This window comes from Snodgrassella sp. ESL0323, assembly GCF_013346865.1.
GTDB classification, from domain to species: domain Bacteria; phylum Pseudomonadota; class Gammaproteobacteria; order Burkholderiales; family Neisseriaceae; genus Snodgrassella; species Snodgrassella alvi.
In genome coordinates, this window is sequence record NZ_JAAEDT010000019.1 from 173,015 (window position 1) to 230,685 (window position 57,671).

A 57,671-nucleotide genomic window follows, 5' to 3' on the forward strand; every position below is an offset into this window, starting at 1 on the left:
TACTGCTGAAAATTTTGCTGATTCGATCAAATCACTCACCAGTTCAAATACGAGCATTCATTATCTGATTCCGGATGAGACAGAAGCAAGCTATCAGGCAGCCGGTTTTAAAGAGCTGCGTATTTTTAATTTGGTGGCAGAAACAGACCGAGCTTGGCATGCAGGTGTCAGTAATTGGCAAGGACGTAGTAATCTGAATGATACTTCCATAGGTATAGAAGTTGTTAATCTGGCTACTGATAATAACGGTATATTTACTTTTCCATCCTATGGAGTAAATCAGATTAAAGCGCTCAAACAACTAGCTCTGAATATTCTCCAGCGTTATCCGGACATTACGCCAACTCATGTTATCGGCCATTCAGATATCGCACCACAACGCAAAAGTGATCCGGGCGCGGCCTTTCCATGGAAAGAACTTTACAAAGCAGGAATTGGCGCCTGGTTTGATACAAAAACCAAATTAAATTATCTAATCCAATTCATAAAGCAAGGAATACCTGATAATGCAACCATTTTAAAACAATTAAATCGTTATGGTTACGATATCACCGATGCTGACGCTGATGCTGAACAATTCAGCAAACTGATACGTGCTTTTCAATTGCATTTCCGTCCGACTGACTATAGCGGAAGAGTGGATTGCGAAACGGTTGCTATTTTATATGCTTTAATTGATAAATATTTTCCGGAGGCATAAAATTTTTACTTAAAAAAAAGCAGATGTTAAGCAGTTTGAAAAAGCCACGAACATAGATATTAAGTCCGTAGCTTTTTCAAATGAATGATAAATAAACTGATAATTTATCCGTAGTGGATAGCCAACTGCTTATAAGCGGGTAACTGAAAGTACACCTTTAACATCGCTCAGGTGGCTAAGCACCCGGGGTAAATCATTTACCTGTTGTACTTCAACAGTAAATCGCAACTGAGCTTCCATATCACGTGATAACGTCTGTACCGCAGTAACATTAAGCCGGTTGCGTGCCAGTGTTTCAGAAATATCACGCAATAATCCACTGCGGTCTCTGGCACGAATTTCGATATCAATAGCAAAAACCTGCCCGGCTGAATCACTTGCCCAGGATGCAGGTAATACTTTATCCGGAGAAATCTGAGCCAGATATTGAAACGAAGAACAATTGCTACGATGGATTGAGATACCACGTTCCCGTGTTACAAAACCAATAATTTTGTCTCCGAATGCCGGTTTGCAGCATTTAGCCAGTGTTGTAAATAAACCAGCCTCACCATCCACGAGAACACCACCAAAATTTTTCTTAATTTTACTGCGTTTGACTAAATGATTTTCTGTTACCGGTGCTTCCGGTTTTTCCAGTAAAGTATCGACTGCTTTCTGAATCATGCGGCCCGAAACTTCACCATGCCCCATAGACAGATAAAAATCATCTGCACTGGAAAATCCCAGAGCTTCAGCCAGCTTATGAATATTTGGCTGCACCTGCATTTTTACTAACTGTTTTTCCAGCGCAGCACGTCCTGATTCCCGTATGGATTCACCGTTCTGCTGCCGGATAAACGCACGAATCTTACTAATGGCTTTATTACTTTTCACCCAGCCATCATGCAACCAGTTAACCGATGGTTTACCTTCGCGTGCAGTAATAATTTCAACCCGCTGACCATTCTCCAATGGTGTGGATAACGGGACAATCTGCCCGTCTACTTTGGCTCCGCGACAGCGGTTACCAATATCTGTATGTAATGCATAGGCAAAATCAATCGGAGTGGCACCAGCCGGTAAAGAGAATACCTTGCCATGCGGAGACAGAACATAAATAGTGTCGTTAAACAGTTCTGTCTGGAAAGCACGTGACAGATCTTCACGGCTACTATCGTTTTCGGCGATATTTTCGCGCCAGTCGAGCAACTGACGTAACCATGCTATTTTATGTTCATAGGCTTCATTACCCTTGCCACCCTCTTTATAGCGCCAGTGAGCGGCTACACCAAACTCTGCATAACGATGCATATCAAAAGTTCGAATCTGGATTTCCACGCCTTTGTCTTCAGGTCCGACGACAACAGTATGCAAACTTTGATAATCATTGGGTTTAGGATGGGCAATATAATCATCAAATTCACCCGGTATAGGCTGCCATAAGCTGTGCACGATCCCCAGAGTGGCATAACAGTCTGCTACTGTATCCACCAGAATGCGTACTGCCCGTATATCATACAAACCATCAAAGCTCAGTTTCTTTTTTACCATTTTACGGTAAATAGAATAGATATGCTTTGGTCGTCCGGCCACTTCAAAATGCATATTCAGGCGACTCAGTTGCTGTCTGAGGGTATCAACAAAATGTTCAATATAGTCCAGACGCTCAGTACGCTTTTCATCCAGCAGACGGGCAATTTTCTTATATTCATCCGGATTCTGATAACGAAAACTTAAATCCTCAAGCTGCCATTTCAGCTGCCATACTCCCAAGCGATTGGCCAGAGGGGCAAAAACTGTCATGGTTTCTTTAGCTACGTCCTTTTTTAAATTTTCGTCTGTGACTTTACTCAGGTAGCTCATGGTCTGGGCGCGCATGGCAAGTTTAATCAGTACGACCCGGATATCCGATACCATCGCCAGTAACATCTGTCGCATTGCTTCAGCCTGCTGCTGCCGTTCCTCCTGTGTAGCCAGAGGGCTGATGCTGACAAAATAAGTAAGCTTCTGTACCTGATACAAACCTGCAACCAGCTGCATTACACTGTCACCACATTCTTCTTTGACAATATTTTTCCAGTCAGTGACATAATTGGGCAGACAGCTCAGCATTGTGGCGGCAACAGCATCGGCCATCAAATCCATATCTGCTACCGATTTAGCAGCAGCCATTAAATTGATATACAGATCTTCACCGGCAAAGGTTACCGCGTCTTTTGGATAGCTGTTATTTACCAAAGTCTGGGCATGCCGGAGCATTACTCCCATCGCCGCTGGTAAGGTGGCAATATAATCATCTAACCAGACACACGGTAAGCATGGATTGGTGACAAGAGCTTGATCAGGCGTGCTAACCATGTTATCAACCTGTTGATTTGTGTAAATTATGGCGACCATTTTACCAAAACAGACCATTTTATGCTTCATATTAGGCTGTAGAAAAACAGGAATAGTGCTATTATGCGCAACTTTCGCATACACTATATGCAAATAACTTCGCTCGTCCCGCGTTTATAGCTTTCGCATATAGTCTTTATTTTTAAAGGATTTATAATGCAGACTCATCCCGAAGTCATAGGTGTTGACGCGCTGGCCGAAAAAATTCGCAAAATTCCGAACTGGCCACAGGAAGGAATTTTATTTCACGACATTACTCCGGTATTACAAAGCCCGCAGTACTTCCGTTTGCTGGTAGATTTAATGGTTTACCGGTATATGGATCAGAAAATTGATGTTGTGGCCGGTCTGGATGCACGCGGTTTTATTATCGGTGCTGCTCTTGCCTATCAGCTGAATGTCGGTTTTGTTCCCATCCGTAAAAAAGGCAAGCTTCCTTTTACTACTATTGCGGAAAGTTACGAACTGGAATACGGACATGCAACCATCGAAATGCACACTGATGCAGTAAAACCGGGTACTCGTGTGCTGCTGGTAGATGATCTGGTTGCCACCGGAGGTACGATGAATGCCGGTGTAAAACTGATTCGTAAACTGGGTGCTGAAGTAGTAGAGGCAGCTGCAATTATCGAATTTACAGACCTGCCCGGCGGCAAAAAAATTCGAGATGAAGGAGTACCATTGTTTACGCTATACCAGAATTCCGGTTCTGTTGAGCAATAAAATCCTTCTGGTTGAACTTTTACCTGATAAATAAAAAAGCAGAGCAAAACGCTCTGCTTTTTTATACAAAAATATACTTATTTAGTTAATATCCAGTACCGGCATGGTTTTTACCAGCTCATCCACAGCTTTAACCTGAGCAAGAAATGGTTCGAGCAAATCCAAAGGTAAAGCGCTAGGACCATCGCAACGTGCCTTATCTGGATCAGGATGTGATTCAAGAAATAAACCGGCCAGCCGGGTAGCCATACCGGCTAGTGCCAGATCCAGTACCTGACTGCGACGCCCGCCTGAAGCGGCAGCATCAGCCTGACGTTGCTGCAATGCATGGGTTACATCAAAAATAACCGGTAAATCAGCACAAACTTTTTTCATCACACCAAAACCCAGCATATCAACTACCAGATTATCATAACCAAAGCTGCTGCCACGCTCACACAGAATAAGCTGCTGATTGCCAGCTTCATAAAACTTTTCAACAATATTCTTCATCTGGTGCGGGCTTAGGAACTGAGGTTTTTTAATATTAATTACTTTACCGGTTTGTGCCAGTGCCACCACTAAATCAGTCTGACGGGCTAAAAATGCCGGCAACTGCAATACATCGGCAACCTCTGCTACCGGTACAGCCTGATACGGTTCATGCACATCGGTAATTACCGGCACACCGAATTCCTGTTTAATTGCAACAAAAATTTTCATTCCCTCTTCCAGCCCTACTCCGCGATAGGAATGAATAGAAGAGCGGTTGGCTTTATCGAATGAGGCCTTAAAAACCAGCGGAATGCCCAATTTACGGGTAACCTCTGCATAATGTGCACATGTGCGCATTGTTAAATCCAGATTTTCCAGTACATTCAGACCACCAAACAGTACGAACGGTAAATGGTTGGCTACTTGAATATTGCCTACACGAATAATTCCGGCCACAATCAATCCTCAGTAAATTCTAATAAATGGATAACACCATTCATATTAACCTAAATGATTTATTTTACAAAAAATAGCAGTAATCAGTCCAAACCACTAAACAGCTTTGACAGTTTATCATTTCACTAAACCTGTTATCATGGCTTAAAATTTGTTTTTACATTAAATAGAATACTTGTGTCATTTATGATATAGGTTGAAATTCCAGTTTCACGCTACAATAGCAGTCATTAACTGGCTGGAAAATATGATACACGTTTTAACTTTCTGAAACAGGACTGATCTTGGCATATTTCACGCAGAAGCGCTTGCAATGGCTGCTTTTAAGTATGTTGCTGTCTTCCCTTACCTCCATGGTGTGGGCTGTAGGCCTGCCAGCAGACAGCGATGACACAGATGACAATATTCCGCCTCCCAAAACCGGTTTCTTGCACAGATTGTTGCACGGACGCGAGCATAACGATTCACAACAACAGCCTCAGACACCCAAGAATCCGCGTGTTCCTGTTATTATTGATATTAATAATTCTGCCCTGAAAAAATTAATTAACAATTATTTACCCCTGATCACTCAGCAATTGATTGAAGATCTGGATGATGAACAGCTTAGTTTTTTGGCGGAAGAGGCGCCCCAACAAACGCAAACCATGCTGGAAACACAAGGCTATTTCAATGCTGAAGTTAATCTGGAAAAAAAATCTGATAACTACATTATCCATATTAAACCCGGTCCTCTGACTCATATTGAAAATGTTGATGTTTCTCTGACCGGTGATGTGACCAGTGATGATAATCTGACCAATTATTACAAAACTGCCATTGATAACTGGGTACTGCCTGTTGGAGACCCTTTTACCCAAAGTAACTGGTCAGCCAGTAAATCTTCTGTACTCAGCGCTATTGTGCGCAAAAAATACCCCCTGGCAACCATTAGCGCCAGCCGTGCGACTATTGATCCACAAAAAAATCAGGCAGACCTGTCACTTACAATTGACAGTAAACAACCTATATACTTTGGTGATATACAGGTTAGCGGAAATGAACGATATCCCGTTTCAATCGTTACCGGCATGGCTGATTTTACTTCCGGTTCCCCTTATGATCTGGACAAACTTCTGGACTATCAGCAGGCACTGGAACAAGACAGTCATTATGGTAATGCCGTAGTCAGTGCTGACTTTGACCATATGGAAAATAACCAGGTACCGGTTCTGGTTAAAGTCAGCGAAATGCGCCGTCAGAAGCTGACATTTGGTTTGAGATATGATACCAAAAACGGGCCCGGCTTTCGCGGAGGATATGACCACTATAATGTTTTTAATAAAGGTTTTGTTGGTTCAACCTTGCTGGATACAGACCGCTATGAAACTACTTTCGGTTTAGGTCTGAGCCAGCCGCGTGATAATCATGGTCATTACTGGACCAGCAATCTTAACTATACTTACTCTACTGTCCAGCATCTGGAGAGTCGTGCTTTATCCAGCGGAATGTGGAAAGTGCGCGACCGTAACGGCATTGATTCGCGTATCGGGATTGAATATGTTACGGAAAGCAGCAAAATTGAAGATGGACCTGATCTCGGACACAGTTATGCCACCATGCTGACAGCTTCATGGAAACGTCAGAATATTGAAACCCAGCTGCGGCCAGCCAATGGCTATTATCTGGAAGGCAAAGTTGGCACCACTCTGGGCAAACTGATATCATCAGCATCCATGCAAAGAGTTACAGCCAGTGGCGGCTACTATTTCACTCCTGAAAACAAAAAATACGGAACATGGTTTTTACGCAGCCAGATTGGCTATGTACATACTGGCGATGCAGTGAATGTACCTTCTGTGCTGATGTTTCGTGCCGGTGGTGCCAACAGCGTACGTGGTTATGAAATAGACAGTATCGGTATTAAAAGCTCACATAATTCAGTGTTACCTAACCGTACGCTGGCTGTAGCCAGTGTTGAATACCAGATTCCGGTGTATAAAGATTTTTCTCTGGCACTTTTTCATGATGCCGGTTCGGTATCAAAAAATTTCAGCGATATGCAATGGCGTCATGGTAGTGGTTTCGGGGTACGCTGGTTTAATCCCATCGCCCCGTTTGCCTTTGATTTAGCCTATGGTCATCACGATAAAAAATGGCGCTGGTCTATCAGTTTGGGAACTAAATTCTAATGACTGAAACCACTATCAACCCTGACGAAATATCAGCTCCCGCAGCACCTTCCGTACCGCCGCGAAAACCACACTGGAAGACATGGCTGAAAGCCGGACTGTATTCCCTGCTGGCTTTGTTTGTGATTATTGTGGTTATATTGTGCTGGCTGATTGGTACTGAGTCCGGTTTGCGCTTTGGGGTACATACGGTCCCGAAATGGTTTGGTGTGCATATCCAGACAGAGAACCTGAACGGCACTATCTGGCGCGGGTTTTCTGGTACTGATATTCACGTCAGTCATCGTGATTTTGATCTATCCATAGATAAGGTAAGACTTGACTGGAATAATCGCGAATTATGGCAACGACGATTTCATGTACGGCTGTTAGATGTAGGTAAAATTAATTATATAAATCACAGCGTACCTAAACCTAAACCTGTTCCTACTCTGCCCAACAGTATCAGCTTGCCAGTACAAATTATTATTGATAACATTCAGCTCGGTGGTTTTACCCTGGGTAAAAAAGAAACGCCTATTTTGCTTGCCAGTCAGGCCAGCTACACTTTTGACTACCACAAACATCAGCTTGTATTCAGTGGACTGAATACGCCATGGCAAAATATTCAAGGTAATATAGCCATTACCACACAGACACCATTCGCCCTGAGCGGACAACTTAACGGAACTGGCACCCTTGATAAAACTGCAGTTGAAAGTGCTGCGCTTATCCAGGGCAGCCTGCAACAACCAGATATATTTGCCCGTCTGGACGGAGGAGATATTCATTTCCGTACCCATGCCGTCATCAGACCTTATGCATTGCAACTCAATTATAAAATCGTCAGTCTGAACCTCCAAAGCCGCCATATTAATCCGGCTGCTTTTAATACAAGCCTGCCATTTGCCGACCTCAATCTTAATTTAGATCTGGCACCTGTGAACAACAACAAAAATCAGCTTGCCGGACATATTAAACTTGGAAATGAACAGCCACTGGCCTACAACGACCCTAAACATGCCGGTTTACCTGTACGCAGTATTGAAGGTGATATTAACATCGATAATAGCGGTAAACTTATCTTACCTGCATTAACTACACGCCTGCTTCAGCAGGGGCAGATCATTACCCGCGGGAATATCGATAGCGCATCCAGACAACTTGATATCAACAGCCAATTATTACGAATTTATGCCAGCGACGCTCTGACTACACCACTAACGGGTTCACTTAATGGCCATATTCATGTAACCGGCAACTTCAACGGTCTGACTACACAATGGCTCCTGTCAAGTGAGAAAGGTAATAGTGACGGGTCGATTCAGATTATTACTGATGAACAGAAACATCAGCAAACCCTGATACTCGATAAACTGAACATCACCCCCACTGGCGGCGGCAGCTTTAATGCCAAAGGCAGTCTGGCACTGTATCAGAATAAAGCAATCCGGCTGGCCATTAACAGCAACAATTTTAATCCCGCCAAAGTTAATTCAGATTTTCCGGCAGGCAGTATCAACGGACATATCAACGTTAACGGACAATTGGCACAACAACCTGCCATTCAGGCAGACATGCTCTGGCATAACAGCATTCTTTCCGGTGCACCTCTTTCAGGTAAAGCCGTCATCCGCTTTCGCAATCAGCATCTGGAACAGGCCAATATTAACCTCAATGCCGGCCCGAACCGGATAGCTACCAATGGCAGTTTTGGTAAAAAAGGTGATAAGCTTAATCTTGATATCAATGCACCCAATCTGGGATTATTCGGATTAGGCATGAAAGGTTTGCTCAGCACCAAAGGCTTTATCGCCGGAGAACCAAAAAAAATTACAGCCAATCTTACTGGTGCCGCACGCAATCTGCAAATTTCTGAACTACTTAACATTAATCAACTGGATTTTAAACTTCTTGGATCGCCTGATATTAATCAGCCATTACTGGTTAACCTGAATGCAGACCATATCAGCATTGCCGGCAGCGACGGCGGAAAACCCACGGTAATTAACAGCACCGATATCAAAATCAATGGCCGTGGCAGCCAGCACCAGCTCCAGGGCAGCAGTAATCTGACTCTGGACGGGAAAGCCTACCATCTTAATCTCAATGCGCATGGTGGTCTGGACCAGCATTATCAGTGGCGCGGACGAGTTAATGCTCTGGATATAATCGGCGCACTTAATCTGAAACTGCTCAATCCCATTCAGCTTGAGGCCGGAACCGAGCATGTCAGCATGCAAAATGCACGCTGGGCTGCTTTGAACGGTAACTTAACTCTGAATAATCTGAACTGGGATAAAAATAAAGGTCTGGTTACCCGTGGTTCAGCCAGTAATCTAGCTTTGCACGAATTACACAGCATCATTGAATTACCCCTTGAACAAAATCTGATTATAGGTGGTGACTGGAATTTCAGTTACAGTCGCAACATGCAGGGCTACCTGAAACTCTACCAGCAGGGAGGTGACATTACTCTGCCACAGCATCAGCAGAAACTTGAATTACAAAATGTACGTTTGGATGCACAATTTCAGAATGGTCATATCAATAATCATCTGAGTGGCATTACCCGTTATGGAACCACAGATGCTACTCTGGTAATCACTCCTGACAATAATGGCAAAGTACGTACAGCCCCTATCAGCGGGCGTATAAAACTTGATAGCCCTGATCTGAGCACTATTCGCAATCTTCTGCCCATTGGTATGCAGCTTAAGGGTAATATGCATGCAGAAGCCGGCATAAGCGGACATCTGAATGAACCTCTGCTTAATGGTACACTTACCGGTAATAACCTTTACTACAGAGATCAGGCAAATGGTACTATTCTTGAAAACGGCAACCTCAAAAGCCACTTTCAGGGGCGTCGCTGGTTAATTGACAGTCTTAGTTTTGCGCGCCGTGACGGAACTATTAAACTCAGCGGCGTAGTAGATATGACCAGACTCACTCCCGAAATTAACGTTACTGCCCACTTTGAACATTACAATATTTTTGATCAAATAAACCGTCGTCTCACCATAAGCGGTAATACTCAGCTACTGTATACTATTGCACACGGAATTGTTCTGAACGGTAAACTAAAAGTCGATAAGGGTCTCTTTGGTATGCAAAAATCAGGAATGCCACAGTTAGATGACGATGTTGTCGTACTAGGTCGAGAAAAGACAGCAGAACAGCAACGCCCTACACCAATCCGGCTCAATCTTGATTTAGACATGAATGATGCTTTTCGCTTCAGTGCTGAAGGAATTGACGTTCTGCTTGGCGGTCAGCTTACTGCTACTGCCAATCCGGGCAGTACTATTCAAATAATCGGCACAGTAAATGTTGTTCGCGGACAGTACAAAGCTTACGGACAAGATCTGGTAATTCAGCATGGCAGTACCATTTCTTTTGTAGGCCCTATGAATAATCCCAATTTAAAAATACGTGCCAAGCGCCGTTATTCACAGGTTGGTGCAGGTGTTGAAGCCCTCGGACGGCTGGACAGCCCGCGTATTAACCTGATAGCCAATGAAGCCATGAGTGAAAAAGACAAACTATCTTGGCTGATACTCAATCGCCCCAGCAGTGGTAGTGCCGGTGACGAAGCCGCCATTGCAGCTGCGGCCAGTGCATGGCTTGCCGGGGGTCTGAATGACAAACTTGGCCTTCTCGATGAAATCGGCCTTACCAGCCAGCAAACCCGAAATAGCCAGACAGGCGAAATGAATCCGGCTGAACAGGCCATCACAATCGGCAAACATTTGTCTAACAATCTTTATATCAGCTATCTGTATGGTATTCAAAGTGCAACCCAGACCGTCAGCATTACCTATCAGATTAGCCGTGCACTGCAAAGCATTGTGCGCGTAGGTACCGGATCAGCTGGAGGTGAAATCCGTTATACCCGCCGTTTTGATTAAGTCATCACTGATAAAAATGTTCAGAGTACACAACCGGCACATGGTTTAAAATACTCTGAATATTTATATATTGCTTGAATTGTAAAAATAAATAAATTATATTATTTAATTAATTTTATATGTAAATATTTATTATAATAAGTTTATTATGGAAAAAATAGAAAATATATTCTGGTCAGTGGCTGCCATAGTTCTTAGCGTTACGATTATAGGTTTAACTTTATCAAATGCTAAATTTATTTTCGGACTTGCCAGACACGGGGAAGAAACATCGGCTACGGTAATAGATACCAAATCCCATGACGAAGGACGTGGGCGAGTCGCCTATATACTGAAAGTCGAATATACCGATAAATATAATAAAACCTATATCAAAAATGATATTAGAACCTATAAAAACTTAAATCCTGGCGATAAAATTACAATTATCTATAATAAATTTTCTCCTCAGGTAGCCGATATCAAAGGCAACCATAAACGTAAAAAAATTTTTTCTACAGAACTATATGCCTCCTTTATGGTTATCATTACTGCAATTTATTGTTATCAGGAGCTCAAATCCAATCCGAATTTTTGGAAATTTAAAAGAAAATATTAGCTTAAGCTTTAAGTAAAAATTTAGTACAAATAAATAATTTTTTTAGTTAATGTTATTAGCGTATTTTTCTAAAATTCCAATCTATTCCAATTAAACCTTTATAACTCTTATCAGACATAATTCCAGATTTATAATAATTATTTCAGCAGATACATAAAACTATTGCTGATATCTGTATCTACTGAAAATACCAAATAAGTAACAATCTGCAATTATTTAAACCGATTTTCTGTCTTAAAACGACCGCCACCGGCAACAGTAAACCTTACAGCCCGCACAAACAGACCCTGTCAGCAAAGAAAACTTCCTAATTATTCCAGCATACCTGCAATACCTATTATCGAAAGTAACTTTATTGATCCATTCCCGTCAGTCATAGAAAATCTCCACTATCAGACTTTTGTCGAGGCATACTGTATGTATAAAATTGCTATGACTATACGCAGTAATCCCAAAGCAAACTCAGCATCCATACTATGAATCTTATCTATCTTTAGTAGAATAATTTCTGCCATTTACTCATAAAAAAAGCATAAAAACAATATATTGAATTTACTAAAAAAATATTATTTTTATTCAATAATTATTTCCTTTAAAGAAACAGAATGGACACATTACAAAGCATGTGGACTTTCTGTTACGTAGTAGAGTCAGAGCAGTTTTACGAATGAATCCTGCAGAACTGGCCATTACAATCGGCAAACGCTTGTCTAACAATCTTTATATCAGCTATCTGTATAGTATTCAAAGTGCAACCCAGACCATCGGCCTTACCTATCGATTAGCCGCGCACTGCAAGCATTGTGCGCGTAGGTACCAGCTCAGTCGGTGGTAAAATCCGCCATACCCGCCCGTTTTCATTAAATCATCACTGATAAAAATGTTCAGAGTACACAACCGGTTCATGGTTTGAAATACTCTGAACATTTTATATACTGCTTGAATTGTAAAAATAAATTATATTAGTAAAATAAATTTTCTATGCAAATATTTGTTATAATAATTTTATTATGAAAAAAATATTAAATATATTCTGGTCAGTGGCTGTCATAGTTTTTAGCGTTACGATTATAGGTTTAACTTTATCCAATGCGAAATTTATTTTCCTAATCTCCAGATATGGTGAAGAAACATCAGCTACGGTAATAGATACCAAACGTTCTTCTTGGCGTTCCTCAAGAAAACACGAAGTCAATATATTGACAGTGAGATATACCGACAAATACAATAAAACATATATTACAAATATCACAAGCGATAAACACGTCTCTTCTGGTGATAAAATTACAATTATCTATAGTAGACTTTCTCCTAAAATAGCTGATACCAAAGGTAACAGCGAATATAAATTAAATTTTTGTTTGGAATTATATTACTCCTTTATAATTATCTTTGTTGCAATTTATTATTATCAGGAATTTAAATCAACTCCGGATTATTGGAAATCTAAAAAAAGATATTAGCATCAGTTTTAAATAAAAAAATTCAGTAAAAAATAAATAATTGTTTTTACGATTATTCTGTTATATATTTTCATTATATTAATTTAAAATATTTAAATCGCTTTTTTCTGAGTTTTCGCGCTCGCAAAATCTACTGCCATAGTGATAGCTGCTTTGGCTTGCGGACTGTTTTTCCAGCAGCTGCTGCCAACCAGACTGGCTGCCTGCTCAGTGATATCCTGTGGGTTTGCAAGAGCAAGCTTATCCAATGAGTCAATACCCATCTGCTCCAGACGCATAATTACCTTTTCTCCTACCCCTTTTACAGTAAGCAAAGCCGCTTTTTCAGTTTCAGTAAATGCCATTTATTTCCCTTTTCTGAATATAATAATTTCAATATGATTTAAAATACTATAAATATCAGTTATACAGCAAACTGAAAATAATCAGATTCAATCTTAAAATTGCCAGTTCTTATACTCATCCTGATAAAAGTATTCAGGCAATAAAATCAGTATTTAGTTTATTCCTATCTGATTCAGACCTGAAAAAAGCGAGTACTCAACTCGCTTTTTTTACATAATACTCAGAACCACTGTCCGAAACGGCGAATATACCAGTGTTTCACTATCTGAGTCACAACACAGTAACAACCCAGTGTCAGTATCAGCCAGGGGAAATATTGCCATGGCAGCGGTACCAGCCCGATCCAGCTGCTAATCGGCGAAAACGGAATATAAATACCAATAGCCATAATTAACCCTGTCATCAGCAATACCGGTAAAGCAGCGGTACTTTGTACAAACGGTATTCTGCGGGTACGCAGCATATGTACTACCAGAGTCTGTGACAATAAACCTTCTACAAACCAGCCGGAATGAAACAAATTCTGCACTTCCGGCGCATTAGCATGGAACACAAACCACATCAGCGCAAAAGTACTGATATCAAATATAGAGGAAATAGGACCGATAAACAGCATAAAACGGCTGATATTGGATACATCCCATTTACGCGGTTTACGCAAAAATTCCTCATCCATTTTATCCCATGGCAGTGATAGCTGAGAAAAATCATACAGAAGATTCTGAATCAGTAACTGAATAGCCAGCATAGGCAGAAATGGCAGGAACGCACTGGCAAACAATACTGAAAATACATTGCCAAAATTAGAGCTGGCAGTCATATTCAGATATTTAATAATATTGCCAAAAGTTTCACGTCCTTTGATTACTCCCTCTTCCAATACCATCAGACTTTTTTCCAGCAGAATAATATCAGCCGATTCCTTGGCAATATCAGTAGCTGTATCTACAGAAATACCGACATCGGCATCGCGCAGAGCCGGAGCATCATTGATACCGTCACCAAGAAAACCGACTGTATGTCCGTTTTCCTGAAGCAGACGAATAATGCGTGATTTCTGTAATGGTGTAAGTTTGGCGAATACAGTGTGTTTTTCCAGCAGAGGTTTCAGCACCTCATCACTTAGAGCCTCAATTTCACTACCTAGTAAAGGGTGTCCGGCTTCAATTCCTACTTCATAACAAATCTTACGGGTAACAATCGCATTATCACCAGTTAAAACCTTAACAGCCACACCATTTTCACTCAGAGCAGCAATAGCCTGTGCAGCACTGTCTTTCGGCGGATCAAGAAATGTCAGAAAGCCGAACAGAGTAAGCTCAGTTTCATCAGCAACAGCATATTGTGCTTTCTGAGCTTCAGCACTAATGTATTTTTTACCAATCGCCAGCACCCGGAAGCCTTCCTTATTATAGCTTTCAGCTAAAGCCAGCAATTGTTCCCGCCGCGCTGCATCTAATGGTAAATATTCTCCGTGCTCATAAACACAGCTGGAAATAGACAGCATTTCTTCAACTGCGCCCTTACAAATCAGCACATGGCGCTGTTCTTCATCCTGTAAAACCACAGATAAACGCCGGCGAATAAAATCAAACGGTAATTCATCAATTTTATGATAGCCGCCATCGCTAATACCTGCCCTGTTTTCAGGTTCCTGCGCAAAACGCACAATGGCTTTATCCATCAGATTTTTCATACCGCTCTGATAGGAACTGTTTAACCAGGCCAGTTGCAAAACTTCACTGTCATTATTGCCATGAATATTCGTGTAATGCTCAAGAATAATTTTATCCTGAGTTAATGTACCGGTTTTATCTGTACATAAAATATCCATTGAACCAAAATTCTGAATAGCACTCAGGCGTTTTACCACTACCTTACGCCGTGCCATGGCCATAGCACCTTTAGCCAGATTGGCACTGACAATCATTGGCAGCATCTCAGGAGTCAGCCCAACAGCAACAGCAAGTGCAAACAGAGCAGCATCACCCCAGTCTCCCTTAGTAAAGCCATTAATCAGCAATACCACCGGTACCAGAATTAGCATAAAACGAATCAGCAGATGGCTGACACTGTTTACACCGCGATCAAACGCAGTCTGGCTGCGTGTACCGACAATTGATTTGGCCAGAGAGCCAAAATAGGTATCATTTCCTGTTGCCACAACCACAGCTTTAGCCGTACCACTGACAATATTAGTACCCATAAAGCAGATATTTTCTGCATCCAGCGGATCAGCTGATAATGGCTGCTCTTCAATAGCTAGCGAGCTATTCATACCAAGAGTATCAGATTTCTCTACCGGAATAGACTCACCGGTCAGTACGGCCTGACTAATAAACAAATCACGTGATTCAATCAGACGCACATCAGCCGGTACCATATCGCCGGCAGATAACAAAATAATATCTCCCGGTACCACCTCTTTAATCGGTACTTCAAGCTGTTCTGCATTGATATCTCTATGGCTGCGGCGCACTACTGTAGCAGTGGTGCTGATCATAGATTTCAGCGCCTGTGCAGCCTTATTGGAACGATATTCCTGCCAGAAACTAAGTACACCACTGAGCAGAACCATTACCAGAATTATTGTAATACCGCTCACACTGGTTTCTTCACCATTATGCAAAGGAATCAGATAATCAGTGAAAAAGCTTACCAAAGCCAGTGCCAGTAAAACAAAAATAAACGGATTTTTAAAGGCTAGTAATAATTGCAGCCAGACTGATGGTGCTTTATCGTGCACTACATCATTATTGCCAAAACTGATCAGTCTTTCTTTAACATCCTGCTCAGTCAGACCATTTAAACTGGTCTGTAAATTAGACAGTGTACGGTCAAGACTGTTGCGAGACTCCAGCACAGCCTTGATTACTACTGGTTGAGAAATGATTTTTTTGAATTTTTTCATAAACAGTACCTCACCGACCATGATGTTTCCCGGTCGGCAGATACTGTTAGCCCGGAAACATCAACGGCCTTGTTGCAGTTGTTGTTTTAATAAAATAAACGGTCGACTCGAATCTTCTTCCATTGTTTTATTCCCGGTTAAATAATCAGATACTTAATACACAGAATTAAGCACACCTTACTGAAATAACAGTCTTCCTTCTTTATTCTGTCTAAATAACTAAAACATCTGAAAGACAGCAATATTTCAGCAAGATAGCGTTTATACATATTTGTGATGTCAGCGTCAATTATATTTACGCTATACAAATTAAAAAACAATATTATTCACAATATATAATATTAATAACGATAATATGCACATAAAACAGACAAATTTAAAAATAAATATACGCAGCAAAATAGCAGTTAAAATTATGCCATAAACATAATAATCAAATTAAAAAAGACTGCTCTGTTTTACGTTCAGATAATCATATAACGGTTTAGGGATACCATATGTATTCAGATTATCAGATGATACCCATTCACCAGTTATTGCAGAAGATGCAGCATCCTGCCCAGTATTTATCTGAGCAGCAAAAGGCAGAATATGCAATTGACGATGAGTTAAACGATGACTGAATTCAATACCTTCAGTTAAATCTTCAGCAGTACAACCAAATTTTGCTGCAAGTTGATACAAATCATCCAGACTGTCTGCACATGGTACACACCATAAACCACCCCATATTCCTTTGGCAGGACGTTTATGTAAAAATATCGCACCATCACAGTTACGTAAAACCAGCCAATATAGCGATAAATTTTTTACACTTACAGCTTTTTTCTTACGCGGTAATTCAGCAATACGGTTCTGGGCATATGCCTGACACAGATCGTTCATCGGACATGAACAGCATATTGGCTTACTGCGCTTACACACCGTTGCTCCCAAATCCATCAGCCCCTGAATATAAGCCGGCATATCTGCTGCATTAAGTGGCAGCAAGGCTTCTGCTTTGCGCCAGAGCTGATCTTCAAAAGCTTTATTCGCAATATCACCGTCCAGAGCAAAAACCCGGCACAATACCCGCTTTACATTACCATCCAGAATGGTTTCGCGTGCATCAAAGCAAAATGCAGCAATCGCTGCTGCCGTACTACGACCTACACCACATAAAGATTGTAATTCCACACGACTGTGTGGAAAATTTCCCGAAAATTCAGATATAACTTGCCTGGCAGCCTTATGTAAATTGCGTGCACGACTGTAGTAGCCCAGCCCTTGCCACAGACCCAGCACTTCATCTTCATCAGCCGCCGCCAGTGCCTGAACATTAGGAAATGCAGCCAGAAAGCGTGGATAATAATCAAGTACCGTGGACACCTGCGTTTGCTGCAACATAATTTCCGATAACCATACCTTATATGGTTCACGACACTGCCATGGCAGACCATGCCGGCCATGCTGACGCTGCCAGCTTACCAGATGAGGAGCAAACTCCGCTTCCTGCACTGCTTGTTTATTCATAACACCCTAATTTAACATAAAAAACCATGATCAGCCTGAATAATTCAGGTAATAAACTAATATAGGTGATTATAAACATAAAACAAGAATCTGCTTTAAAAAGCAAAATTATTTCATAATCATAAACAGAGAAATATTATCAATAGTGTTAAATTTCATGATATAAAATTTATATAACAGTGATTACTTATGTAATTCTGTTTCAGAAGAATTTCAGAATTAACTGTTTTAAGGTGAAATAAAAAATATCCGTGATAAATAATTTTTATTATATTTGATTATATATTTCGCATGCTTTCTGATTTCCATTTTTACAGCTTTTACCAAAAAAATCCTTGGCCATACGGTTATTTTCCTTAACACCGTAACCATTTAAGTACATAAGTCCTAAAATATACTGACTTTCTGCATTATCTTGATTAGCAGCCTGCTGAAAATACTCAACTGCTTTTAAATAATTTTGTTTTACTCCGTTACCAGAAAAATATTTTTTGCCAAAATCAAGTAATGCATCTACATCACCCTGAGCAGCTGCGAGTTGATAGTATTCTAATGCTTTTGCATCATTCTGTTTTACACCTTTACCAATCTGATAAAAATAAGCTAATTGATATTGAGCAATTACTTCTCCTTGATCTGCAGCAAGCTGATAATATTCAAATGCTTTCATATCATCTTGTTTAAAATAAATACCATCCTCATAAAAACCACCTAATTGTGTTTGAGCAACTGCCTCTCCCTGATCAGCAGCCAATTGAAAATACTCGGCAGCCTTTTCATAATTTTTACCTATTCCCATACCTTGGTAATACATTAATCCGAGAATGTATTCTGCCGGAGCCAGCCTTCCTTGAGCAGCAAAATGGAAGTATTTAGCTGCATTTATATAGTCCTGTTCAACTCCTTTACCTTCATAAAGCATTAACCCTAAGTTATATGAAGCTTCATAGCTTCCTCCTTTAGTTGCTAACAGATAATATTTCATTGCTTCAGTATAATTTGGATGAGTAATTTTACCTTTATCATAAATAGCACCCAAATTAAATTGAGCATCAACTAAATTTTGTTCAGCAGCCAACTGATAATATTCAATACATTTATTGTAATTCTGTTCTACACCTTTACCAGCGAAATACATTCCGGCTAAATGATATTGCCCAATAGCATTTCCCTGTTCTGCTGCAGCTGAATAAAACTCAACCGCTTTCTTATAATTCTGTTTCACACCAATACCATCTTCATATAAAAGACCTAAATTGATTTGTGCATCACTATTTCCCTGCTTTGCAGCCAAATCATAGTATTTATATGCTTGTGTATAATCTTTTTTTATACCTAATCCATTTTCATATAACACGCCCAGATTATATTGCGCATCAGAATGACCTTTGAATGATGCCTGCTGAAAATATTCAGCAGCTTTAGCATAATCCTGAGCCACACCATGTCCATCGCGATACATACACCCTATATTAAATTGTGCATCACTATTATCCTGTTGCGCAGCTAACTGATAATATTCAAGACTCTTATTGAAATCCTGTTCTACGCCTGTTCCATAATAATACATACTACCTAAACTCCATTGGGCAGCAGCATCTCCCTGTGCAGCAGCAACTGTATAACACTTAATCGCTTTTAAATAATTCTGTTCTACACCTACCCCGTAGTAGTACATATTACCTAGATTAATTAATGCATTAACATTTCCCTGTTTTGCGGCCAACTTATAGTATTTATATGCTTCTGCATAATTTTGCTCTGTTTCTTCTCCATCCGCATACATAACACCCAGAGAAAATTGTGCATCTGCATCTCCTTTTTTTGCCGCTTCCAGAGTACTTATAAATTTATCTGAATTTTTGGTTTCCATCTTCTTATTATTCCTTTTACAGTAAGCTTTTAAACTTTTTCAGAATATTTTTATCTGCAAATATAAATAACCTCAATCATAGAGATCAATAATAAAAAAGTTATATAGCATTCAGACATCATCAAAGATTTTTGTACTACTTTTTTTATAAATTTTCTGAAAATACTTTTATTTCTTTATTCCAAAACCATTTTCTTCATAAGCTCCAGATTATGCTGAGCTCCAGAGTGTCCTTGTTCTGCCGCCAGATTAAAGTATTCATATGCCTCTGCATAATTTTGCTCTGCTCCTTCTCCATTTATATACATAAAACCCAGAGCAAATTGTGCATCACTATTTCCCTGTTCCGCAGCTAGCTGATAATATTCAAGACTCTTATTGAAATCCTGTTCTACGCCTGTTCCATAATAAAACATACTACCTGCATAATATTGAGCAATAGGATTTCCTTGCTCAGCGGCAGCCAGATAATACTCAAATGCTTTTGCATAATTCTGTTCTACACCATCACCGTTTTCATATAAAATACCTAAATTAATTTGTGCATCACTATTTCCCTGTTCTGCAGCCAGCTTATAATATTTATATGCCTCCGCATAATCCTGAGCAACACCTTCACCAGTTTTATAAATATATCCTAAAGTAAATTGTGCCTTACTATTACCCTGTTGCGCTGCTAACTGATAGTATTCAATACTTTTAGTATAATTTTGTTCTACGCCTTTTCCATAGTAATATAAATTAGCTAAGTTATACTGGGCAGTAACATCTCCTTGCGCAGCTGCAGCTGAATAATACTCAACCGCCTTTTCATAATTTTGCTCTACACCATAGCCGTTGTAATATAAAAATCCTAATTTACTTTGGGCAATATCAACTCCCTGTGCAGCTGCAGCCAAATAATACTCAGCTGCCTTTTCATAATTCTGCTCTACACCATAACCATCTTCATACAATATACCTAAATTACTCTGAGCATTTGCATTTCCCTGTGCAGCTGCAGCTGAATAATACTTAGCTGCCTTTTCATAATTCTGCTCTACACCATAACCATCACTATACAATATACCCAGATTACATTGAGCGGAAGCATCCCCCTGTGCAGCTGCAGCCGCATAATATTCAGCTGCCTTTTCATAATTCTGCTCTACGCCATAGCCCTCGCTATACAGTAAACCTAAATTGAATTGTGCATCGATATTTCCTTGTTTTGCGGCCAGTTCATAATATTTATATGCCTCTGCATAATTTTGCTCTGTTCCTTCTCCATCCTCATACATAACACCCAGAGCAAATTGTGCATCCGCATTCCCCTTTCGAGCCGCTTCCAGAGTACTTAAAAATTTATCTGATTTTTTAGTTTCCATTTTCTTATTATTCCTTTTACAGTAAGCCTTTAAATTTTTTCAGAATATTTTTATCTGCATATATAAATAACCTCAATCACAGGGATCAATAATAAAAAAGTTATGTAGCATTCAGAAATCATAAAAGATTTTTGTACTACTTCTTTTATAAATTTTCTGAAAATACTTCTATTACTTCATTCCAAAACCATTTTCTTGCATAAGCTCCAGATTATGCTGAGCTCCAGAGTGTCCTTGTTCTGCCGCCAGAATAAAGTATTCATAAGCCTCTGCATAATTTTGCTCTGTTTCTTCTCCATTCTTATACATAAAACCAAGAGAAAATTGTGCATCGCTATTACCTTGTTGCGCAGCTAACTGAAAATATTCAAAGCTTTTAGTGTAATTCTGTTCTGTACCTTTACCGAAATAATATAATTATTTTTTAAGGTATTTTCACTATAAATTCATACAACCGATTTTATTACAAATGATTAAATTTTATTTACATTTCCAACTCATTGAACAGTCAGTATATATCCATATCATCAAGATAATTTGATAAAAATTTATATTCAATCGTTTATATTTACTATGTAGTTATGATCAGATCCACAAATATAAATATGTAAGCAAGGATGATATCTATGTCCTGCCAAGCCAAGCTTACATATATTCTGGTATAGCTCAATATATATTAGCTAAATTTGTATTGTGCATATTGACCGGCTACCTGCTACAAACTATAGAATTAATATACTCAAATAATATAATTTTATGCTGTTCATTCTTCATTTTTATCCATATTACTCAAATCAAATTGCAGATCACCATTACCCTGTTGTATAGCTAACTGACAATACTCAAGACCTTTAGCACAATCCTGTTCTACACCGCGACCATAATAATACATTAAGCCCAGCTGGACTTGCGCTTCAGTATTTCCCTGCTCTGCTGCCTGCTGAAAATAATTCGCGGCTTTAACATAATCCTGAGCAACAACTTCACCAGCATTATAAATACATCCTAATAAATATTGCGCTTCACTATCACCCTGCAGAGCTGCTAACTGAAAATATTCAATACTTTTAATGTAATCTTTTCTTCCGTCCACCCCGTAGTAATAAAATTTACCTAAAATGAATTGAGCATTAATATTTCCTTGCTCAGCAGCCAGCTTATAGTACTTACGTGCTTCGGCATAATTTTGCTCTGTTCCGATTCCCTGCTCATACATATTACCCAGAAGATATTGCACATTATGATTATCTTCACCTTGTTGCACAGCCAACAGATAATACTTAAGGCTTTTAACATAGTTCTGATCTACACCTTTACCATCATAATACATACAACCTAAATTGACTTGTGCTTGAGTATTTCCCTGTTCAGCAGCTAATTTATAGTATTTATATGCCTCTGCATAATTTTGCTCTGTTTCTTCTCCGTTCTCATACATGACACCCAATATAAACTGGGCATCTGCATCTCCTTTTCTTGCCGCATTCAGAGTACTTAAAAATTTATCTGATTTTTTCGTTTCCATATTCTCATTATTCCTTTTACAGGGTTGCTGTTAAAATATCGGATTTCAGACTTTTTTAAATATCATTAATCATCGAATTAATTCTATTTAATTTTTCAATCATACTTTAATACAGTAATATTTATTCAGTCTGAATACTACACTTTATTTCTTCCATCAGTTTTAGATTAATCGCTGATAAAATCTACGTGTCCCCGGTTTTTTGTATACCGCGCTTCTTTTGATCAGTTGCCGGGCAATGCGTTTATTTTTTTTCACACCCTGACCATCGACATACATTATTCCTAAATTGTGCCATGCCTCTGTTTCACCTCGTTTCGCTGCCAAACAAAAGTAATATACTGCTTTCATATAATTCTGCCGTACACCATTTCCTGAGAGAAACATAAGTCCTAACTTATTTAGTGCTCCACTATGTCCTTTTCTGGCAGCTGAATAAAAATAATCCCTTGCTATTTTAAAATTTTGTTTTATTCCCTTACCTTCAGCATACATGCATCCCAGTTCATTCTCGGCATTAACATGCTTTTGCGTAGATGCTTGTAAATAATATTTATAAGCATTAATCTTACTCAGTTTTACTCCAAGACCTTTACAATACATCAAACCTAGTTGATATTGTGATTCACCATAGTTTTGTTGCGCAGCTAACTGATGATATTTAAAACTTTTGTTGTAATTTTTTTCTACACCTCTACCATAGCAATATAAATTACCTAAATTACTCTGGGCAACAGCATGTCCCTGTTCAGCTGCTGCTAAATAATACTCTGCTGCCTTTTCATAATTCTGCTCTACACCATCGCCATTTTCATACAATACACCTAAATTACACTGAGCATTTGCATTTCCCTGTGCTGCTGCAGCTGAATAATACTCTGCTGCCTTTTCATAATTCTGCTCTACACCATAACCATTTTCATACAATATACCTAAATTATACTTAGCAACAGCATATCCCTGTGCTACCGCTGCTGAGTAATACTCTTCTGCCTTTTCATAATCCTGCTCTACACCATAGCCACAGACATACAATAAACCTAAATTACTCTGACCAGCAGCACATCCCTGTTCAGCTGAAGCTGAATAATACTCTGCTGCCTTTTCATAATCCTGCTCTACACCATAACCATCTTCATACAATATACCTAAATTACACTGGGCAGCAGCATCTCCCTGTTCTGCTGAGGCCGAATAATACTCTGCTGCCTTTTCATAATTCTGCTCTACACCATCGCCGTTGTGATATAAAAATCCTAAATTACATTGGGCAGCAGCATGTCCCTGTGCTGCTGCAGCTGAATAATATTCTGCCGCCCTTTCATAGCTCTGATCTACACCATCGCCCTTTTCATAGTATAAACCCAAATTAAATTGGGCATTACTATCCCCCTGTTGCGCAGCTAATTTATAATACTCAGCCGCTTTTTCATAGTTCTGCTCTACACCATAACCATTTTCATATAATCTACCTAAATTACACTGGGCAACAGCATCTCCCTGTTCAGCTGCAGCCGAATAATATTCAACCGCCTTTTCACAGCTCTGATCTACACCATCGCCCGTTTCATACAATACACCTAAATTACACTGAGCATTTGCATGTCCCTGTTCAGCTGCAGCTGAATAATATTCAAATGCCTTTTCATAATTCTGCTCTACACCATCACCATTTTCATACAATATACCTAAATTACACTGGGCATTAGCATATCCCTGTTCAGCTGCAGTTGAATAATATTCAGCTGCCTTTTCATAATTCTGCTCTACACCATCACCATTTTCATACAATCTACCTAAATTACACTGGGCAGCAGCATGTCCCTGTTCAGCTGCAGCTGAATAATATTCAAATGCCTTTTCACAGCTCTGATCTACACCCTCGCCATTTTCATACAATACACCTAAATTACACTGAGCATTTGCATGTCCCTGTTCAGCTGCAGCTGAATAATACTCTGCTGCCTTTTCATAATTCTGCTCTACACTATCGCCAGTTTCATAGCATACACCCGAATTAAATTGGGCAGCAGCATCTCCCTGTGCAGCTGCAGCCAAATAATACTCAACCGCCTTTTCATAATTCTGCTCTACACCATCACCATTTTCATACAATCTACCTAAATTACATTGGGCAGCAGCATATCCCTGTTCAGCTGCAGCTGAATAATATTCAACTGCCTTTTCATAGCTCTGATATACACCCTCGCCCTTTGCATAGCATACACCCAAATTAAATTGGGCAGCAGCATATCCCTGTTCAGCTGCAGCTGAATAATATTCAGCTGCCTTTTCATAATTCTGCTCTACACCTTGACCATATTCATATAGAATACCTAAACTCAATAGTGCACTAATATTTCCGAGCCGGGCAGCCTGCTTAAAATATTTATGTGCCTCTGCATAATCCTGAGCAACTACCTCTCCAACGTCATAAATATATCCTAAAGTGTATAGTGCTTCACTATCACCTTGTTGCGCGGCTAATTTATAATATTCAAAGCTTTTAGTGTAATTTTGTTCTACTCCTTTTCCAAAGTAATATAAATTACCTAAATAACGCTGAGCAGTAGCATCTTCCTGTTGCGCGGCTAACTGATAGTATTCAAAGCTTTTAGTGTAATTTTGTTCTACTCCTTTTCCAAAGCAATATAAATTACCTAAATTGACTTGTGCATCGATATTTCCCTGTTCGGCAGCCAGCTTATAGTATTTATATGCCTCTGTATAATTTTGCTCCGTTCCTTCTCCATCCTCATACATAAGACCAAGAGAAAATTGTGCATCACTATTACCTTGTTGCGCAGCTAACTGAAAATATTCAAAGCTTTTAGTGTAATTCTGTTCTGTACCTTTACCGAAATAATATAAATCACCTAAGTTATACTGAGCAATAGCCTCTCCCTGCTTAGCCGCAGCTGCATAACATTCAAATGCTTTTGCATAATTCTTTTCTACACCATCACCATTTTCATACAATAGACCTAAATTATACTGGGCAATAGCATCTCCCTTCGCAGCTGCAGCTGCATAATATTCAGCTGCCTTTTCATAATTCTGCTCTACGCCATTACCATACGCATATAAAAGACCTAAATTGACTTGTGCATCAATATTTCCCTGGTCTGCAGCAAGTTTATAGTATTTATAGGCAGCTACATAATTTTGCTCTGTTCCTTTTCCATTCCCATACATAACACCCAGATTAAATTGAGCATCACTATCATTTTGATTTGCAGCTAATTGAAAATATTCGATACTTTTAATGTAATTCTGTTCAATACCCTTGCCGTCGTAATACATAATGCCTAATTTATACTGTGCATTAATATTTCCCTGGTCTGCAGCGAGTTTATAGTATTTATAGGCAGCTACATAATTTTGCTCTGTTCCTTTTCCATCCTCATACATAAGACCCAGAGCAAATTGGGCATTCGCATCTCCTTTTTGAGCCGCTTCCAGAGTACTTAAAAACTTATCTGATTTTTTTGTGTCCATCTTCTCATTACTCATTTTGCAATATCGCTTTTAACTATAAATATTTTATTTTCTATACTAAGTTTTTATAAAATCTTTAAAAATACATCTATTTTCACTCCAGAATTATTTTTATGAATTAGCTCCAGAAAATGCTGAGCTTCAAGAGGTTCTTGCATGGCTGCCTGCTGAAAATAATTCTCAGCTTTAGCCATATCCTGAACGACACTTTTACCAACAAAATAAATACAACCTAAAACAAATTGTGCTTATCTAGATAATGCTCAATACCTTGAATATTATCTTGTTTCAGACTTTTACCATAACAGTACATTTTATCTAAATTAGATAGGGAAAAAATATCTCTTTGTTCAACACCAACTGAATAAGATTCAAAGATTTTTTTGTAATCTTGGTTTACGCCATTGTCGTTTTTATACATAAAATCTAATTCGTTTTGTGCAGAAATATCGCCCGATTCTACTGCCCGCTGGAAATAATTCGCCGCTTTAACAAAATCCTGAGCAACACCCTCACCTGTTTTATAAATACGTCCTAAAATATATAAGGCAGAACTATCACCCTGATCAGCGGCTAACTGATAATATTTAATTACTTTAATGTAATCTTTTTCTCCTCCCACACCGTAGTAATAAAAATTACCTAAATTAAATTGTGCTGACTCATTCCCCTGCTCGGCAGCCAGCTGATAATATTTACAGCTTTCAGAATAATTTTGCTCTACTCCCTCACCATTCTCATACATAATAGCCAGATCATATTGGGCATCTCTATTGCCTTGTTGCGCAGCTAACTGTAAATATTCAAAACTTTTAGCGTAATTCAGCTCTGTACCTTCACCGCAATAATATAAACAACCTAAATAATACTGTGCGGTAGCATCTCCCTGAGCTGCTGCCGCTGAATAATATTCAAATGCCTTTTCATAATCCTGTTCTACACCTAAGCCGTATTTATACAGATAACCCAATCTGACTTGTGCTTTAGCCTCTCCCTGTTCAGCACCCAACAGATATTCTTTATATCCCTCTTGAAGATTTTTTAAAGCGACTGCATGAAGTTCATATGATTTTTCACGATCCGGTTCTACACCCTGACCATCATAATACATAACACTTAATTCGACTTGTGCATCAATATTTCCCTGCTCAGCAGCCAGCTGATAATATTTGAATGCTTGTTCATAATCTTGTGCGATTCCTATACTATGCTTATACATATCACCCAGAGCAAATTGCGCATCAATATTTCCCTGATCGGCAGCCTGCTTATAGTATTTGAATGCTTCTGGATAATCTTGTGCGACTCCTATACCATGTTTATACATACCACCCAGAGCAAATTGTGCATCCGCATCTCCTTTTTGAGCCGCTTCCAGAGTACTTAAAAACTTATCTGATTTTTTTGTTTCCATCTTTTCATTACTCATTTTGCAAAACCGATTTATATTATTTTCACAATATTTTTATTTTAAGTTACAAAGAGATTAAATCATACAATCTAATAATTCAAATTATAAAAATAGTTATCCATTTTTCGGTTGTTATTGTCAGCATTAATTTTTAATATCTTTTTATTTACTGCTACATCAGCAGAAACTACATCGGAGCAAATTTAACTATGCTCATTCCAGAACCTAATTACATAATCTTTTAACTTAAAAACGCCTAATGAAATTATGCATAAAAAGTAATTTAACTACATCATTGCAAGCAGATGAATTAGTTTACAGTGTTCACAAAATACAGGAAAGTATATTTTAAATGCCAGTCACAGAGATAAATGAAATCAAAAAATACTATCAGGCCTTACTCACAAAAGATCAAAGTTATGTTGGTATTTTTTATGCAGGTGTGAAAACCACCTCAATATTTTGTATCGCAACATGCAGAGCAAAAAAGCCTAAATTAGAAAACACAGAATTTTTTTATACAGTCAAAGAAGCTCTGAATGCAGGTTACCGCCCATGTAAAATTTGCCGACCGACTGAAAATGCCAATGAGGCGCCCAAACAGATTATTAATGCCATAAAAATGATTACTCAGAATCCGAAGATAAAAATTTCTGATTCCGTATTAAGAGAACATGAAATCAGTCCGGAAATTGTTCGCCGCTGGTTTAAAAAAAATTATGGAATTACTTTTCAGGCATATCAGAGAATGTACCGGATTAATCAGGCATATCAGGAATTGAAAACCGGTAAAAAAATAATAGATGTCGCTTTCGATAATGGTTATGGATCATTAAGCGGCTTTGGCTATATCTATAAAAAAATTGCTAAAAACTCACCATCCAGCCATTTAAACAACAACATCATACTTATTAACCGGCTGACCACGCCTATAGGTCCGATGTTTGTCTGCGCCACGCAACAGGGAGTCTGTTTGCTGGAATTTGTCGACCGGCGGATGTTAGAAACAGAGTTTAAACAATTACAGCAATTACTGAATGCCACAATTATTTTTGGTGAAAATGAACATATCATTCAGACCAGAATTCAAATTAAGGAATATTTTGAAGGAAAACGAAAATATTTTTCTATTCCACTACATACTCCCGGCACTGATTTTCAACAGGCAGTATGGAATTGTCTCAAACAGATCCCTTACGGAGAACTCACTACCTATAAACAACAGGCAGAAAAACTGAATAATCCTCAGGCAGTCCGGGCTGTAGCCAATGCCAATGGTTTCAATCGCATTGCTATTATTATCCCCTGTCACAGAGTAATCGGCTCCAATGGTAAATTAACCGGCTACGGCGGTGGACTGGAACGTAAAAAATGGCTGATTGACCATGAAAAAAAATAATCTTAAATCATAAAAACTGTTTACACATCAGGTTAATAAAACCAGTAATACTATTTGAGCGTCAGTATAATGATGATTTACCTTTTATCTGCCTGTAACACAAAAAACAAATAAACATCATTCTGAAAATGTTTTTTAAATAAACGCTTCAAAACCTGATGCATATTTTGTCGGTATAAATTCAATCAGTTCATATTCGGCAATCTGATGAATGTAAAACGGATCTTTAACCATAATAGACTGCGCCGATTCTTTACTGGCCGCCCGGCACAGAATAACTCCGCCGATGCGCGGTACCTGCCGGCCGGAAGCAATAAAATCACCATTATCATAATGTTCCTGCAAATAATTCAGATGAGCAGGCAAATATTTTTCTACTTCTTCTAACGACTTCAAATAATGCAGTTTAAAAATAAACATAGTAATTATCTCAGATTAATTAAACATATACAGACTTCTTGTCCCTTTTCATCTTAAGGTTATCTTCACGCTTAATCACTCAAATTTGCAAGCCCGAAAACATAAACAATAGTCAGCACATAAACTTCAATATTACAATCATACTATTTATACATGCGCAAACCAATTTAGCATGTCCTATCTTCTTTAAATAAAGTACTGCATGAATTCATATTCTCTTTTCGTAAGCTGTCCGCGCGGGCTGGAAACCATATTAAATCAGGAACTGGTTACTCTGGGCTGTGAGCAGATTCATAATCGTGACGGCGGTATCGCACTTACAGGTGATTTAGCCAGCGTATACAAAATTAATCTGCACAGCCGTGTAGCCAGCCGAGTACTTATTCGTCTGACTACCGGCCACTTTCGCAACGAAAACGAAATTTATCAACTGGCCCGGAAAATCTGCTGGCCTGAATGGTTTGACGTAGATAAAAATTTCAAAATTCATATTGAAGGCAAACAGGCACAAATCAACAGCCTTAATTTTGCTGCCCTCAAAGTAAAAGATGCTATCTGCGATGTATTTCGCGATAAAACCGGTCGCCGCCCCAGTATAGAAAAATTTCGTCCGGATATCCGCATTCATGTCTTTATTGAGAAAAACGAAATATCTGTTTATCTGGACAGCAGTGGTGAAGCCTTATTCAAACGTGGCTACCGCAGTGACACCGGTGAAGCACCATTACGTGAAAATCTGGCAGCCGGTTTACTGTTACTGGCCGGCTATAACGGCAGCCAACCCTTCATGGATCCTTTTTGCGGCAGTGGTACTCTTGCCATTGAAGCCGCACTGATTGCCACCGGCACAGTACCCGGGCTGGAACGTGCTTTCGGTTTTGAAAAGCTGAATAATTATAATGATAATTTATGGCAGCAGCTGCGTCGCTCCGCTCAGGCAGCTATACACCAACCATCTGCACCGGTTTTCGGAGCAGATATTGATAGCAGGCTAATCAGACTGGCTCAGGACAACTCCCGCTATGCCGGTATGGAGCAATATATTCAATGGCAGGTAACTGATGCCCTGGATACCCGTCCGAACGGGAATAACGGCATCATGATAAGTAATCCGCCTTATGGTGTCCGCCTTTCTGAAATTCAGCTTTTACACGCTTTATATCCTCAATTAGGCAGCTGGCTGAAACAACATTTTGCCGGCTGGCTGATTGGTATGTTCAGCGCCGACCGTGATATGCCCAAACTGATGCGTCTGTCACCAAAACGTAAAATCCCATTGTTTAACGGTAATCTGGATTGCCGCCTGTTCCTGCTAGATATGGTAGCCGGTTCTAATCGACAAAAAGAGCATAAAGCATGACAACTACAGAACAAAACGAAGCTCAGCGTCTGTCAAAGCGCATGGCGCAACTGGGTTTATGCTCACGCCGTGAAGCAGACAGCTATATTGAAAAGGGCTGGGTAAAAGTTAATGGTAAAACTGCCGTACTCGGACAAAAAGTTCTTAATAGTGATCGCATCGACCTCGACCGGCAGGCGCACCGTCAGCAAGCCGAACGCGTTACCATTCTCCTGAATAAGCCAGTAGGCTTTGTCAGCGCGCAGCCGGAAAAAGGTTATCGTGCCGCCGTTGAGCTGATTACCGAAGCCAACCACTGGCAGGAAGACAAAAGCCGGATTCAGTTTCAGCCGGAGCATACACGCCATCTGGCGCCGGCCGGCCGTCTGGATATCGATTCAGTAGGCTTGCTGGTACTTACTCAGGACGGGCGTATTGCCAAACAGCTGATCGGTGAACACAGTGGTATCGAAAAAGAATATCTCGTGCGCGTAACCGGCAAACTGAGTGAAAGCGGTCTGGCGCTGCTGAACCACGGATTAAGTCTTGACGGTGAAAAACTGCGGCCGGCTAAAGTCAGCTGGCAAAATCAGGATCAGCTGCGCTTTATACTTAAACAAGGTAAAAAACGCCAAATCAGGCGCATGTGTGAACTGGTAGGCTTACGTGTAACCGGTCTGAAACGGGTACGCATGGGTAAAATCAAACTGGGTGCCCTGCCACCGGGGCAATGGCGTTATTTAAGCCCGCAGGAAAAATTCTGATATCAGCCACTATTGAACACATCAGATAAATCATATTTCCTGGTTATCAATCATGTGATCAATAATCCAGAGCTAACCGTATCAAAATAATATGCCAGCAGATGTCTTGTGCTATCTTGATAACACAAGACAATATAATTTTATCCTGAATTATGAAAATAATTATTATGTCAACACCTTTATTGTTTTCCATATGCTTAGCTGATATTAATTAATTTTTATATTTAACCAGATATGATCCCATGAACCATTTCATGAAGTTCATTTACTGTCGTAGAGAGTAAATTGGATTATAAAAAACTGTATTATCAAGGAATCCAAAAATAAGATTAAAACAACTATAATTGACCGTTAAAATAATAAATAATTAGTTATCTCATCGATTTTTGATATATAAGCTTAAACACAATAATAATTTTTATGTCATTAAAAATAATGTAATAAAAACATCTAAAAACAAAAATTTATATCATAATTTTATTACATCAGTTAAATAATTCAGCTTTTAAATTAATATACCGGTATTAATAATATTTAAAATTTTGACATAAAAAAATAGTCTATATATACTTAATTTGAAACCAATTAACATAAAACATCATGAATAAATTATATTTAACTATATTAAGCGCATTTTTACTATCAGCCTGTGCTACCGAATCTTCTCAGGTACTTAATGTGCCTAAAGTAGAAACTTACCAGCAGGCATACAACGGTGTAAAAGCCCCGTTAGCCGTAGGCAAATTTGATAGCCGCGGTAACCTGGGCGGAGGTATCTTTAGTAATAGTGCCGATCAGCTTACCAGTCAGGCTAAAACCATACTGATGGCAGATTTACAGCAAACCGGTCGTTTTACCGTGCTGGATCGTACCAATTTGGACGAAATCAGAAATGAAGCCAGTATTAAAGGGCTGAACCAGAAAATTAAAGGTGCACGCTACGTCGTTACCGGTGCGATTACAGAATTCGGACGCAGAAATATCGGTGACCAGCAACTGTTCGGGATTTTAGGTCAGGGCAAAACCCAAGTAGCCTACGCAAAAGTTACTCTGAGCATTGTTGACGTACAATCTTCCGAAATTGTATTTTCCAGTCAGGGTGCCGGTGAGTTCAAATTGTCATCACGCGAAATTCTGGGCACCGGCGGTCATACCGGCTACGATGCCACTCTTAACGGCAAAGTACTTGATTTAGCCATTCGCGAAGCCGTGAACAATCTTGTACACGGTATCGAACAAGGCCAGTGGAACCCTCAGCCCTAAATTAAATCAGGTATTTACAATATGAAACACATTCTGACAACGGCCGTAATGGCTCTGTTACTGGCCGCCTGTGCGCAAAATAAGCCGGCGAAAAACTCATTGTACTACTGGGGAGATTTTAATAAGCAGCAATATCAAACTTTGAATAATGCCCTTACTCCTCAGGAACAGATTGCCAATATGGAAAAATATTTCCTTGATGCTCAGAGCAATCATGCAAAAGCAGCACCCGGAACACATGCGCATCTGGGTATGCTCTATGCCAAAGTAGGTAATCTGGCCGGAGCCAAGACCCAGTTTGAAATGGAAAAACAGGCATTTCCGGAATCTGCTACCTACATGAATTTCTTATTGAAAAACGTCGTAGGAGAAAAATAATAATGCATTTACGCCAACTATTACTTTCTTTATCTGTTGCCGCCATTCTGTCTGCATGTGGTACTACCAGCCATAAACAGCCCTACGATTACAGTAAATTCCAACGCACTAACCCTCGTTCCATACTTGTGGTACAGCCAACCAATTCATCTGTGGACGTAAAAGCACCTAATGCAGTAATGGCACAATCCACCCGGCCTTTGGCAGAATCCGGCTATTATGTATTTCCGGTTGTATTGGTTAACGAAACATTCAGAGAAAACGGACTGAATGATGGTGCAGAAATCCAGGCCGTTGATTTAAGCAAAATCCGTAAAATATATAATCCGGATGCCATCCTTTATATGGATATAGATGATTACGGAACCAAATATCAGGTTATTAACAGTAACACCACCGTAAGCGTCAAAGCTAGGCTTGTTGACGCGAAAAACGGTGAAGTAATCTGGACTGGCTCTAAAAAAATTACCGTAAATTCGAATGATAACAACCAGCAGGGATTTTTGAGTGCTGTCACCTCTGCCCTTTTCAATCAAATTAAAGACAAGCTGACAGACGGTGCTTTCAATCTGACTGAAACTGTCAATGACAATTTACTTTCAGCCGGTGTTGAAGACGGGATTTTATACGGGCCGCATCATCCTAACTATCAGAAACCTTCTGCTGCGATAACTTCTGAACAAAATCCATAAAAATAATTCATAGCTAAAATAAAAGCCCTTTAGTAAAACTAAGGGGCTTTTTCTGTTATCAGAACTACAAACCGTAAACTGATTTTCAACTGCCACAAAACGATAATTTTTGATTAAATTTAAGAAATTCTCTAGTCTGAAACAGATGTATGAAACAAAATACCATCAAACCAGCAGATTTTTCCATTGCCATTACCACTGTTTTCACCTAAATTGTTATCAGACAAAACTGCGAAAAGTAAAGTAAACAGTTAAAATAACCAATTTACAGCCTTACCAATTTAACGCCAGCAGAGCGGAACGGAACACGTTTAATGAGCACACAAGCCAGTCAGCGTATACGCGAAATCCCCTATAACTACACCTCTTATTCCGACAGAGAAATAGTCATTCGCCTGCTCGGCAGCCATTCATGGGATTTATTGCAACAGCTACGCGAGCAAAGACGAACCGGCCGCTCAGCACGAATGCTGTTTGAAATACTCGGAGATATCTGGGCAGTTATCCGCAATCCTTACCTAATTGACGACCTGCTCGAACACCAGCACCGCCAGCAGGCGCTGGTTAAAGAAATGCGCCATCGCCTCAGCGAAATTCAGAAACGTCGCGACAACAACCAGATGGTCGAGCAACTGATAAAAAGCACCGAGCAGGCCATCAGCGATTTTGACAGCAGCTTTGGTAAAACCCGCAGCAAACGCGAACAGGTATTCAACAGCCTGCGTAAAATCACCCACAAAGACAACATTATGTTCGACGGGCTGGCGCGCGTTAGCCACGTTACCGATGCTACCGACTGGCGTGTTGAATACCCTTTTGTAGTTATCAACCCGGATCACGAAAAAGAAGTTGCACCGCTTGTACGCGCTTTAATTGAACTGGAGCTCACCATCATTCCGCGCGGCGGCGGTACCGGCTATACCGGTGGTGCCATTCCGATGGACGCCATGAGCGCCGTAATCAATACCGAGAAACTCGACCAGTACAGTCCGGTTGCCTTACAGCAACTGCCCGGGCTGGAAGGCACTTATCCGGTAATTACCTGCGGTGCCGGAGTGGTTACCCGCCGTGTAGAAGAAGCGGCCAGTGCTGCCGGCTGGGTTTTTGCCGTAGACCCGACATCTGCCGATGCCTGCTGTATCGGCGGCAACGTAGCCATGAATGCCGGCGGTAAAAAAGCCGTATTATGGGGCACCACTCTGGATAATCTGGCGTGGTGGAAAATGGTCAACCCTCAGGGACAATGGCTGAAAATAGAACGTGTACGCCATAATTTCGGCAAAATCCACGACGAAACCACCGCCATATTTGACATACATACCCTTGATAACGACGGCTACAGCATTCTTAAAACCGAGCGTCTCGAAGTACCCGGGCAGCGTTTCCGCAAAGTAGGTCTGGGTAAAGACGTTACCGATAAATTCCTTGCCGGCGTACCGGGTGTGCAAAAAGAAGGCACGGATGGCATCATCACCTCTGCTGCTTTTGTTTTGCACCGCATGCCTAAATACACCCGTACCATCTGTATGGAGTTTTTTGGCACCGTAGCCAATGCCACCCCGTCTATCGTCGAAGTGCGCAACTACATGCTTAACCATAAAACCGTCAAACTGGCGGGGCTGGAGCATCTCGACTGGCGCTACGTGCGCGCCGTAGGCTACGCCACCAAGGCAGCTGGCAAAGGCCGCCCGAAAATGGTATTACTGGCCGACATCGTTTCAGATGATGAAAATGAAGTACAGGCAGCAGCAGCTCATATCGTGCGGCTGGCCAATGCCCGCTGCGGCGAAGGCTTTATCGCCGTTCCCCCTGAAGCACGCAAAACTTTCTGGCTCGACCGCTCACGTACGGCCGCCATCGCCCGCCATACCAATGCGTTTAAAATCAATGAAGACGTTGTGATACCTCTTGAACAGCTTGGCAGCTATTCCGACGGTATCGAACGCATCAACATTGAGCTGTCGATTCAGAACAAACTTGCCCTGTGCGCGGCCATCATCGAATATCTGCAAACCAAACTGCCGGTAGATAAACTCGATACCGACCTTTCCAGCGCCGAGCTGCTCGGCTCCCGTAAACAGCATGCCCTTGATTACATCACCGGCATTCAGACCCGCTGGACATGGCTGCTCAACCATCTCGACACACCACTGGCCGACTATCTGCAGCAGTTTCCGCAAAAACTTGAAGACAATGAACCGGCTGGTGACCAGAGCTGCTTTATCGCCATGCGTGATTTTCATCTGCGTGTATCCATCAAACGCGACATCATGCAGCCACTGGCCGAAATATTCAGCGGCAAAACCGATACCCTGATACTGGAAAAGCTCGACGAAATTCATCGCCATATCATCCGCGGCCGTGTCTTCGTTGCCCTGCATATGCATGCCGGTGACGGCAATGTCCATACCAACATCCCGGTTAATTCCGACGACTACGACATGCTGCAAACCGCTCATCATGCCGTAGACCGCATCATGGCACTGGCGCGCAGCCTTAACGGCGTTATTTCCGGTGAGCACGGCATCGGCATTACCAAAATCGACTACCTGACACAGGCAGAAATGCAGCCCTACTGGGATTACAAACAGCAGGTAGACCCACACGGCCATTTTAACCGCGGCAAACTGATGCCCGGTGCCAACCTCGACAAAGCCTATACACCCTCATTTGAGCTGCTGGGCGTAGAATCCCTGATTATGGAACAGTCCGAGCTGGGTAAAATTGCCCACTCCATCAAAGACTGTCTGCGCTGCGGCAAATGTAAACCCGTGTGCAGTACCCATGTACCGCGCGCTAACCTGCTGTACTCACCGCGCAATAAAATTCTGGGTGTCGGTCTGCTTACCGAAGCCTTCCTGTACGAAGAGCAAACCCGCCGCGGCGTTTCCCTGAAACATTTTGATGAACTGAACAGCGTGGCCGATCACTGTACCGTGTGCCACCGCTGCATAAAACCCTGTCCGGTAAAAATCGACTTTGGCGACGTCACCGTAGCCATGCGCAACTACCTGCGCAAAGCCGGTAAAAAGAAATTCAATCCCACCGTCTACATGGGCATGGCCTTTCTTAACGCCACCGACCCCAGAACCATCAAAGCCCTGCGTACAGGCGTGGTTAAAGCCGGCTTCAGACTGCAAAACTGGGGCTATGAAATGGGTAAGCACTTTAGCCTTGGCTGGCTGAAGCGCCAGAAAACCGCGCCACGTGCCACCACCGCCAAGCCGGAAATCCGCGAACAGGTAATACACTTTATCAACCGCCCTTTACCGCGCCACGTACCGATTAAAACAGCCCGTGCCCTGCTGAATATCGAAGACAGCACCACCGTACCGATTATCCGCAATCCGCAGATCAGCGATGAAGCCGAAGCTGTTTTCTACTTTCCCGGCTGCGGCTCCGAGCGACTGTTCAGCCAGATAGGTCTCGCTACTCAGGCCATGCTCTGGCATGTGGGCGTCCAAACCGTCTTACCGCCGGGCTATCTGTGCTGCGGCTACCCGCAAACTGCCGGCGGTAATAAAGACAAAGGCGATAAAATCACCATGGACAACCGCGTACTGTTCCATCGTGTAGCCAATACCCTGAACTATCTGGATATCAAAACCGTAGTTGTAAGCTGCGGAACCTGTTACGACCAGCTCAAAGATTATCACTTCGATAAAATTTTCCCCGGCTGCCGCATACTCGATATTCATGAATACCTGCTGGAAAAAGGCCTGAAACTGAACGGCGTAAAAGGCCGGCAATACCTGTATCACGACCCCTGCCATACCCCGATTAAAACCACACAGCCGATAAAAGTTGTGAATGAGCTGATGGGGCAGAACGTACCTCTGTCAGACCGCTGCTGCGGTGAATCCGGCATGTTTGCCGTCAGCCGGCCGGATATCGCCACACAGGTACGCTTCCGCAAACAGGAAGAAATCGAAAAAGGCAAAGCCAAGCTGCCTAAGGGCGAACCGGTAAAAATCCTTACCAGCTGCCCCGCCTGCCTGCAAGGCTTGAGTCGCTATACTGATGATGCAAATATCAAGGCCGATTATGTAGTGATTGAAATGGCCAAACATATACTGGGCGAAAACTGGCAGGATGAATTTGTGCAGAAAGCCAGTAACGGAGGGATTGAGCGGGTGTTACTGTAAATAGGATTAAAAAAAGGTTGCTACTTTACTAAATAGCAACCTTTTTTATTAAGTCTGATTTCTATAGCTGAAAATAAAGCACTAAAATTTAAATATTTTATTCATTGACAATTTAATTAATATGGTTTAGCAGATTAATTTATTCGTAATTTATAAAATTCATCAGTTTCGGCAAAACGTACCTCTGGCAATGCATCATTTTTAGCTTCTTCAAGAATATTTTGTAACTCTGTAATCGGTTGCTGGCTTCGATTCAGAATATCCATAGCAGGGTCACATATTTCCAGTAACATGGTTTGAATATTTTTACGAATATCATAATAAAAAATTATTCCATATCTCCACACTAATTCATAAAGTAATTTGTTTCTAACATATACTTCAATTTATATTAACTCAGAATTGGTTATACTCTCTTAAAGGAATAATTAATGACAAATACCAATCAACAAAGTATCTTTGTCAATGAACATATTCATTTAGTGCCATCAGATCGACAATACTCAACTAAGTTATACAATATTATTGATGTTAATCGTGATAGTTTTAGTCAATTTATGGCTTGGCCTAAGTTTGTTAATAATGAAGCAGACACATCAAATTTTTTAGATAATTGTTCAGTCGAGCATCAAAAAGATATTACCAAAACTTATGTAATTTTACTAAATAATAACCCTGTCGGCTTACTGTCTTTCAATCGAATAGATAAAAACAATAAGACAGCCTATATTGGTTATTGGCTCAATAGCCAAGCAGAAGGTAAAGGTGTTATGACACAAGCAATTCAAGCACTTACTCATTACTATGCATCACAAAAAATAATTAAACGATTTGTTATTAAATGCTCAGTGGATAATCCTAAAAGTAATGCGGTTGCTAAACGATGCGGTTTTAGTTATGAAGGAACTCTAAAACAGGCTGAATACTTAAATGGAATTTATCATGATCAAAATATTTATGGTCTAATTTCAACATATATTTAAAATTTTCACCAAGCTGTAACAAAATGATTACTCATTGTCTAGAAATATCAGGGATTAAAAACCAGAATCTATATATTTGTACTATTAAACTTAATCTTAAAAAATTAGGACAAATAATCCATTCTGGATATGATTCTCTATCCTTTCTTAAAGCGGAAAGAGCTTCATCTAATTTTATTTCTCCTTGGTTACGTGAATAAAGCTTAATAATTTCATCGAATTGTTTAGGAAACCAATCCCAGACTTTCTTTACCTCTAAGTTTGACAGTTGTGTTAAAAACAATTCAATTGCCGTTTTATGTTTTAAATCTCTATCATCGATATCGGCAACAAGCTCAGATAAATCAATAGGAGCTACATTCAAACTTTCCAGATACTTACGTTTAGCAGAAGATAAATTCAATGCTCCTACCAGATAAATACGTCGCGCATTGCTTTGAAGATTATCCCTTACCCAGCCTATCCATTGGAGAAAATTCGGATCATCTCCTGAAAAGCCTATCAGACATAATTCATTTTCTACAAACACTTGCCGGAAAAAATTAACAAAAATACCGTATTTCTGCGGATAATGACGATAATCTTCCTAGGTAAAAATCAAATCGCTACTAAGATTAATTGTGCCATGCAATTTTACAATCCTGGGAGAATGACAACAGGCTAAATCCTCCTGTTTATTGACAATATCATAGATAGGTTCATGTATATCTCTAGCCGCACGCTCCAGCAATGTATCCCAGTTTGTGGTTAATACTTCAGCCCAGGGTAAAGTTAATAACTGCTGATAAAGCTCTGCCGGCTGCCATATTTCATCATCAATTTCATTTTTCAATAAATCATACAGTGTCTGCTTACCAAAGTAATCCTGATACATTTGTGCCAGACGTAAAGCATCTGTATGCTCATCCTCTCCAAGTTCTTCAGCAATTTTTTTTAGCCAAATTTGCCCAGATTGGCATTTTCTTATTGATATCCTGTGTTGTAGCAGCACTGCGGCTAAAGCCCGCACCAACCATAATGGCTACCCCATGACCATCATCTTCACTCTGCCACAATGCCTGTGCCAGCTTTTGAATTAAGGGATAATCAGTTATTTTGGTAATATCTCTTTCGGTCATAGTCTGCTTCCCCCCTGAGAAATCAATTAATACATTGAGAAACCATGTTGGACATTTTTTGTTAAGCGAATTTACAGCTAGTTCAGCAAAATAGCTGTGTAAATTTCAAAACTGACTTAATCAAACAAATACGGCTTATCTATAGTGTAATCAGCATCAATAAAGTGTAATTTTACTCTAAAAAACACTGTTATAGCTGTTCATATCCCTATTCCGGCTGCTTGAATTTAACATGGGTTAGCAGAAGCTAAGAAATAATTTCCAGCTTGCATAAACAAGCTTGGTTTTAAAAAAATTAAGCGTTGTAATCAAACTGGCTATTAGTAAAAATCCTCGGTGTTATACTAAAATCCTAATGAACATCCGCTTAAAAATCATCATTATAGTTAAATACTGCCTTATGCAATAATTTAAGCGACTGATGCTCTGGCAGTGTTAATCCTCTGCTGGTTTCCAGCTTAACTATAATTTGATTTAATGTCTGAATTAATCGACCCATTTCTTGAATTAACGATGGCATGGGGCTGGTCATATGCCCTGGATACGTTCGGTTTGCTCAATGAGACCAAATAGGAATGATAGTATTTTTTACATTATCAATATAGGATTCGATACTTGCGGGCGTTTCAGGAACGATTAAAGTCGAAAAGATATTATCTGACTCTTCTTTTTTGTTATAAGAGTTAGCCACATCTTTTTGCTCAGTAAATTTCCTAATACGCTAAATAATTTATTGCTGCAAATAAGTAACGGACGGTTCAAATAATTTTTTTGATAGAAAAATTTTGTTGATTGAATGTCATCGTGTTACTTAATGTTTTAATAGCTATAGCGTTAATGCTAATCGGACTGATTTTGGACGACTCTGGTTGCCAAAAATGCGGCAAAAAAAGCGATCGCAACAGAACCAGTGATTATGACAAAATATCCCCACTTTTGAGCAAAATAAAAACTTAAGGATGTAACGATTAAATCAAAGCCCCCCAAAATTGCCATCTGAGCATTGGCGGCTGTAGTCGGTGCTACACTACTGGCAGCATTATCCAAAATAATGGTATATAGGCAGGTACGAACAAACTGCAAACTAACAAAGTACGGGAAAAATGAAAAATAAACTAACAAGGCATTATTATGACCAAGCGAGATAGGGATAAATGACAATAAACAGCAAGCATGGAATATAATAGAAAACGACAAGCTTTGTTTCCGGGTCAATTTTCTAAGCTGACGAATACCAACGTAAATAGTTATCACCAAAATCATCGTACCGAATAATTTTAGCAAAAGGGCAGTATTAGCTAACGACCAGCCGCTATCAAGCAGCGCTAGAGGCATCAGATTATAAGAGGGAGAACTGCCAAAAGAGATAATAACCAGCAAAGCACACCAGCTTTTCTTTCCCTTCCAGACTGAAACAATATTCTTCCAATAATTTTTGTCAGTAGTCTCAGAAATACGACTGTTTTTACTGAACTTATACTCATTAAAAAACCATATTTGCCTCCATGGAAATAAAAATGCCAAAAACCCAGAGAGAAAAATTATACAGACACTCCAGCTTGTGTAAGAATATAGCACCAACACAATGGCCCCACCGATAATATTGCCGACCTTAAAACCGCTAACATCTAAACCAGGAATAAGATCTAGCTCATGCCCTTCAAAAATGTTGCTGGTTAACTTTGTCAACGCCAAATCTTGCGTGAGGATAATAAATGAAAAAAATAAAATGGCCAACAAAACTAATAAATAATTATTAACCGGATCAATAAAAGCAAACGCGAATAAACCCAATATCATCAAAAATTGCGCAATCAACAGCCAGTTCCGATAATGGCCTGAAGATGTTTTTAAATATTTATCAATAAACGGCGCCCATAACACTTTAAAGCTAAGTGGCAAAAACATGAGTGGAATAAGGCTTAATTTATCCAGCGCAATACCTTTATTGCGTAAAATTAAAAACAAACCACCAGCCAAAAATCCAGAGCCAATATACTTTGTGAAATATAAAGTAAAAAATAATTCCTGAATCTGTTTGGGGATGTCTTTGATATCTTTATGGGACATTTTATTACAAACCTCAACGTGACAAAGATTAATTATGTCCAGCGATTGCTATTTTTAATCCTTTAGAGAGCGGGATTAAGCATATCAATACCAGGATTGCTGAAAAAGTAAATGGGTAACCATCGCTATTTGGTAAGGGTTGATTAACCGTGAAGCAATACATACGGTTTGTACAAACTGGTCCTAATACAGCCCCAAAACTGGTAATAGACGATAGATGAACCCACCAGAAATAATATAGTACCTAATAATTATTAAGAAATGTAATTATTTTCTTTGTACCAAGTGACAACATCTCTAAACGTCTCATCTAAAGGTCTAAATTGACAGCCTAATTCCTTAGCGCTCTTTTCATGACTAAAATGTGTGCGCTTGTATTCATTTCCGATCAAATTCACGGACGAATAACTTAATAAAATAGGTTTACGTGTAAATACGTGATAAATTTCCTGCCCCATTGCAATAGCCTTTAATAACCATAAAAAGAAAAATATGCTATTAAAACTCTCTAATATAGACACTAAAAGAGCATCGATATTCCGTTGATATTTCTTTAAAGCATGTCATATTTAAATCTTCACTACCATAGTGCCTTCAGTTACTCTGCGAATGGATAAGGTAAACTCATCATCAATTCAATATGCGCATGAAATTTTAACCGTAGATAGTTTTTGATCGTTGTAAGCTCTTACCTAGACGTTAATAAAAGAAGGAATACTCGGATAGATAAGAAATAAACCAATCTGGTCTGAAAAACCATTATCAACAAACAAATAAACGATAAAGACAATGTCCTCTTTTGCATATCAAACTTACAATAAGGAATTTTCTAAAAATTTACTACCCAATTTCAAAGTCAATAAGCAAACGACTAAGAATATTGCAAAACATTAAGTTGTATAACTTCATAATTTGTAGAAGGTAGCAGATGAGGTTAATTTTGCTGGAGATGCCAAAACTCCTTATAAATCCCATTTTGTTGCAATAACTGCTGATGAGTACCACTTTCCACTATTTCGCCTTTATCAATTACTACAATTTGCTTAGCTCCGATGATAGTTGAAAGCCGATGGGCAATAACTAATACTGTTTTCCCTTGTACGAGCTTATTAATCACCTTTTGCACTGCCAGCTCATTCTCAGTATCGAGAGCGGCAGTTGGCTCATCGAGGATAAGAATAGGCGCGTTTTTCAAAATGGCTCTGGCAATAGAGATACGTTGCCTCTCCCCACCAGAGAGACTTTTGCCAATATCATTCAGTTGTGTTTGATAACCGTCGCGAAAATTCTGGATAAATTCGTGGCAATTCGCCTGTTTACAAACTTCGATGACTTCCTCGTCGCTAGCGGATAATTTTGCCATTCTGATGTTATTAATAATGGTATCCTGAAACAAATAAACATCCTGAAATACGACAGAGACTAGACTCATTAACTGCCTCTGAGACATATCTCGAATATCGATACCACCGATTTTAATACTGCCTGATACTACATCAGCAAACCGAAGAATAAGCTTGGTTATTGTAGTCTTACCGCAGCCACTGGCACCGACCAGAGCGGTTAATGCTTTTTCCGGGATATGAAGGGATATATTATTAAGTACGTACTTGTCCTGACCCCGGTACGAAAAGTTAACTCTTTCAAATTCAATATTATAGTGCCTAGGCATAATCTCTGCCTTTTTTTCAGGTAATGACGGTGCATTCAACAGTTCCTGCAATTTTTCATACCCTATAACCAATGATTCAAGCATCGATGACATTTGTACAAAAAAGTTTAATACATCTGTGGAACGAGCAACGATTAATAACACGCAGGCTAGCAAGAGGTAAGAAATGGTTGTAGCATTCACCAAATACGCACCTAACGAGATAATAAGGATTAAACCAGCTTGAATCACGATGGTTATAATTAAATTAGGTTTTTCCCCTTTTTTCGTGCCAATGCGCAGTATATTTGCCACATCTGTTGTTACCTTAACAAACTCTGTCATCTTTTCTTCGGTTTGGCCTGTCGATTTTAATACATCAAGTCCTTGTACAAACTCGACAGCTTCACCTTTTAATTTTGCATTGGCCTCTGCCAGAATGCTAAAACCTCTGCGATAGGCCTTCCTGCGCCACAGATAGAGTGGAATTGCCATTGGAAAAACCAAGAGCATCATCAAAGAAAGTTGCCAGCTGTAAAATAACAAGGCAATTGCAGCTGACAGTGGTATAACCACGCCGGTAATGATGATATTGAGTAGCATAAATGTAAATACTGCCGCTTCATTTACGCTTTGCATCATAAGGTGATTTATTTCGCCAGATCTAAACTGACTTAAATAATCTAAGGAAATATTACGTAACTTATTGCCTAATTTTTCCCTTAGCTCGGTAACGGCTAAGGTCGAATAACCATCCGCATCATAGCGTTCACAAAGCACATTAAAAATAAAACTCCCTACCAGTAGAACAACGACAATAATTAAATGAGTGAGTGTTGCAGTAATATTTTTGGCTTCTAGCGCAGCAAATAAGGGATATAGTAAAACCAGCGAAACGCCAAACAGACAAGAGGAAATCACAGTATAAATCAGACTGCGGATCAATATTTTCTTTTGCTTACCTGCCGCATTGATTAAGCCAGTATACGTTGTCAGCAATGATTTTGTTGTGCGTGTGTATGTATTAATATACTCTTTCATTACTTTTCTCCATCAGCCAAATTATTGACTGGAATCGACCAACTTTTTGCTTTGTTATACTCTTGCCACAACAATTTATAGTCACTAGAATTTTCGATTAAATCATTATGTGTCCCATGAGTTTTAATCATCCCTTTATCCAATAATATTATTTGGTCGGCATTGACAATCGTCGATAAGCGGTGAGTTACCATAATGACAGTTTTATTTCTATCAATTAAACGGTTAAAGGCTTTTAACAACAAAGCTTCATTTCGGGCATCAGAAAATGCCGTCGGTTCATCTAAAATAACGATTGGTCGATTTTGTAGAAAAACCCGGGCAATGGTGATTCTCTGTTTCTGACCACCTGATAATAGCTGCCCTCTTTCTCCTGCTAGAGTGTTATACTGTTCAGGAAGGGTCAGAATGAAGTCGTGAATTTCAGCTTTTTTGGCGGCTTCAATAACGTCATCGTCAGAGATACCGTTTAACCCATAGCGTATGTTATCTGCGATCGAACACGAGAATAAAAAGTTATCCTGAAAAACAAATGAAATTCTCGACATAAGTTCAGCGTATTCAATATTTTTTATATTCACGCCACCTAAAGTTATCGTTCCAGAGGTTGTATCAAGAAAGCGAGGAATGAGATTAGCCAGCGTTGTCTTGCCAGAACCAGATGTACCTATAAGAACAGTAAATGAATTTTCAGGAATTTTGATATTGATATTGGATAAAACAGTGCCAGAATTCTGGTAAGAAAACCCAACGTTTTTAAAAATAACCTCATTATTGTCAGGTAATAGCGTGTTGGAGGGAGCCTTTAAAATTGGCAGATTTTCAACTTCAAATATCCTTTCTATTGCTGCCTTTGACTTTTGTAATATCTGAAACAGGCTCATCACAGGATAAACACTTTCTGCAATACCGATCGCCAGCAATAAAAAACAGAACGTCGTGATAAAAGAGATTTGGTCATTTAGCTGGGCTATGCTCAATCCAACAACTAATATGATACTCATCGGCATAGCAGAGAAAAGGCTGCGGGCAATTTTTGTAGACAATCGCATAGATTGCAACCAATGAAAGACCACCTGACTATAATTTTCCAGCGCTTTTTGATATTGACCGAATGCCCCCTCCCCGGCATCAAATGTTCTTACTGCACTCATTCCCTGAATATATTCAATGATTTTACCGTTGATTTGAATAGTTGCATTGTTATAGCTTTCCTTTAAAAGCTTAGCTTTTTTCATGATAAAACTCAGCAGCAGAAAAGTAACTAAAGTGATTGCAAATACAATACTTGCAAAGACCCAATTAAAGATAAATAAAACGAGTAAGGTAAAAATTGGGGTAACGAATGCCTCAGCTTTTAAAGGCGGAGCATCAGCCACAAAAGCATGTAATTCTTTAATATCATCAATTAATGTTTTAACAAGATTCCCACTGCCCATGTTTCTAACCGTTTCAATCGGCAATTGATTGATTTTTTTGATAAGCCTGGTTCGTAATATTTCTTCTAGTTCAAATGCCGCATAGTGAGATTTATCGTGGGCATAAGTTCTCAGCGTATAAAAAAGAATGCTCAGCACAAGTAGAGAGAGAATGGGCAGTCCCGGGAAGACACTGGCATCCATCATTAATTGGTACAGAACCCAGATCAACATTAGCCAGATACTCAGTTTAAGCACCTGAGCAATTGATGCCAAAAATATAGAATAAGATACTTTATTCTTTACTGGCAGAAATATATCCGTATGATTCATAATTAAGTTTCTCCTTAGCCCATATCTATCATGCAATAAGAAAATCCGAATAGAAAAAAAGCTGTTTTTTTCTGATTATTCGTTAAGTTATGATTCTTTTAAATCATATATTCGGCAATTGATTATCATCTGATAAATTATTTACAATCAGACAGATAAAAAAATACATTGCCAAAGTAGAGTACTACTACTTTAGTTGCAGATTTTTTGGTAGGGTTAAGAAACTGATATTTTTATTTTTATTGTTATGCAAGCAGCGATTTATCTGGCTGCACAGAAAATTTATTATTCAGTCCAGCCTGCTTTTTCGCAGTCGTAAAGCATTAAGCAATACTGAAATCGAGCTCATCGCCATTGCCGCGCCGGCGATTACCGGGCTGAGCCAGCCAATTGCAGCCAGCGGGATACCGAGAATATTATAGAAAAAAGCAAAAAACAGGTTTTGTTTAACAACGCGTACAGTAGCGTGAGCTAGAGCCAGGGCATCGGCTACCTGAGTCACCGAATGGCGCATCAGCGTAGCTGAAGCAGTATTGGTGGCCACATCTGCCCCGCCATACATGGCAAAGCTGACATCCGCCGCGGCCAGTGCCGGCGCATCGTTAATACCATCACCGACCATCGCTACTACCTTGCCTTGCTGCATCAGCGCTCTCACCGCTTCGGCCTTGGCACGCGGATTCATTTCTGCCTGATAATAGCTGATACCCAGTTGTTTGGCAATGTATTCAACTACACTGTGCTGGTCACCGCTCATAATATGAATATCAATATTTTGCTGCTGTAAGCGTTTAATTGCACTGGCAGTGTCTTCTTTTAAAGCATCAGCAATAGCAAATGCACCTGCTATTTCATTATTAATAGCGACAACCACAATACTGGCAATCTGCCAGATTTCCTGCTGCTGTAATTGCCCGGGTATGCTGAAACCGCACCAGGCAGGATTGCCGACTTTTACCGCGCCATAACCGTCTACTTGCGCCTGTGTACCCTGCCCGATTTCGCTGTGGCTATTGCTGGCGGTTAGTACTGGCAGGTTTTGCTGTTCAGCAGCCTGAATCACCGCCTGCGCCAGCGGATGAGTGGTGAGCTGTTCAGCGGCGGCAGCCAGTTGCAAAATAGTTTGCGCATCATACTGACAAGCGGGATTTCGCCACTGGGCAACAATCTGGGGTTTGCCTTGAGTAAGAGTGCCGGTTTTATCCAGTACAACCGTATTGACCTGACTGGTACGCTCAAGTGAGGCTGCATCTTTAAACCATACTCCGTACCGCGCCGAGCGCCCCATACCCACCATCATCGCGGCCGGTGTGGCCAGCCCCAGCGCACACGGACAGGCAATTACCAGTACGGCTACGCCGCGGGTCACTGCTTCGTTAAAATCACCACCAAACCACCAGTTTAGAATAAAAGTTAATACGGCTATGGCAACTACGGCAGGCACAAATACCATGGATACTTTATCAGCCAGCCGTGCAATCGGTGCTTTACTGCCCTGTGCCTGCGCCAGTGCCTGCATCATGTCACCCAGCAGAGTCTGACTGCCAAGGGTCTGTGCCTGATAGGTGATACTGCCGTTGCTCAGTAATGCACCGGCAAGTACTTTATCACCAGCCTGTTTCAGTAATGGTTTAGATTCACCGGTGAGATAGCTTTCATCACACCATGCTTCACCACTGTGCACGATGCCATCGGCAGCGATGCGGTTGCCGGCATTGGTTTGCAGGATGTCACCTTTCTGTATCTGGCTGAGCGGTACTTCCTGCCAGCCGTTGTCTGTTTGTCTGCGCACCATTTTCGGGGTCAGTTGCAGCAGCATGCCCAGGCTGTTGAGGCTTTGCTTTTTAGTCCGCTGTTCCAGATATTTGCCCAGCGAAACAAAGGCAATTACCATCACGCTGGCTTCGAAATAGATAAACTGATGCGCATCATGCTGATGATTAAACAGCATAATACTGGAATAGAGCCAGATAGCGACCGTGCCCAGAGACACGAGTACATCCATATTGGCTACGCCGCCTTGCAGGGATTTAATCGCACTATTGTAAAACGGCCACGCCAGACCAAGCTGGATAATCGAAGCGAGAACAAACTGCCACCATGGCGGCAGCATCCAGTGCTGTCCCAGCAGCATGCCCAGCATACCGACAACAAAAGGCAGAGCAATGATCCAGATAACCGCCAGACGCCACGGAATCGCTGTCGTTTTATGCTCCTCATTCTGCATTTCAGCCAGTGCTTCGATACTGGCACTGGTTACGGCTGTGGCTTTAAATCCGGTTTTTGCCACTATCTGAACTATATCGGCCGTACTCAGCAGCTTACTGTCAAAACAGGTTTGTAATTCATCACTGGCAAAGTTTACATCGGCAGCAATAATACCCTGCTGCCGGCGCAATACTTTTTCTATGCGGTTGGCACAGGCCTGACAGTCCATGCCCTCAATGGCAAAGCGCGCTGTTTCGGCTGTATTGCCGTTAGTGTGCTGAGTTTGTTCCATGGTTCTGTCCTTCTGTTTTCCAGCCGCATATCTCAGGATTAAACTACATCAAAACCGGCAGCTTCAACCGCGGCTTTGAGGGTATCTACGTTAGTAAGGCTGTCGTCAAAGCCGATATCGGCAATACCGGTTGCAAAATTAACTGCCACAGTTTCCACACCCGGGCTGCCCTGTAGTGCTGATGTCACACTTTTGGCACAACCTTCGCAGGTCATGCCGTCAATTTTAAACTGAACCATTTGCATTTCTGTCTCCTTATGGATTCGGGTTTAATAAAAAGTAGATAAAGTACAGCTTAAACCTTAACACTGTGATAGAGTCAAGCTTTACATATGCAAATTCAGATTTTAATCTTATGAATATCAGTGCCGCAGAAAAATTAACCGGTTTATCCAGTAAAACCATCCGTGATTATGAGGCTGCCGGACTGATTCAGCCAGTACGCCAGAGTAACGGCTATCGCGATTACAGTGAAGCCGATATTGCCACACTGTGCTTTATCAGACATGCCCGCGAAGTAGATTTTTCGCTGGCGCAGATTGCCCAGCTGCTTGCATTACGCAACAATCCGCAGCGCACCAGTGCTGATGTCAAAGCACTGGCAGGCGAGCACATACAGCGTCTTAACCAGAAAATTAATGATTTATCCAGCATGAAAGAGACTCTGGAAAACTGGTACAACCGCTGTGGCGGTGATGCTTCACCACACTGTGCGATTATCGACGGGCTGGATAAGCAGGGTTATGCCGGTAATCACAGTTAAGCCGGCTCCGGTTTGTGTTATCCGTTCAGGACTGGCTGTTATTCATAGTAACTAAAACTGTCTTTTTACTTAAAACAAGCTAAAATAGTCGCTTTTCGGCACTTTTCCCGGGCTTTATTGTTGCTATGCGTCTTACCCATATCAAGCTTTCCGGCTTTAAATCCTTTGTTGATCCCACCACGATTGCGGTACCGGGCAGACTGGTAGCGGTAATCGGACCAAACGGCTGCGGCAAAAGCAATGTGATTGATGCTGTGCGCTGGGTTCTGGGAGAAGCTTCCGCCCGGCAGTTGCGCGGCGAAAGCATGCAGGACGTGATTTTTAATGGTGCCAATACCCGCCGCCCGGCACCGCGTGCCAGTGTCGAACTGGTATTTGACAATAGTGACGGCCAGCTTCAGGGAGCATGGGGACAATATGCCGAAGTGGCGATAAAACGCCAGCTGACCCGCCAGGGCGATTCTACTTATTTCATTAATAATCAGGTTGTGCGCCGCCGTGATATTACCGATTTGTTTCTCGGTACTGGCGTCGGTGCCCGCGGTTACGCCGTTATTGAGCAGGGAATGATTTCCCGCATCATTGAAGCACGGCCGGAAGAGCTGCGTGCCCATATCGAAGAAGCCGCCGGCGTGTCTAAATACAAAGAACGCCGCCGTGAAACCGAAAATCGTCTTGCCGATACCCGTGAACATTTACAGCGACTGGCCGATTTACAAAGCGAGCTGGATCGTCAGGTAGAAAAACTCCGGCGACAGGCAAATACCGCACAGCGCTATCAGGAGCTGAAAACTCAGATAGCCGATAAACAGAATTTATTTGATTACAGCCAGTGGCAGCAGGCTCTGCATCAGGCAGACAGTGCCACAGCACTTTACCAGCAGCATGGCAATGCACAGGAATCGCTGAAGCAGCAACTGGAAACACTGGAACAGCAATTACAGAAGCTGCGCGAACAGGAACAGCAACAGCAACAGCGAGTACGCGAAGCTGAAATGCAGCGTGCCGGCCTGCGCGAACAATGGGCACGGCTAGAAGAACAGATTCGCCACCGGCGCGACTGGCAGCAGCGTATTGCCCGTGAACAGACTCAGGCACAAACTGAGTTGCAACGTCTGCACAATGAAAATATTCAGCAACAGCAACAGCTGGAATCGGCTAGTTCAGAGCTGGAAGAACAGCAATTACAGCGTGAAGAATGGGCTTTACAGGCCGCGGAACATGAAGCGCGCATGCCGGAACTGGAAGAACTGGCTCATCAGGGCGAGCGCACCCGTCAGAACCAGCAAAATGAGCTGGCACGTCTGGAACGTGAACTGGCCATCAGACAGCAACAGCACCAGCATGCGACAGCGGCCATTGCTCAATTGCAGCAGCGCCGGCAGCGTCTGGAAGAAGAGCTGACGCAACTGGCCTTACCGCAAAACGGAGAGCTGGAAACCGCCCGTGAGACAGCAGCAGAGCTGGAACAGATTGTAACTACGCTGGAAGAGAACCTGCTGCAATATGAACAGCAGCGTGAAAGCGCACGGGAAGCACTGCTTCTGGCTCAGCAACAATACCGGCAGCTGGAAAAACAGCAGCTTACCCTTAACGCGCAGGTAGAAGCGTTAGCAGCCATGCTTCCACAAGCTGAGCGCAGCAGTACAGAAAACGAAACCGACAGTAATATTCCTTTATTGTGGCAACATTTGCAGGTTGCCAAAAAATGGCAGCATGCGACAACCGTTGTCCTCGGACACAGACTACAGGCACAGTATACCGAACAGCTGCAACCTGGAGATACTCTGCCAGAACGCACAACCGTCTGGGTCAATCAGACGGCTGAAATCAACCAGCAAAAATGGGCAACAAATGCCCTTTTACAGCATATAGAAGTTCAGGCTCCATTTTCCGAAGCCATACAATACTGGCTCGGACAGGTATTTTGTGCAGAAACACTGGAAGAGGCTTTGCTCAAACAGGCTGATTTACAGACACAACAACTTATTATTACTCCTGAAGGCCACTGCATAGATGCCATCAGTGTGACATTGTATGCTGAAGATAATGGTACCAGTCTGCTGCAACAGCAGCAGCAATTGCGCGAACAGCAACAGGCACTGCTTACACTGGAACAACCTTTGCAGCAGGCTGTAGAAACCATGCAGCTGGCACAGCGCAACCTTGAGAATACGGAAGAACGGCTGAATCAGTGTCAGCAACAGCTTAAACAGCAGCAACAGCGCTGGCAGACAGCCTCTGCTCAGGCTACTGAGTTACTGGCACGCACCAGTCAGGGGCAATTGCGGCAGGAACATATTCAGCAGGAAAGCGCACAAATCATCAGTGAGCTGGCGCAACAGCAGCATGTGCAGCAACAAACGCAGGCTGATACTGAAAATCTTACACTCGCGGTAGAACAATTGCGTCCGCAATTACAAAATCATACTGCCAGCCAGCAAAACCAGCAGCAAACTTTGAAACAGAGCCAGCTGGCATTGCTGGAAGCGCGACGACAGCAGGGTTTGGTAGAAATGGCTATAGTACGCCTGCAACAGCGGATTCAGACTGCCACACAGGAACAGCAGCGTATTGCACGCGAAACGGAACGCTGGCAGGAACGTCAGAGCGAGCTTGCACTCGGGATTGCCGAGCAGGAAATGGAAGACGAACAAACCCTGCAAACCGAAGAACTGAATACCCAAATCGATGCAGCTACTGAACAGTGTACAACTGCACAGCAAGTGCTTGAACAGCTCCAGCAGCAATTACAGCACATACAGCAACAGCAGCACAATCTCAACAGCCAGCTTCCGCAGTTACAGGCCGATACTCAGACTGCCTTGTTGCAGCAACAGGAAGCCTTGCTGAATGCCAGACGTTTTCACGAAACTCTGCAACAGAATCAGGCTGATCTGGAGACATTAGCCGAACTGTTTAATCAGTCACAGCAGGCTGTACCGGAATTAAATCAGGAAATTGCGGCACTGGCACAGAAAATCAATGCACTGGGTGCGGTTAATCTGGCAGCATTACAGGAGCTGGAAGAAGCACATGAGCGCGCTGAGTATTATCAGACACAAACAGCAGATGTACAGGCGGCTATTGCGTTACTGGAAGAAGCCATCAGTACAATTGATGAAGAAACCAAAACCCGCTTTAAAACTACTTTTGATGCGGTAAACGAAAAAGTACAAAGCTACTTTCCTACCTTATTTGGTGGTGGTGAGGCCAGACTGGATATGGTCGGCGATGATTTACTCAGCGCAGGCGTATCCATTATGGCGCGTCCGCCGGGCAAGAAAAACAGCACTATTCATCTGCTTTCCGGCGGAGAAAAAGCCTTAACTGCCATGAGTCTGGTCTTTGCCCTGTTCAGCCTTAATCCCGCTCCGTTCTGTCTGCTGGATGAAGTAGATGCTCCACTGGATGATGCCAATACCAGCCGTTTTTGCAATCTGGTTCAGCAAATGTCGACACAGACTCAGTTCGTGTATATCTCCCATAACCGTCTAACAATGGAAATGGCTGAGCAGCTGGTAGGGGTAACCATGCAGGAAAAAGGTGTTTCGCGTATTGTTGAAGTCAATATCCGCCAGGCGCTGGATATGGCTGAAGCTTAAGTGCGCAGATAACAGAATGGCACTAACCGCACAATACAGCTTCTGCTTTTTCAACTCATGCTTGCTGAATCATTCCTGATAATCAGCTTTTTTTAATTTATAATTCTCTGCAACAGACCATTACAAGCAATACCTATGCTACTGAATTTTTTATACCAAATCTTATGGCAGATAGCACCACCCTTTTTACGCAGATATTTACGCCGGCGTGCTGCGCTGGCACCGGCATATGCGCTTAACTGGTCTGAACGTTTCGGCAAACCTTATCCCGATCCGGTAAAACACGGCATCTGGGTTCATGTGGTTTCTGTTGGTGAAACACGCGCTTCATTACAATTTATCCGTGCGCTGCAAAAGCATTTTCCACATAAACCGTTATTGATGACGCAGACCACACCTACCGGTCGTGCCACGGTACAGCATTTTTTTCCTGAAGCACAATGCCGTTATCTGCCCTATGATAAAAAATCCTGGGTTAAACAATTTATCCGGGATCACCAGCCTGTATTCGGCGTATTAATGGAAACAGAAATCTGGCCGAATCTGATTAATGTCTGCGTCGACAATCAGATTCCGCTGTTTATGGCTAATGCGCGCTTATCCGAAAAGTCTCTGCATGGTTATCTGAGAGTACGCTCACTGGTTGCACCGGCACTGGCCACGTTAACCGGCTGTTACGCCCAGACTGAGGCGGATGCTCAGCGGCTTAAACAAATCGGTGCTGCCAATATTCAGGTCTGTGGTAATACCAAATATGATATTACTCCGCCGGCAGAAATGGCTGAACTGGCGCAAACATTCAGACAGCGTATTGGCAACAGGCCGGTAGTTGTGTGCAGCAGTACCCGCTTTTACCACGGCACAGACGAAGCTCAGTTACTGCTTGATGCATGGGCAAAACAAAAAACCGGTAATATCCTGCTGATTATCGTTCCGCGTCATACTGAGCGCTTTGAGCCAACTTACGAATATGCCGAAAAACTGAATTTTATTACCCAAAAACGCAGTGATAACCAGAATATCGCCGAACAGACTCAGGTCTGGATAGGTGATAGTATCGGCGAACTGTTTGCCTACTATGAATGTGCCGATATTGCCTTTGTAGGCGGAAGTCTGGTCGACAGCGGCTGCCATAATATTATCGAACCGATTGTGTGCAAACTCCCTACTCTGTTTGGTCCTTCTACCTATAACTTTGCCGATGCCGCGCCCAAAGCAATTGCCGCCGGCGCAGCCAGGCAAATTCAGTCTGCAGAAGACTGGGCAGCAACAACCCTGGCTTTGCTGGATGATTCACAGCAAAGAAAGCAGATGTCTGCCAGTGCGCAAGCCTTTATCCGGCAGCATCAGGGAGCAAGTGAACGCATGGCACTATATATACATGACATAATTAAAAAATAACATCTAATCAAGATATATATTTTAAAACAAATAATTAACCAATAAAATAAAGGAATTTTTATATCATTTTATTACTAAATTTTTCTAAAATGAAAATTTGGTATATATATTGCTAGAATTTAAATACTTTTATACATTTAATAAAATGATTTTATCATGCAATATAAATATAAATCTTGGGCACACATTCAAAAAGGGTTTACTTTAATTGAGTTGATGGTTGTAATAGCTATTATTGGTATTCTAGCAGCTATAGCAGTTCCGCAATACCAGAATAATGTCGCTAAAACCCAGCTAACCCGAGCTTATTATGAACTTAAAGCTTCTACTACAGCCATAGATACTATCATAGCAATGGGTAATGTACCAACCATGGACAGATCTCAGAATGGTAGACCTGTTAACGGATCCGGAAAAATTTATGAATTTATTGGTATAGACACGAATAATATCGATTCTAATATTATGTCTAGCGTGGACATTACTTCAGAAAGCGATAAAGTAACGGGTTTGCGTGCAATATTAGGTAATCATGTTGCACCGGCAATTAATGGAACGGTTATTACTTTAGAACGGTCAGAAGGTGGCACATGGACCTGCCAGATTAAACCTCAAGAAACTGAAAATTTATCTAAATATGCAATTAGCAATTGCAATATCATTACTAACTGATTTTTTTTTGATAATTTAAACTAAGTCTATAGGTAGTTATTTAAATTCAGAATATAATTAAGCTAATATAAAATATATTATCTGGATATATTTTATATTATTAATAATGACTGCCTTAAATTTTTTACTGTTTTGAGAATCTAGTTGGTTGATCCTGCGAATAAAAATTCGCATAGGGAATAGACTTTTTTATCTGCATTTTGGTATCTTTATAATTTATAATACCATCCGCCTGTGGCAATGATATAACCGACATCGTCATGCCATATCAATACTGTATTTTGCAGCTAATGAACATTGTGATGGCAGCAATACCATGATTACAGGCAGTCATAACCCGCCTGACTATTATGGTTTTAAAATGGATACCAGACGGAACTAACTCCGGCTGATGATAACTCAGGTTTTACGTAAAATTATTTAATCCGGTGAAGTTACCGCTAAAGCTGAATATGCCGGTAGTGTCGTTACATGACTGACTTTTCTGAATATATTTTTATATAAACTCATCAGATTCAGCCACAGCAAACAATGATATAGATGCTTGAAATTAAGTTGCAGGTGCTTACGCCGGTGATTTATATCGTACTCTTGGCTGCGAAATACAGGAATTATTTTGTGGATAGATGGTAATTTTCCCCATCATTAGCCTGACTTCGCTAAAACAGTTAATAATTTGCAGGTTTTAATTCAGTCACTTCTAATCAATGATGTAAAAATCGGGCTGATCTTTGGTAAAAACCGTGTGCGTCTAGAAATTAAAATTATTTGAAACAATAATTTAAATATTTTTAAACTTGAAAATCTGATTATTTAATCAACCATATCTTTTATAAGCAGCAATTTTATTAACAACTGTGCTATACAACATAAAATAAATACTTATTTATCATAAAAAATTAATTCTATTAAATTTATAAATTAAAAAGGACGGTAAACCGTCCTTTTTATTAAATTATTAAAAATAATTTATTATTAAGGTGTAGTACCACCACCAGCAGCAACAGGGCAAGAAGAAGGTGCATATTTCTTGTCTACGGTAGTTCCACAAGTCCAAGTTCCGTTTTCATCACGTGACCAAGTCAGTGTTTTACCTGCTAATGTAGTTGCGGCATTATTACCGAATTTAGCTTCAATTGTTGCTTTTCCATTATCTTTTGTTATAGTAACTTTAGGGACACCAGTACCTTTTGCTGGCGCCTTATCACCAGCATTCGCCGTATCTCCGTCTATCAGATTAGAACCAGTAGCACCCAGTTGGCATTTACCAGCGTCTTCACCCAATTCTGTGCGTCCGTCCAGAATACAGGTTTCTACAGTAGTTTTCAAAGCACCTGCTTCAGCCATTACACGAGTTACCTGTGAACGTGCAATGTAGTTCTGATACTGAGGTACAGCAATTGCTGCCAGAATACCGATAATCGCGATTACGATCATCAGCTCAATCAGGGTAAAACCTTTTTGTAATGATTTCATTATTAGCTCCTGAGTAAGAGTTAAAACAACTAAACAACTTCAATTAATTTCTATCAGCGACGGATAACAATAATTCAATAAATATTGCATCTGCTGACTTCAATTAGGTATAAGCATATTCCGTGCCAGTTTTGAGATATCCTGGAATAAACTAAATATAAATTAAACGAATATTGTATTAACCATACTCAGACATTAAATATTAAGCCACCTGTAAAATTATAATCAATTGATTATTAATAATATTTAAAGTTATAAATAAAAAGATTTAATAAAAATTTCCTGATATTTCCAACTCATTAATTACCCTCTTATCTCATAACAATTATCGATATATTTTATAGTTACAGGTTTAATAATTTGATTTATCAAAGATAATACTTCAGCATATATGCCCGTACAGCTGCAAGCATAGCCATCTGGCTGATTAAATTTCCTGTCCCGCCTTCAGCATTAATATAATCAATCTGCTGCCGGGCAGCCCATACTGACAATGAGCCATCATCATGGACATCCTGATTATTCTGTAAAACCACATTGAAATTCCGGGCGGACAGAAAATCAAACGCCTGCCGGCTGGTCACATAGAAAAAATCATGAGGATCTTTATCAGGGCTGACCGCGACCTGACTCATAGCCTGCGCCATTGAACCGCCAGGTACATAGTTTCGTATAGATAATCCTCCCGGATGATTGTTATGCAGAGCAACAATTAATTTAGCATGAATCAGATACTGATCCAGAAAACCGCGAACTTCCTGACCTAACTCTTCCCTTGCACCGGCACAGTTACCCTGCCGGCATTTTAGTGCATTGTTTCGTCCATGATCCGTAAAAATTCTATTCGGATCAAAGTGATAGCTTACTTCTGCTGTCTGTATACTGATTTCACGGCTGCCATCATGGCGAAAGTCCACTAAACATCCCTGCTTAATCTGGTTTAA

Annotated in this window: 41 protein-coding genes and 3 pseudogenes (2 of these 44 running past the window's edge); 20 read left to right on the forward strand and 24 right to left on the reverse strand. The window is 40.8% G+C overall.

Translation table 11 applies throughout. From position 1 onward, the window contains the following. On the forward strand, positions 1 to 700 hold the 3' portion of the coding sequence (locus tag GY065_RS08130; RefSeq protein WP_174833741.1) for an N-acetylmuramoyl-L-alanine amidase. Its footprint begins 77 nt before the window's first position; the window shows 700 of its 777 coding nt (coding positions 78–777); its start codon lies beyond the left edge, outside the window; its stop codon occupies positions 698 to 700. A 129-nt stretch (positions 701 to 829) separates the two neighbouring features. Here GY065_RS08130 and GY065_RS08135 read toward each other — a convergent pair whose 3' ends face one another. Further along, positions 830 to 3,040, reverse strand: a complete 2,211-nt coding sequence (locus tag GY065_RS08135; protein ID WP_174833742.1) for a bifunctional (p)ppGpp synthetase/guanosine-3',5'-bis(diphosphate) 3'-pyrophosphohydrolase — start codon at positions 3,038 to 3,040, stop codon at positions 830 to 832. Positions 3,041 to 3,235: 195 nt separating this feature from the next. Here GY065_RS08135 and GY065_RS08140 point away from each other — a divergent pair, with 195 nt between their 5' ends. Next, complete coding sequence (locus GY065_RS08140; protein ID WP_025331077.1) at positions 3,236 to 3,802, forward strand: adenine phosphoribosyltransferase; 567 nt, start codon at positions 3,236 to 3,238, stop codon at positions 3,800 to 3,802. 81 nt (positions 3,803 to 3,883) lie between these two features. On the opposite strand, the gene kdsA is transcribed toward GY065_RS08140, so the two are convergent. Continuing rightward, positions 3,884 to 4,723, reverse strand: coding sequence for a 3-deoxy-8-phosphooctulonate synthase (gene kdsA, locus GY065_RS08145; protein WP_371731953.1), 840 nt, complete (start codon positions 4,721 to 4,723; stop codon positions 3,884 to 3,886). 293 nt (positions 4,724 to 5,016) lie between these two features. Here kdsA and GY065_RS08150 point away from each other — a divergent pair, with 293 nt between their 5' ends. The 5 genes from GY065_RS08150 to GY065_RS08165 all read left to right on the forward strand — a co-directional run bounded on the left by GY065_RS08150 (position 5,017) and on the right by GY065_RS08165 (position 12,854). After that, positions 5,017 to 6,903: an autotransporter assembly complex family protein gene (locus GY065_RS08150; RefSeq protein ID WP_244621513.1), complete on the forward strand. Its 1,887-nt coding sequence runs from the start codon at positions 5,017 to 5,019 to the stop codon at positions 6,901 to 6,903. Then, positions 6,903 to 10,793 carry a translocation/assembly module TamB domain-containing protein gene (locus GY065_RS08155; protein WP_174833743.1) on the forward strand — a complete coding sequence of 1,297 codons (3,891 nt, stop codon included), beginning with the start codon at positions 6,903 to 6,905 and terminating at the stop codon, positions 10,791 to 10,793. Before GY065_RS08150 ends, GY065_RS08155 begins: the two co-directional genes overlap by 1 nt. Positions 10,794 to 10,941: 148 nt before the next feature. Continuing rightward, the gene (locus tag GY065_RS08160; protein ID WP_174833744.1) at positions 10,942 to 11,391 is read left to right on the forward strand and encodes a DUF3592 domain-containing protein; all 450 of its coding nucleotides are present in this window, start codon (positions 10,942 to 10,944) and stop codon (positions 11,389 to 11,391) included. 667 nt (positions 11,392 to 12,058) lie between these two features. Then, positions 12,059 to 12,226 carry a translocation/assembly module TamB domain-containing protein gene (locus tag GY065_RS13610; protein WP_371731952.1) on the forward strand — a complete coding sequence of 56 codons (168 nt, stop codon included), beginning with the start codon at positions 12,059 to 12,061 and terminating at the stop codon, positions 12,224 to 12,226. 175 nt (positions 12,227 to 12,401) lie between these two features. Next, positions 12,402 to 12,854, forward strand: a complete 453-nt coding sequence (locus GY065_RS08165) for a hypothetical protein (protein ID WP_174833745.1) — start codon at positions 12,402 to 12,404, stop codon at positions 12,852 to 12,854. A 92-nt stretch (positions 12,855 to 12,946) separates the two neighbouring features. On the opposite strand, the gene GY065_RS08170 is transcribed toward GY065_RS08165, so the two are convergent. The 10 genes and pseudogenes from GY065_RS08170 to GY065_RS08215 form a co-directional block, all read right to left on the reverse strand. Further along, on the reverse strand, positions 12,947 to 13,198 hold the full coding sequence (locus GY065_RS08170; RefSeq protein ID WP_037475272.1) for a helix-hairpin-helix domain-containing protein: 252 nt from the start codon (positions 13,196 to 13,198) through the stop codon (positions 12,947 to 12,949). A gap of 221 nt (positions 13,199 to 13,419) precedes the next feature. Continuing rightward, positions 13,420 to 16,131 carry a magnesium-translocating P-type ATPase gene (gene mgtA, locus GY065_RS08175; protein ID WP_202984075.1) on the reverse strand — a complete coding sequence of 904 codons (2,712 nt, stop codon included), beginning with the start codon at positions 16,129 to 16,131 and terminating at the stop codon, positions 13,420 to 13,422. A gap of 417 nt (positions 16,132 to 16,548) precedes the next feature. After that, complete coding sequence (gene mutY, locus GY065_RS08180) at positions 16,549 to 17,622, reverse strand: A/G-specific adenine glycosylase (RefSeq protein WP_174833746.1); 1,074 nt, start codon at positions 17,620 to 17,622, stop codon at positions 16,549 to 16,551. 268 nt (positions 17,623 to 17,890) lie between these two features. Further along, positions 17,891 to 19,495 (reverse strand): SEL1-like repeat protein, encoded by a 1,605-nt coding sequence (locus GY065_RS08185; RefSeq protein ID WP_174833747.1) that lies wholly within the window; start codon positions 19,493 to 19,495, stop codon positions 17,891 to 17,893. 176 nt (positions 19,496 to 19,671) lie between these two features. Further along, positions 19,672 to 20,862, reverse strand: coding sequence for an SEL1-like repeat protein (locus tag GY065_RS08190; RefSeq protein ID WP_174833748.1), 1,191 nt, complete (start codon positions 20,860 to 20,862; stop codon positions 19,672 to 19,674). 171 nt (positions 20,863 to 21,033) lie between these two features. Beyond that, positions 21,034 to 21,267: pseudogene (locus GY065_RS13615) on the reverse strand (tetratricopeptide repeat protein); the annotation flags it as partial. A 358-nt stretch (positions 21,268 to 21,625) separates the two neighbouring features. Continuing rightward, complete coding sequence (locus GY065_RS08205; protein WP_174833750.1) at positions 21,626 to 22,387, reverse strand: tetratricopeptide repeat protein; 762 nt, start codon at positions 22,385 to 22,387, stop codon at positions 21,626 to 21,628. A 162-nt stretch (positions 22,388 to 22,549) separates the two neighbouring features. Further along, positions 22,550 to 25,885, reverse strand: a complete 3,336-nt coding sequence (locus tag GY065_RS08210) for a tetratricopeptide repeat protein (protein WP_174833751.1) — start codon at positions 25,883 to 25,885, stop codon at positions 22,550 to 22,552. 65 nt (positions 25,886 to 25,950) lie between these two features. Beyond that, on the reverse strand, positions 25,951 to 26,079 hold the full coding sequence (locus GY065_RS13405) for a hypothetical protein (protein ID WP_256433044.1): 129 nt from the start codon (positions 26,077 to 26,079) through the stop codon (positions 25,951 to 25,953). Positions 26,080 to 26,117: 38 nt separating this feature from the next. Then, positions 26,118 to 27,314 (reverse strand): tetratricopeptide repeat protein, encoded by a 1,197-nt coding sequence (locus tag GY065_RS08215; RefSeq protein WP_174833752.1) that lies wholly within the window; start codon positions 27,312 to 27,314, stop codon positions 26,118 to 26,120. 334 nt (positions 27,315 to 27,648) lie between these two features. Between GY065_RS08215 and GY065_RS08220 the strand changes: the two genes are divergently transcribed. Further along, on the forward strand, positions 27,649 to 28,695 hold the full coding sequence (locus GY065_RS08220) for a bifunctional transcriptional activator/DNA repair enzyme AdaA (protein ID WP_174833753.1): 1,047 nt from the start codon (positions 27,649 to 27,651) through the stop codon (positions 28,693 to 28,695). Between the two features lie 135 nt (positions 28,696 to 28,830). Here GY065_RS08220 and GY065_RS08225 read toward each other — a convergent pair whose 3' ends face one another. Next, entirely contained in the window at positions 28,831 to 29,115 is a 285-nt protein-coding gene (locus GY065_RS08225) for a YciI family protein (protein WP_174833754.1), read from the reverse strand. 202 nt (positions 29,116 to 29,317) lie between these two features. On the opposite strand from GY065_RS08225, the gene GY065_RS08230 reads away from it, so the two are divergent. The 6 genes from GY065_RS08230 to GY065_RS08255 all read left to right on the forward strand — a co-directional run bounded on the left by GY065_RS08230 (position 29,318) and on the right by GY065_RS08255 (position 37,696). Then, positions 29,318 to 30,475, forward strand: coding sequence for a class I SAM-dependent RNA methyltransferase (locus tag GY065_RS08230; protein ID WP_174833755.1), 1,158 nt, complete (start codon positions 29,318 to 29,320; stop codon positions 30,473 to 30,475). Continuing rightward, positions 30,472 to 31,218, forward strand: a complete 747-nt coding sequence (locus tag GY065_RS08235) for a pseudouridine synthase (RefSeq protein ID WP_084551990.1) — start codon at positions 30,472 to 30,474, stop codon at positions 31,216 to 31,218. The genes GY065_RS08230 and GY065_RS08235 overlap by 4 nt, the downstream gene beginning before the upstream one ends. A gap of 600 nt (positions 31,219 to 31,818) precedes the next feature. Then, entirely contained in the window at positions 31,819 to 32,481 is a 663-nt protein-coding gene (locus GY065_RS08240) for a CsgG/HfaB family protein (RefSeq protein WP_037474855.1), read from the forward strand. A 21-nt stretch (positions 32,482 to 32,502) separates the two neighbouring features. Beyond that, positions 32,503 to 32,859 (forward strand): DUF4810 domain-containing protein, encoded by a 357-nt coding sequence (locus tag GY065_RS08245; RefSeq protein WP_037474856.1) that lies wholly within the window; start codon positions 32,503 to 32,505, stop codon positions 32,857 to 32,859. 2 nt (positions 32,860 to 32,861) lie between these two features. Then, positions 32,862 to 33,551, forward strand: a complete 690-nt coding sequence (locus GY065_RS08250) for a GNA1162 family protein (RefSeq protein ID WP_037474858.1) — start codon at positions 32,862 to 32,864, stop codon at positions 33,549 to 33,551. A 314-nt stretch (positions 33,552 to 33,865) separates the two neighbouring features. Further along, positions 33,866 to 37,696, forward strand: coding sequence for a DUF3683 domain-containing protein (locus GY065_RS08255; RefSeq protein ID WP_174833756.1), 3,831 nt, complete (start codon positions 33,866 to 33,868; stop codon positions 37,694 to 37,696). A 134-nt stretch (positions 37,697 to 37,830) separates the two neighbouring features. Here GY065_RS08255 and GY065_RS08260 read toward each other — a convergent pair whose 3' ends face one another. Then, complete coding sequence (locus tag GY065_RS08260) at positions 37,831 to 37,989, reverse strand: hypothetical protein (RefSeq protein WP_174833757.1); 159 nt, start codon at positions 37,987 to 37,989, stop codon at positions 37,831 to 37,833. Between the two features lie 138 nt (positions 37,990 to 38,127). Between GY065_RS08260 and rimL the strand changes: the two genes are divergently transcribed. After that, positions 38,128 to 38,679 (forward strand): 50S ribosomal protein L7/L12-serine acetyltransferase, encoded by a 552-nt coding sequence (gene rimL / locus GY065_RS08265; RefSeq protein WP_086309040.1) that lies wholly within the window; start codon positions 38,128 to 38,130, stop codon positions 38,677 to 38,679. A gap of 31 nt (positions 38,680 to 38,710) precedes the next feature. On the opposite strand, the pseudogene GY065_RS08270 reads toward rimL, so the two are convergent. From GY065_RS08270 to GY065_RS08310, 8 genes and pseudogenes are all read right to left on the reverse strand, one after another. Next, positions 38,711 to 39,553, reverse strand: a pseudogene (locus tag GY065_RS08270) (SIR2 family protein). Between the two features lie 46 nt (positions 39,554 to 39,599). Continuing rightward, on the reverse strand, positions 39,600 to 39,797 hold the full coding sequence (locus GY065_RS08280) for a hypothetical protein (RefSeq protein WP_174833759.1): 198 nt from the start codon (positions 39,795 to 39,797) through the stop codon (positions 39,600 to 39,602). Positions 39,798 to 40,637: 840 nt separating this feature from the next. After that, positions 40,638 to 41,867, reverse strand: coding sequence for an MFS transporter (locus GY065_RS08285; RefSeq protein WP_174833760.1), 1,230 nt, complete (start codon positions 41,865 to 41,867; stop codon positions 40,638 to 40,640). A gap of 254 nt (positions 41,868 to 42,121) precedes the next feature. Next, positions 42,122 to 42,325, reverse strand: a complete 204-nt coding sequence (locus GY065_RS08290) for a hypothetical protein (RefSeq protein ID WP_174833761.1) — start codon at positions 42,323 to 42,325, stop codon at positions 42,122 to 42,124. Between the two features lie 476 nt (positions 42,326 to 42,801). Next, complete coding sequence (locus GY065_RS08295) at positions 42,802 to 44,559, reverse strand: ABC transporter ATP-binding protein (RefSeq protein ID WP_174833762.1); 1,758 nt, start codon at positions 44,557 to 44,559, stop codon at positions 42,802 to 42,804. After that, positions 44,559 to 46,310, reverse strand: coding sequence for an ABC transporter ATP-binding protein (locus GY065_RS08300; protein ID WP_174833763.1), 1,752 nt, complete (start codon positions 46,308 to 46,310; stop codon positions 44,559 to 44,561). The genes GY065_RS08295 and GY065_RS08300 overlap by 1 nt, the downstream gene beginning before the upstream one ends. A 289-nt stretch (positions 46,311 to 46,599) precedes the next feature. Continuing rightward, positions 46,600 to 48,810 carry a cation-translocating P-type ATPase gene (locus GY065_RS08305; protein ID WP_174833764.1) on the reverse strand — a complete coding sequence of 737 codons (2,211 nt, stop codon included), beginning with the start codon at positions 48,808 to 48,810 and terminating at the stop codon, positions 46,600 to 46,602. A 38-nt stretch (positions 48,811 to 48,848) separates the two neighbouring features. Beyond that, positions 48,849 to 49,055, reverse strand: coding sequence for a heavy-metal-associated domain-containing protein (locus GY065_RS08310; protein ID WP_025331110.1), 207 nt, complete (start codon positions 49,053 to 49,055; stop codon positions 48,849 to 48,851). A 110-nt stretch (positions 49,056 to 49,165) separates the two neighbouring features. Between GY065_RS08310 and GY065_RS08315 the strand changes: the two genes are divergently transcribed. The 5 genes and pseudogenes from GY065_RS08315 to GY065_RS08335 all read left to right on the forward strand — a co-directional run. Beyond that, positions 49,166 to 49,573, forward strand: coding sequence for a MerR family DNA-binding protein (locus tag GY065_RS08315; protein WP_174833765.1), 408 nt, complete (start codon positions 49,166 to 49,168; stop codon positions 49,571 to 49,573). 125 nt (positions 49,574 to 49,698) lie between these two features. After that, positions 49,699 to 53,178 carry a chromosome segregation protein SMC gene (gene smc / locus GY065_RS08320; RefSeq protein ID WP_174833766.1) on the forward strand — a complete coding sequence of 1,160 codons (3,480 nt, stop codon included), beginning with the start codon at positions 49,699 to 49,701 and terminating at the stop codon, positions 53,176 to 53,178. A gap of 135 nt (positions 53,179 to 53,313) precedes the next feature. Continuing rightward, complete coding sequence (gene waaA / locus GY065_RS08325; protein WP_174833767.1) at positions 53,314 to 54,579, forward strand: lipid IV(A) 3-deoxy-D-manno-octulosonic acid transferase; 1,266 nt, start codon at positions 53,314 to 53,316, stop codon at positions 54,577 to 54,579. 156 nt (positions 54,580 to 54,735) lie between these two features. After that, positions 54,736 to 55,251, forward strand: a complete 516-nt coding sequence (locus GY065_RS13270; RefSeq protein ID WP_174833768.1) for a prepilin-type N-terminal cleavage/methylation domain-containing protein — start codon at positions 54,736 to 54,738, stop codon at positions 55,249 to 55,251. Between the two features lie 262 nt (positions 55,252 to 55,513). Then, positions 55,514 to 55,615 (forward strand): annotated as a pseudogene (locus GY065_RS08335) (hypothetical protein); the annotation flags it as partial. A 611-nt stretch (positions 55,616 to 56,226) separates the two neighbouring features. Here the strand turns inward: GY065_RS08335 and GY065_RS08340 are convergent. Both GY065_RS08340 and GY065_RS08345 read right to left on the reverse strand, forming a co-directional pair. Continuing rightward, positions 56,227 to 56,727 carry a pilin gene (locus tag GY065_RS08340; RefSeq protein WP_174833769.1) on the reverse strand — a complete coding sequence of 167 codons (501 nt, stop codon included), beginning with the start codon at positions 56,725 to 56,727 and terminating at the stop codon, positions 56,227 to 56,229. Between the two features lie 368 nt (positions 56,728 to 57,095). Continuing rightward, positions 57,096 to 57,671 carry the 3' portion of a hypothetical protein gene (locus GY065_RS08345; RefSeq protein WP_174833770.1) on the reverse strand. The gene runs 231 nt beyond the window's last position, so only the last 576 of its 807 coding nucleotides appear in the window; its start codon lies beyond the right edge, outside the window; the stop codon is at positions 57,096 to 57,098.

Bases quoted from the DNA above. Each gene is read 5' to 3' on its own strand.
- GY065_RS08340 (WP_174833769.1), bottom strand. From the start codon at position 56,727: ATGAAATCATTACAAAAAGGTTTTACCCTGATTGAGCTGATGATCGTA.
- mgtA (WP_202984075.1), bottom strand. From the start codon at position 16,131: ATGGTCGGTGAGGTACTGTTTATGAAAAAATTCAAAAAAATCATTTCT.
- GY065_RS08255 (WP_174833756.1), top strand. From the start codon at position 33,866: ATGAGCACACAAGCCAGTCAGCGTATACGCGAAATCCCCTATAACTAC.
- GY065_RS08230 (WP_174833755.1), top strand. From the start codon at position 29,318: ATGAATTCATATTCTCTTTTCGTAAGCTGTCCGCGCGGGCTGGAAACC.
- GY065_RS08215 (WP_174833752.1), bottom strand. From the start codon at position 27,314: ATGAGTAATGAAAAGATGGAAACAAAAAAATCAGATAAGTTTTTAAGT.
- GY065_RS13270 (WP_174833768.1), top strand. From the start codon at position 54,736: ATGCAATATAAATATAAATCTTGGGCACACATTCAAAAAGGGTTTACT.
- GY065_RS08160 (WP_174833744.1), top strand. From the start codon at position 10,942: ATGGAAAAAATAGAAAATATATTCTGGTCAGTGGCTGCCATAGTTCTT.
- GY065_RS08135 (WP_174833742.1), bottom strand. From the start codon at position 3,040: ATGGTTAGCACGCCTGATCAAGCTCTTGTCACCAATCCATGCTTACCG.
- GY065_RS08305 (WP_174833764.1), bottom strand. From the start codon at position 48,810: ATGGAACAAACTCAGCACACTAACGGCAATACAGCCGAAACAGCGCGC.
- GY065_RS08210 (WP_174833751.1), bottom strand. From the start codon at position 25,885: ATGGACACAAAAAAATCAGATAAGTTTTTAAGTACTCTGGAAGCGGCT.
- GY065_RS13405 (WP_256433044.1), bottom strand. From the start codon at position 26,079: ATGGCTAAAGCTGAGAATTATTTTCAGCAGGCAGCCATGCAAGAACCT.
- smc (WP_174833766.1), top strand. From the start codon at position 49,699: ATGCGTCTTACCCATATCAAGCTTTCCGGCTTTAAATCCTTTGTTGAT.
- GY065_RS08140 (WP_025331077.1), top strand. From the start codon at position 3,236: ATGCAGACTCATCCCGAAGTCATAGGTGTTGACGCGCTGGCCGAAAAA.
- GY065_RS08315 (WP_174833765.1), top strand. From the start codon at position 49,166: ATGAATATCAGTGCCGCAGAAAAATTAACCGGTTTATCCAGTAAAACC.
- GY065_RS08240 (WP_037474855.1), top strand. From the start codon at position 31,819: ATGAATAAATTATATTTAACTATATTAAGCGCATTTTTACTATCAGCC.
- GY065_RS08190 (WP_174833748.1), bottom strand. From the start codon at position 20,862: ATGGAAACTAAAAAATCAGATAAATTTTTAAGTACTCTGGAAGCGGCT.
- waaA (WP_174833767.1), top strand. From the start codon at position 53,314: ATGCTACTGAATTTTTTATACCAAATCTTATGGCAGATAGCACCACCC.
- GY065_RS08285 (WP_174833760.1), bottom strand. From the start codon at position 41,867: ATGTCCCATAAAGATATCAAAGACATCCCCAAACAGATTCAGGAATTA.
- mutY (WP_174833746.1), bottom strand. From the start codon at position 17,622: ATGAATAAACAAGCAGTGCAGGAAGCGGAGTTTGCTCCTCATCTGGTA.
- GY065_RS08260 (WP_174833757.1), bottom strand. From the start codon at position 37,989: ATGTTACTGGAAATATGTGACCCTGCTATGGATATTCTGAATCGAAGC.
- GY065_RS08225 (WP_174833754.1), bottom strand. From the start codon at position 29,115: ATGTTTATTTTTAAACTGCATTATTTGAAGTCGTTAGAAGAAGTAGAA.
- GY065_RS08185 (WP_174833747.1), bottom strand. From the start codon at position 19,495: ATGGAAACCAAAAATTCAGATAAATTTATAAGTACTCTGGAAGCGGCA.
- GY065_RS08295 (WP_174833762.1), bottom strand. From the start codon at position 44,559: ATGAAAGAGTATATTAATACATACACACGCACAACAAAATCATTGCTG.
- GY065_RS08280 (WP_174833759.1), bottom strand. From the start codon at position 39,797: ATGACCGAAAGAGATATTACCAAAATAACTGATTATCCCTTAATTCAA.
- GY065_RS08290 (WP_174833761.1), bottom strand. From the start codon at position 42,325: ATGGGGCAGGAAATTTATCACGTATTTACACGTAAACCTATTTTATTA.
- GY065_RS13610 (WP_371731952.1), top strand. From the start codon at position 12,059: ATGAATCCTGCAGAACTGGCCATTACAATCGGCAAACGCTTGTCTAAC.
- GY065_RS08170 (WP_037475272.1), bottom strand. From the start codon at position 13,198: ATGGCATTTACTGAAACTGAAAAAGCGGCTTTGCTTACTGTAAAAGGG.
- GY065_RS08155 (WP_174833743.1), top strand. From the start codon at position 6,903: ATGACTGAAACCACTATCAACCCTGACGAAATATCAGCTCCCGCAGCA.
- GY065_RS08205 (WP_174833750.1), bottom strand. From the start codon at position 22,387: ATGGAAACGAAAAAATCAGATAAATTTTTAAGTACTCTGAATGCGGCA.
- GY065_RS08220 (WP_174833753.1), top strand. From the start codon at position 27,649: ATGCCAGTCACAGAGATAAATGAAATCAAAAAATACTATCAGGCCTTA.
- GY065_RS08300 (WP_174833763.1), bottom strand. From the start codon at position 46,310: ATGAATCATACGGATATATTTCTGCCAGTAAAGAATAAAGTATCTTAT.
- GY065_RS08165 (WP_174833745.1), top strand. From the start codon at position 12,402: ATGAAAAAAATATTAAATATATTCTGGTCAGTGGCTGTCATAGTTTTT.
- GY065_RS08310 (WP_025331110.1), bottom strand. From the start codon at position 49,055: ATGCAAATGGTTCAGTTTAAAATTGACGGCATGACCTGCGAAGGTTGT.
- GY065_RS08245 (WP_037474856.1), top strand. From the start codon at position 32,503: ATGAAACACATTCTGACAACGGCCGTAATGGCTCTGTTACTGGCCGCC.
- GY065_RS08250 (WP_037474858.1), top strand. From the start codon at position 32,862: ATGCATTTACGCCAACTATTACTTTCTTTATCTGTTGCCGCCATTCTG.
- GY065_RS08235 (WP_084551990.1), top strand. From the start codon at position 30,472: ATGACAACTACAGAACAAAACGAAGCTCAGCGTCTGTCAAAGCGCATG.
- rimL (WP_086309040.1), top strand. From the start codon at position 38,128: ATGACAAATACCAATCAACAAAGTATCTTTGTCAATGAACATATTCAT.